We start from the raw sequence: 57671 nt of genomic DNA, 5'->3' as shown, positions 1-57671 counted from the left end.
CGTGCGCGTGCCCGCGGTCATGCTGCCGGTGCGCGCCGCCCTGCCGTGGCTCACGCGCGCGCGTGCAGCCACCTACGGGCATCGGGCGACGGCGTTCTGGGGCACGGCGGCCGTGTTCGCGCTGCACTTCCTGGCGCGTGGGCTGCTGCTGCCCGGGCTGTCGCCGGCGGATCACGACGCCTGGCGGATGGGCCCGCTGTCCGCGCGGGACGCGGAACTCGTCCGCGAACTGGCCGCCGCGATGCCGCCCGAGGCCCGAGCCGTGCCGGTGTCCGGCGCTGAGCCGTCACGGCTGCCGGATCCCGAGCGGCTGCTGCGCGCCTTCCTGGACGCGGTCGCCGACAGCCTGCCCCGCTCGCCCGCCGCACCGCTGGTGACGGGCGGCTCGGCGTACGCGGCGCACGAGCCGCGGCACCTGCCGCAGCATCGCGCGTGGGCCGACGACGTCGCCGCGGGCCACGACGCGGGCGTACGGCTCTCGCTGCGCGTCGAGGTGCCCGGCCTCGGCGACGCCGCACCGGACGACGTGCCGCCGCGGTTCCGTGCCGTGCTCCAGGTGCACGGGGTGAGCGACCCGGCGCTCGTCGCGGACGCCGCCGAGGTGTGGGCCGGATCCGGCCCGGCCGGCGAGGCGTTCGGCCCGCGCGCGGGGATGGACGCCCTGCTGGCGCTGCGCCGCGCGGCCCGAGCCTGGCCGCCGCTGACGCCGCTGCTCGCGGCCGGTGTGCCGGACGCCGTCGAACTCGCCGACGACGAGGTCACCGAACTCCTCGGCGAGGGCGCCCGGGCGCTCGCCGTGGCGGGCGTCGACGTCCACTGGCCGAAGGAGCTCTCCCGCGAGCTGACCACCCACGCGGCCGTCGGCCCGCCGGACGACGGCGCGGCCGGCGACAGCGGCACCGCGCAGCTGCCGTCGTTCCTCTCGGCGGACGCCCTGCTGACCCTCAGCCGGCGGTTCGCGCTGGACGGGCGGGAGCTCTCCCGCGCGGAGCTGGATCTCCTCGCGGAGGCCAAACGTCCCTTGGTGAGGCTGCGCGACCAGTGGATCCTGATCGACCCTCAGGAGGCACGCCGGGCCCGGGCGGGGCAGGACCACAAGGTCACACCGGTCGAGGCGCTCGGCGCCGCGCTGACGGGCTCCGCGGAGATCGACGGGCAGCGGCTCGAGGTACGCCCCACGGGCCGGCTGGCGCAGTTGCGGGAGCGGCTCGCTGACCCGGAGGCGCAGGAGCCGGTCGCCCCGCCGCCCGCCCTCGCCGCCACTCTGCGGGACTACCAGCTGCGCGGCCTCGCCTGGCTGGCCCGGATGACCTCCCTGGGCCTGGGCTGCTGCCTGGCCGACGACATGGGCCTCGGCAAGACGGTCACGCTGATCGCCCTGCATCTGCACCGCCGGGCGGACCCCTCCACCGCCGGCCCCACCCTCGTGGTCTGCCCGACGTCCCTCCTCGGCAACTGGCAGCGCGAGATCGAACGCTTCGCACCCGGCACGCCGGTGCGCCGGTTCCACGGCTCCCGCCGCGACCTGGGCGCAGTGGCCGACGGGGAGTTCGTGCTCACCACGTACGGCACGATGCGCCTGGACGTCCGGCGGCTCGCCCAGGTGTCCTGGGGCATGGTGGTCGCCGACGAGGCCCAGCACGTCAAGAACCCGTATTCCTCGACGGCACGGGCGCTGCGCATCGTCCCGGCACGCGCGCGCGTGGCGCTCACCGGCACCCCGGTGGAGAACAACCTGTCGGAGCTGTGGGCGATCCTGGACTGGACCACTCCGGGTCTGCTGGGCCGGCTCGGCACCTTCCGCTCCCGGTACGCGCGGGCGGCCGAGGGAGGCCAGGACCCCGCAGCCGCTCAGCGGCTCGCCCGGCTCGTGCGGCCGTTCCTGCTGCGGCGGCGCAAGTCGGATCCCGGTATCGCGCCCGAACTGCCGCCGAAGACCGAGACCGACCACCCCGTCTCGCTCACCCTCGAACAGGCGGCCCTGTACGAGGCCGTGGTACGCGAGACGCTGGCCCGGATCGCGGCCGCCGACGACATGGCGCGCCGTGGGCTGATCGTGAAGCTGCTGACCGGTCTCAAACAGATCTGCAACCACCCGGCGCAGTTCCTGAAGGAGGACGACCCGAGGATCGTGGGGCGATCGGGGAAGCTGGAGCTGCTGGACGAACTGCTCGACACCATCCTCGCCGAGGGGGCGAGCGCGCTGGTCTTCACGCAGTACGTGCGGATGGCCCGCCTGTTGACCCGGCACCTGACGGCCCGTGGCGTGCCGTCGCAGCTACTGCACGGCGGGTCGTCGGTCACCGAACGCGAGGCACTGGTGCGGCGGTTCCAGGACGGTGAAGTGCCCGTCTTCCTGCTGTCGTTGAAGGCCGCCGGCACCGGCCTGAACCTCACGCGAGCCGAGCACGTCGTGCACTACGACCGCTGGTGGAACCCCGCCGTCGAGGCGCAGGCGACCGACCGTGCGTACCGCATCGGCCAGACGCGGCCGGTGCAGGTGCACCGGCTGATCGCAGAGGGAACCATCGAGGACCGCATCGCCGAGCTGCTGAACCGCAAGCGCGACCTGGCCGAGGCCGTGCTCGGCTCCGGCGAGGCGGCGCTCACGGAACTGACGGACGCCGAACTGGCCGATCTGGTGCAGCTGCGAGGGGAGCCGCGATGAACGGGTACGACGAGGACACCGAGCGCACGTTCCCGGCCCGGCCACCCGCGCGCGGGCGTGGCCTCACGCACACCTGGTGGGGCCGCGCCTGGGTGCGGGCACTGGAGGACGCGGCGCTGGACGCGGCGCAGGTGAAAGCGGGGCGCAGGCTCGCGAGCGCGGGAGCGGTGGGCGCGGTGACGGTCCGCCCGGGGCGGGTCACGGCGGTCGTCCGGGATCCCGGGGGCGCGCCGCACCGGGCCGACGTCCTGCTGCCGGAACTGACCGTGGAGCAGTGGACCCGGTTCCTGGCCCTGGCCGTCGAGCGGGCCGGGCACCTCGCGGCGCTGCTCGACCGGGAGCTGCCCCCGCATCTGGTCGAGGACGCGGCGGCCGTGGGCATCGAACTCCTGCCGGGCCTCGGCGACCTGGAGCCGGAGTGCGGCTGCGGTGCCTGGGACCACTGCGGGCACACGGCGGCGCTGTGCCATCAGGTGGCGCGGCTGCTGGACGAGGATCCGTTCGTGCTGCTGCTGTTGCGGGGCCGGGGGAAGCGTGCCTTCCTCGCCGAGCTTCAGCTGCGCGGCGCCGCGCCCGAGGAGCCCTCCGCCGAGCCGGAGGGCGAGGACGCCGCGGAGGTCTGGGCCGCCGGGGACATCCTCCCGCCGCTGCCCTCCCTGCCCGGCCTCCCCAAGGACCCCGGCGCACCGCCGTCCCTGGACACCGAGACGCCCCCCGGGCCCGGAATCGATCCGGCGGCCCTGGAGTACCTGGCCGCGCGGACCGCTGTCGAAGCACACCGGCTGCTGGCGGAAGCGCTCGGCGCGGGGCCGGGCCCGAAGGTGCCGGAAGCGGAGTTGACGGTGGCTCAGGACGCCGTGCGGCTTGCCGCCGGAGACCCGGGGGACACCGTCAAGGGCCGGCTCGCCGAGGGGTCGGGGCGGGGCAGGGAGGGGCTGGCGACGGCCGTACGCGCGTGGCGTGAGGGAGGTACGGCCGGACTGTCCGTGCTCGACGAGGAGTGGCCGGTGGAGGGCGAGGCGCTGGCACGCGCGCGTGCCGCCCTGGAAGCGGTCTGGGGCGAGGACGAGCGCCCGGCGGTGCTTTGGTCGGGCAACCGCTGGACCGTTCCGGTGGCGGGCATCGGGGCGGGAATCCAGCTGCGTCTGGGACGGGACGGCCGCTGGTGGCCGTACCGCGAGGAGCACGGCCGCTGGATTCCGGTGGGAGCCGGCGTGCGGGATCCGGCGACGGCACTGGCATCGGCGCGGCTCGCTGTGGACGGCGAACCGCATGAAGGGAGCTCACGGTGAAAGGCGACGAAAGGACGACGACACGCTCGCGCTCATCCACGACAACGACTTCGGCATGACACACGGCGTGGGCGCCTTCGACGCGCAGGGCCGGCTGGTGGACAGCGGCATCGAGACGACCGTGACGTACGTCCGGCTGCCCGACCGCGTCCGACGGCGCCGGCCTCAGGGCAGCGTGTCCGGGAAGGAGCTGCCGAACGGCTCGAAGTCGCTCGGCACCTCGCTCGGCAGCACGCTGGGGAACCCCGACGGCAGCCCGCTCGGCAGCCTGGAGGGCCACGACGGCAGCCCGCTGGGCAGCTCGGTCGGGAGGCTGAACGAGGGCCGGGGAGAACCGCTGGCGCTCGCGCTGCTCCCCGGCCGCTGGTCGTCCGAGGAGCCGTCGCCTCCGGGGGCCATCAGCACCACGGCGAGAACGGCCCCGGCCCCCGCAAGCACGGCGAGGACGGCGAAGAGCGGGCCCCGGCGACGACCCGGGCCGGGGCCCGGACCGCCCGGCGGTCCGGGCGGCGGAGGCGGTACGGACGATGTGGTCATGCCCTCCACCATCGCCGCGTACGGACCATGGGGCGAGCGGCGCACGGAAGGTGATACCGGCTCACGCCGTGGACCGCACGTTTCCGGAGCATTCCGCGCGCGGGTCGGCCAGCGGCACGCGCGCGTAGCTTCACCGCTACGCGTGTGTGCGGTCAGCCGCGCGCCCCCAGCAGATGGTCCATGGCCAGCTGGTCGAGCCGCTCGAAGGCCATCCCGCGCGCGGCGGCCGCCTCCACGTCGAAGTCCTCGAAGGCCGCGCGGTCGGCGAGCAGCGCCTGCAGGCCGTCGGCCGCGGTGGGCTGGGCCAGCTCGTCGAGGCGTGAGGCGCGCAGTGCCTCCTGGACCTCCGGGTCGGCGCGGAAGGCGGCCGAACGCTCCTTCAGAACGAGGTAGTTGCGCATGCAGCCGGCCGCCGACGCCCACACGCCGTCGAGGTCCTCGGTCCGCGGCGGCTTGAAGTCGAAGTGGCGGGGACCGTCGTAGCCGGCGCTCTCCAGGAGGTCGACCAGCCAGAAGGCGGAGCGCAGGTCACCCGCGCCGAAGCGGAGGTCCTGGTCGTACTTGATACCGGACTGGCCGTTGAGGTCGATGTGGAAGAGCTTGCCCGCCCACAGGGCCTGCGCGATGCCGTGCGGGAAGTTGAGCCCGGCCATCTGCTCGTGGCCGACCTCGGGGTTGACGCCGTACAGCTCCGGCCGCTCCAGGCGCTCGATGAAGGCCAGCGCGTGGCCGACGGTGGGCAGCAGGATGTCGCCGCGGGGCTCGTTCGGCTTGGGCTCGAGGGCGAAGCGCAGGTCGTAGCCCTGGGTGGTGACGTACTCGCCGAGGAGGTCGAAGGCCTCCTTCATGCGGTCGAGGGCGACGCGCACGTCCTTGGCGGCGCCGGACTCGGCACCCTCCCGGCCGCCCCAGGCCACGTACGTCTTCGCACCCAGCTCGACCGCCAGGTCGATGTTGCGGATGGTCTTGCGCAGGGCGTACCGGCGCACGTCGCGGTCGTTGGCGGTGAACGCGCCGTCCTTGAACACCGGGTGCGTGAAGAGGTTGGTGGTGGCCATCGGCACGGTCATGCCGGTCGCGTCCAGGGCCTGGCGGAAGCGCTTGATGCACGACTCGCGCTCGGTGTCCGAGGACCCGAAGGGGATCAGGTCGTCGTCGTGGAACGTCACACCGTAGGCGCCCAGGTCGGCCAGGCGCCGCACCGTCTCGACCGGGTCGAGGGCGCGGCGTGTGGCGTCGCCGAACGGGTCCCGTCCCTGCCAGCCGACGGTCCACAGGCCGAAGGTGAACCTGTGCTCGGGGGTGGGCTGGTAGCTCATGCCGCGGCTCCTTGCTCGCTTGCGACTATTTCGTCATGGCGATTTACAAATTAGTATGCGCTCGCGTCCCTGGGAAGGGACAAGATGTCCTCGAGGTCACATCCCGCGAGCCGCGGAAAGAGGGAGAGCCCGATGTCAGCAGCCGAGGGTCCGCTCGTCGTCGGGGTGGACTCGTCCACCCAGTCCACCAAGGTCCTGGTCGTCGACGTGGCCACCGGGCGGGTCGTGGCGAGCGGCCAGGCGCCGCACACCGTGTCCTCCGGCGCCGGTCGGGAGAGCGATCCGCGCCAGTGGTGGGAGGCCCTGTGCACGGCGCTCCACCAGTGCGGGGACGCGGCGCACGAGGCGGCCGCGGTGTCGGTCGGCGGCCAGCAGCACGGCCTGGTCACGCTGGACGCCCGCGGTGAGCCGGTGCGTCCGGCGCTGCTGTGGAACGACGTGCGCTCGGCGCCGCAGGCCCGCCGGCTCGTCGAGGAGCTGGGAGGTCCCAAGGCCTGGGCGGAACGGACCGGCAGCGTGCCCGGCGCGTCCTTCACGGTCACGAAGTGGGCCTGGCTCGCCGAGCACGAGCCGGACGCGGTCCGCGCCACGGCGGCCGTCCGGCTCCCCCACGACTACCTCACCGGGCACCTGACCGGCCAGGGCACCACCGACCGCGGCGACGCCTCCGGTACGGGCTGGTGGGCGTCCGGGACCGAGGCGTACGACGAGGAGATCCTCGCGCACGTCGGGCTCGACCCCGCACTGCTGCCCCGGGTGGTGCGGCCGGGCGAGGTGGCCGGGACGGTGCGCGACAGCCACGACCTGCCGTTCTCCAAGGGCACGCTGGTCGCCCCCGGCACCGGTGACAACGCCGCCGCCGCGCTGGGTCTCGGGCTGCGCCCGGGCACCCCGGTGCTGAGCCTCGGCACGTCGGGCACGGTGTACGCGGTCTCCGAGCGCCGCCCCGCCGACCCGAGCGGCACCGTCGCCGGCTTCGCCGACGCCCGCGGCGACTGGCTGCCACTGGCGTGCACCCTGAACTGCACGCTCGCGGTCGACCGCGTCGCGACCCTGCTGGGCCTGGACCGTGAGGCGGTCGAGCCCGGTACCTCCGTGACCCTCCTGCCGTACCTGGACGGCGAGCGCACCCCGAACCTGCCGAACGCCTCCGGCCTGCTGCACGGGCTGCGGCACGACACGACCGCCGGACAGCTGCTGCAGGCGGCGTACGACGGTGCCGTGCACTCCTTGCTCGGCGCGCTCGACCTGGTGCTCGACGAGGACGCGGACCGCACCGCACCGCTGCTGCTGATCGGCGGCGGGGCACGGGGCTCGGCCTGGCAGCAGACGGTACGGCGGCTGTCGGGGCGGCCGGTCCAGGTGCCCGAAGCCGGGGAACTGGTCGCGCTGGGCGCCGCGGCGCAGGCGACCGGACTGCTGACCGGCGAGGACCCGGCCGCGGTGGCCCGCCGTTGGAACACCACGGCCGGACCGGTGCTGGACGCCGTGGAGCGGGACGAGGAGACGCTGGCCCGGATCACCGGGGTACTCTCCGACGCGGCGCCGCTGCTGGAGCGGGGGGCGGGCGGTCGCTGACCCACCCCTCACAGAGACGCCCGTGAGGGCCACGGACCGAGGACTGACTTCAGCCATGACCGCACCGCTGCACGAGGCCCGCCCGGCCGGTCGCGGCCGGGCCCTGCCCGACACCCAGCAGGGCATGCGCCGCCGCAACCTCGCCCGGGTGATGCACACCGTCAGCGCCGAGGGACCGCTCTCGCGGGCCGCGGTCGCCTCGCGCATCGGTCTGACGCGGGCGGCGGTGTCGACTCTGGTGGACGAGCTGATCCGCTGGGGCCTGCTGGAGGAGCTGGGTCCCGAGCGGCCCGGCCGGGTGGGCCGGCCGGGGTCGGCGCTCGCGGTCAGCGGGCGGGGTCCGGCCGGGATCGGGGCGGAGGTCGGCGTCGACCACCTCGCGGTGTGCGCGGTCGACCTGCGGGGCGAGGTCCGGGCCCGAGCCGTCCGGCACCGCGCGAACCGGGGCCGTGCAGCCGGACCGGTGCTCGAGGAGCTCGAGGCGCTCGTCCGCCGGATCGTCGCCGAGGCGGAGCGGGAGGGACTGTGGCCCGCCGGGCTCGCGGTCGCCGTGCCCGGCCTGGTGGCGCGGGACGCCCGTACGGTCGTACGCGCCCCGAACCTCGGCTGGCACGACACGGACCTCGGCGCCCTGCTGCCCACGGACATACCGCTGACCGTGGACAACGAGGCCAACTTCGGCGCGCTGGCCGAACTCTGGCTCGGGACGGACACCCCGGGCGACTTCCTGCACGTGTCGGCCGAGATCGGCATCGGCGCCGCGGTCGTCGTGGACGGCCGGCTGCTGCGCGGGACGCGGGGATTCGCGGGCGAGCTGGGCCATGTGCCGGTCCGGCCGGACGGGCCCCGGTGCGGGTGCGGCGGACGCGGCTGCCTGGAGCAGTACGCCGGTGAGGAAGCGGTTCTGCGCGCGGCGGGACTCGAAGCGGGCGAGGACCTGGTCGGGCTGCTCGCCCGGCGGGCCGACGAGGGGGACGCGGGCGTGCGGCAGGCGCTCCAGGACGCCGGTACCGCCCTCGGCATAGCCCTGACCGGGGCGGTCAACCTGCTCGACCCCGAATCCGTCGTCCTGGGCGGCGCGCTGGCGGGGCTGTCGCCCTGGCTCCTGACGTCCCTTCAGGCCGAGCTGGCCGGCCGCACGGCGGGCCCCGCCTGCCCGGTGTCGGTCTCCCGCCTGGGCCCCGAAGGACCGCTGCTCGGTGCCGCGCACTCCGTGATACGCGCCGTGCTCGACGATCCGGCGGTGGTGGCGGAGCGGGGATGAGGGCTCTGCCGTGCCGAACCGCATGTGTTTCACGGCGGGACAGAGGGCACCGGGGAGGCGTACATGGTGGAATGGATACCGCGTGAGGAGTGGGTCAGGACCCAGCCGCGGGCTCTTGTGGCCTCCTGCGTACTGATGCTGGACGGCAGCGGCCGCATCCTGCTCCTGCGCTACGGGCCCGGTCAGCCGAGCGCCGGGACATGGTGGCTGCCGGGCGGGATGGTCGACCACGGGGAGGATCCTTGGACGGCGGCTCGGCGGGAGATGCGGGAGGAGACCGGCATCGAACTCGGCCCCACCCCCGGCACTGATCGGCATCGACCACCGGGTGGACGTCCTGGGGACCGGGCCGGTCCTCGACTGCTTCTTCCACGGCGGCACCCTGGACGGCGACACACATGTCCGGCTGAGTGCCGAACACGACCGCTACGGGCTGTTCAGCCTCGACGAGTTGACCGGCACGCCGCTCACCGCCCGTCTCCCCACCCTCGCCGCGCTGCGCGGGGCGGACCTGTCCGGAACCGTCGTCCGCCTGCGGGAGGGTGAGCCCCTGTGAGCCGTGAAGTGCGGACGGTCTTCGCGTGGATCGCCTGCGCGGGGATCGCCTGGGCTTCCCGCTTCCACGGGCCGACGGCGACCTTCCCCGTGGTGCCGAGGTCCAGTTCAGGTGTCACCATCACGGGGGCGGCGCCCGGCTTCGCCCGGACCCGGACGTAGGGGACGTTCACCGCAGTGCCGTCGAGGACGGTGTTGCGCCGGACCAGGCCTGCGAGTGCGCGTTCGCCCGGCTTCAGGGACAGGGGGCGGGCCGGGCCGTCGGCGCCGGTGCCGGAGGCGATGGCGGAGCCGTCGTGCAGGATCCGTACGCCGGTGACCGGCCGGTGGTCCTCGTCGAGCAGGCTCACGCGGGGGTAGCCGGTGAGGCGCTGGGTGCGGGTCCCGCAGTTCACCAGGTGGAGGCCGGCCACACGGAGGCCCATGGCTGCGTCGCCCTCGTCGGCGTACAGGCGCAGCCCCGAGGACGGGCAGCGACCGCCCGGGGCGGGTGCCTCGTCGACGGGGACGCTCCGCACCTTCTCGACGCGCACCCGTGACCAGCCCTCGGCGCCCGGCGGCAGGTCACTCGCGCCGACGGTGCCGCTCACCGTCCGGCCGGGTCCGACGGACGGCACGGTCCGGTAGGTGTCGGCCAGTTGCGCTCCGCTGTCGGAGAGGAAGGTGAAGGTAATGGTGTAAGTGGAGGGTTTCGCGGCGTGGTTGGTGACCTGGAACCGGCCGCAGTCGTGAGCGCCGTCGCCACCCGGGTCCGTGATCGTCACATCGCCCGTCGCCTCGGCGGTGGGCTCGGCAGGGGTGGCAGGCTCCGAGGACACCTGCGCATCGCACGTGGGGCCGTCGGGATCGGACGGGACGGCGAGTCCGGTGGCCTGGGAGCAGGAGGTGGTGAGCAGCAGGATGCCGGCGACGACGGTGGACAGGATGGCGGGGGTGGCACGCATCCGCCGAGTCGATCAGTGCTCGACCACGGCGGGCTGTGGTGGAAGCCACTCTTGCGGTCACAGGACCGTCACAGGGCCGGCGCGGCCCGGGCGACCTGCCTGATCCCGGCGGCGCACCCGCCCGGTGACGGCCACGCAACTCACCCGGTTCCGGGCCGACTTCACTCGATGGGGTGGCGGAGTTGTCCACAAAGCCTCCGTCGTCCACGGAACGGCTCGGCTCCCTTCTGCCCGACTCGGGAGCGCCGTACCGTGATTCACGCGAGGTGCTGCCGCCACGACCTCGCGGCGGTGGCGTACTGAGGTGAACGAGGGGACACACACGGTCGGGGGAGACGCATGTCGGGGGAGACGTCCGAGGGGCTGCGGCGCGATGCCATCGGGTTGCACGAGGTCCTGTTCCAGAGCGTCCCGGCCATGGCGCCGGCCGCCGCCGTCGCCGCGTCCATTCCGTCGGGCGCGGCCAACGCGGGCGGAAGTCTGCCGCTGTCCGTACTGTTCGCGCTGGTGGCCTGCCTGTTCACGGCCTGCTGCGTGACCGAGCCGGCACGGGAGTTACCCGCGGCGGGCTCGGTGGCCACCGACACGGCGTGCGGACTGCACCCCGCCGTGGGTTTCCTCGTCGGCTGGGGCTACGTCTTCGTGGAGGTCCCGCCGCTGATGCTCCTGAAACTGGGCTTCCCCACGGCGAGCACGCTGCACGAGGAGTGGTCCGGGTTTCCGGCCGGGACCGTGCCGGGCGCGACGCGGGCCACGGGCGGCACGCCACCCCTCGACCCGACGCACGGCACCGTCGGCGTGGCACCCGCCGGCCTGGACTCGGCCCTGTTGGCCGACGCGCACGGCGGGAACATGGACACCCCCGAGATGCGGGCCGGCGTCACCTGCTGCCTCGGGGTGAACGCCGAGGGCGCGCTGCTCAGCCTCGGGGGACGGGCACGCCCGGGAGGGCGAGGGCGAGACCTGCGGCGTGGCCCTCGGGTGCGCGATGCACCCCGTGGTGATCGTCCACCTCCTCGAGGAGGTCGCCACGCCGTGGCCCCGCCTGGAGTCGGCCACCCACATCAGCTCGACGGGTTCGGCGCGCCCGCTGGCGGAGCCTTCCGGATATCCCGGCTCCACCTGGTGCAGTGGCTGGTCCGCGACTACGGATTCGCTGAGCTGGACGCGTATCAGTTCGCAACCCAGGCGGTGGAATCGCCGTTGGCCAACGTGTGCGACACCAACTACACGTGCGCGGCCGAGATCCGCAGGGAATGGCTGCCCGCGTGCGAGACCTGCCACGGGCCGCACGCCCGGCCGCGCGAGACGGCCGGGGCCCTCCGCCGCCGACCGCACCCGACTCCGGAACTCCCTGTGCTCCCCACCCCACTCCCCCACTCCCCCACTCCCTCGCTCCCGAAAGGCGACCCCACCATGGACCGGGACAGACCACTCCCCACCAGACGACGCCTGCTGAAGGGCGCGGCTCTCGCCGCCGTCCCCTACGCGCTGCTCCCCACCACACGGGCCGGTGCCGAGACCGAGGCCGTCGACTACCCGCCCGCCGAGTGGCAGCCGGCGGCCACCTCCAACTACACGGCGTCCAGCCGCCCCGGCACCTACACGATCGACCGTGTGATCATCCACGTCACCCAGGAGACGTACACCGACACCCTGGCCATCTTCCAGAACCCGCAGAAGAAGGTGTCCACGCACTACCTGGTCCGCTCCGCCGACGGGCACGTCGCCCAGTGCGTGCGCGAGGCGAACGTCGCCTGGCACGCGGGAAACTGGGACTACAACACCCGCAGCATCGGCATCGAGCACGAGGGCTGGGTGGATCAGCCCGCGTACTTCACCCACGCTCTGTACGAGCAGTCGGCGAAACTGACGGCGGCGATCTGCGACACGTACGGCATCCCCAAGGACCGGGAGCACATCATCGGGCACTACCAGGTGCCGGGGACCGACCACACCGATCCTGGGCCGTACTGGGACTGGGTCCGCTACATCAGACTGGTCAACTTCGCCTGACCGGTTGTCCGGACCAGCACCCCGAGTGACGATGTCCCCAGCCGCATCGCCGTCCGGGAGGCCCAGTTGACCGATCCGTGGGTGGCCCTGGAACCGGGGGCCGACCCCGCCGAGCGCGTCCGGGTGCTACGCCGGGCGCACGAGACGTTCACCACGGCGGGTACCGTGCCGCGGCCGGTGCGGTCGGTGGTGGCGGACTCGTGGCGGCGCAGCGCTCGGGCGGGAGTCGGTCCGGACGGCACCGCCAGCGTGGAGCTGACGGACGACGACCTCGGCGCCTACCGCGCGGAGCACCCGCTGGCCCGGGTGATGCCGCTGCTCCGCGAGCTGATGGGGCCGTTCGCCGCGGACGGCGAGCATCTGCTCGCGGTGTGCGACGCGCACGGCAGGCTGCTGTGGGTCGAGGGCCATCCGGCCACCCGGCGCCGCGCGGACCGGATGAACTTCGTCCCAGGCGCGCGCTGGGCGGAGACCGCGGTGGGGACGAACGCGCCGGGCACGGCGGTCGCCGTCGACCGGCCGGTGCAGGTGTTCGCGGCGGAGCACTTCATCCGACGGGTGCAGCCGTGGACCTGCGCGGCGGCGCCGGTGCACGACCCGCACACCGGCCGGGTGCTGGGCGCGGTGGACATCACCGGCGGCGACGGTCTGGCGCACCCGCACAGCCTGGGCTTCGTACAGGCGGTGGCGCGCGCCGCCGAGTCGCAGCTCGCGCTGCTCGCCCCACCGCGGCCCGCCGACGAGGCGCCCGCCCTGACCGCGCTGGGCCGCGACGAGGCCACACTCCGGCTTGACGGCCGCCGGACCGTGCTCAGCCGCCGGCACAGCGAGCTGCTGGTGCTGCTGGCCCGCCACCCCGAGGGGCTGACCGGCGACGAACTGCTGTGCGCGCTGTACGAGGACGAGTCGGTGACGCCGGTGACGCTGCGCGCCGAACTGGTCCGGCTGCGCAGGCTGCTCGGTCCGGGGCTGCTGGCGTCCCGGCCGTACCGGCTGACGGCTCCTGTCGAGTCCGATGTCACCGTCGTCGAACGACGGTTGCGGGCGGGCGCGGTCGCCGCGGCCGCGGGGGCGTACGCGGGCCCCCTGCTGCCCGGCTCGCAGGCCCCGGCGGTGGTGCGGCTCCGCCGGCGCCTGGCCGGCGGGCTGCGGGCAGCGCTGATCGCCCGCCGTGACCCCGACCTGCTGGCGGACTGGGCGCACGCCCCCTGGGGCGGGGAAGACGTCGAGGTGTGGCGGGCGCTCGCGGCGGTGCGGCCGACGGCGACGGTACGGGCGCGGCTTGAGGCGCTGGAGGCGGAACTGGCGGCCCCCACCCACCGGGCAACGCGCTGACCGGCCGCGCAACGTCCTCGCAACGTTCCGCTTCCTACCCTCGCGCCGGAAGCTGCCCAACGGCGGGCAGCGCTTCACCGGGAGGCAGACCAGTATGACCCGTTACGCGGCGCCCGGCACCGAGGGCGCGATCGTCTCCTACCAGGCGCGCTACGACCACTTCATCGGAGGCGAGTACGTGCCGCCGGTGCGCGGCCAGTACTTCGAGAACCCCTCTCCGGTGAACGGGCAGCCGTTCACCGAGGTCGCGCGTGGCACCGCGGAGGACGTGGAGCGGGCGCTCGACGCGGCGCAGGCGGCCGCGCCCGGCTGGGGCCGTACGTCGGTGACGGAGCGCTCCGACATCCTGCTCAAGATCGCCGACCGCATGGAGGCCTGCCTCGAACCCCTGGCGGTCGCCGAGAGCTGGGAGAACGGCAAGCCGGTGCGCGAGACACTGGCCGCCGACATCCCGCTGGCCATCGACCACTTCCGGTACTTCGCGGGCGCGATCCGCGCGCAGGAGGGTTCGCTGGGCGAGATCGACGACGACACGGTGGCGTACCACTTCCACGAGCCGCTCGGTGTGGTCGCGCAGATCATCCCCTGGAACTTCCCGATCCTGATGGCCGTCTGGAAGCTCGCCCCGGCGCTCGCGGCGGGCAACGCGGTCGTCATCAAGCCCGCCGAGCAGACCCCGGCCTCCATCCACTACTGGATGAGCCTGATCGCGGACCTGCTGCCGCCCGGCGTGGTGAACATCGTCAACGGCTTCGGCGTGGAGGCGGGCAAGCCGCTCGCGTCCAGCCCGCGCGTGGCGAAGGTCGCGTTCACCGGGGAGACCACCACCGGGCGGCTGATCATGCAGTACGCCTCCGAGAACATCAAGCCGGTCACGCTGGAGCTCGGCGGCAAGTCGCCGAACATCTTCTTCGACGACGTCTGGGCGCACGACGACGACTTCCGCGACAAGGCGCTCGAGGGCTTCACGATGTTCGCGCTCAACCAGGGTGAGGTGTGCACCTGCCCGTCCCGGGCGCTGATCCAGCGCGGCCACTACGCCGAGTTCCTCGACGCCGCCGTCGCCCGCACCCGGCAGATCAAGCCCGGCCACCCCCTCGACACCGACACGATGATCGGCGCCCAGGCCTCCAACGACCAGCTGGAGAAGATCCTCTCCTACCTGGACATCGGCCGGCAGGAGGGCGCGAAAGTGCTCACAGGCGGTGAACGCATCGAGTACGACGGCGAGTTGAAGGGCGGCTACTACGTCCAGCCGACCATCTTCGAGGGCGACAACCGCATGCGCATCTTCCAGGAGGAGATCTTCGGCCCGGTCGTCTCCGTGACCTCCTTCGACGACTTCGACGACGCCGTCAAGACCGCCAACGACACCCTGTACGGCCTCGGCGCCGGCGTGTGGACCCGGGACGCCACCACCGCGTACCGCGCGGGCCGCGCGATCCAGGCGGGCCGGGTGTGGACGAACTGCTATCACGCGTATCCGGCGCACGCGGCGTTCGGGGGCTACAAGCAGTCGGGGATCGGGCGGGAGACGCACAAGATGATGCTGGAGCACTATCAGCAGACGAAGAACCTGCTGGTGTCGTACTCGCCGAAGAAGCTCGGCTTCTTCTAGACACCGGAGAGGGGCGCCGGACCTGGGCAGATGCCCATCGGGCGCCCTTGCCGGTGGGACGGCGTCATGCCCCACGGGCGGGCGCCTACTGGGAGACGCACAAGGCGTGCAGTCGCCAGCAGCTCACCATCTCCAGCCATGGCCGCCGCCACTGTGGAACAGGGCCAGCACAGCGGTGGTCACGACGAGGTACTGAGTGAGGCGGCCTTGCCGGAACATGGCCGCCAGCGCCCACGCGTAAGCCGCGTACCAGGGCATCGACCAAGGCGCCGTGAGGATCCATGCGAAGGCGAGCACGAACGGGACAGCCGCGACAGCGGGAGTGTCCGACGGAACGCCGCGGCGGAACACGGACGCGAGCACGAGCATCAGGAGCGGCCAGAGCAGGCTGATCACGGTCGAGGCAGCGTCCTGTCCCGGCCACGTGGCGGCGAAGCGGTCGAAAACGGCCCACACCGAGGGCATGGTCACCTGGTGGGAGGCGGCAGAGAGGGGGCCCAATGCGTGCAAGCCATACACACCGTAGAGGGCAGCCAGGATGATCATGGTTGCCAGTGTCTGCCGGGCAACCCGTTGCCAGGCACCTGAGCGCAGCAGCGGCCAAGCCAGCCCGACGCCGAGCAGGATGCTACTGATCTTGACGCAGCATGCGAGGCCGATCAGTGCTCCGGCAATCAGATCGTAGTGGTCCCGGGCTCTCCGGCTGACGAGGCGGATGGCGCAGACGGCCAGGCCGGCGACAACGGTGTCCATATGCCCACCCGCGACGAGCACACCGATCAGAAGAGGGTTGGCGATCCACAGAAGACCGGCACGGACAGGATCATCGGCAGTGCGGGTCAGCAGATAGCCCGTGGCCAGGAAAGCCGCCACGTTCACAAGCATCAGCACCCGTATGGTCAGTGCCGGCTGGTCACCGCCGACGAACGCGGCACCAGCCTGAAGCCACGTCGCGACGGGCCCGTACACGGATGGCGTATTCCGCCACGCCGCGCCCACCAGACTTGCGTAGCCGCCCCCTAACTGGGCGGGTGTCATCACGTAGGGGTCACCGCCGACTGCGGTGATCCGGCCGTACGCGGCGTAACTGGCCGTGTCGGAAGAGCCGACCGGGGTTAAATTGGCCAAGAGAAGCGCAACGAGGGCACCGGCCCAGAACAGGATCCGGGTGTCAGGAGCCCAACCCCGCCTATGGGCGTTCAGTATGCCGAGCGTTGCGAGGCACGACAGCAGTACGGCTGTGACCATGAATGCCTCGGACAGAATGCCGGGCATGGAGGGCAATCGATACGGGGTGATCTCATACCTGAGCGTATTGTTGTTGGGGGCGTATGCACCGACCAGCCCGAACAGGGCGACACTCACCCCCCACGCCCACAAGGCCGCGCGTGGACGAAGCTGTGCGACGAGCATCGGTGCGCGTGGAGCAACTGCCGGGGCACCCGCAGAACACGAGGCCCGCTCATTGTCGTCAGCCGTCAAGGTCGCTCTCTGAAGTCCTGATGGGGCGGCGATCGAGCCGCGAGCTTGGCGAGTAACTCCGCGGTACCCGGGCTGTTGTGCTCCACCTTGCCACAAGGCCGACGGCGACAGCCTCAGGCCTGCCGCGGACCGGCTCTTGGACTCGCCGGCCGGCGCCGACGGCATGGTCGTCGTGCGACGAGAGGACGCCCCGACCGTGGTGGCCGGGCCGCCCTGGACCTGCTGCGTGAGGGGCCGGTCCCGCGCCGCGCGCCGGTCGGGCGCTCATAGCAGCAGCCGACCAGTGCGCTCGGCTCGGCCCTGGTCCCCGGACCTGACGGCCGCCATGACGGGCCTCGACGACGGGGCCCGCAGTCCACTCGTGCCGGAGTCGGAGTGGCCCGTGGGCCCGGCTGCTCGGCCGACCACTGCTCCCGGAGCTGGCCGGCCCCATCTGGACGCGACTGGGCTTTCCCGGCGAACCCGACCCGCGGCAGGTGGGGCACTGCGAACCGCTCCCGCGACAGTCCCTCTCCACCGCCTCCGCGCCGTCCCACGGCCCACTCGACACGACGGCCCTTCAGCCGTACGTGCACCTCCGGGCCCCCGAGGAGAACCGCTGACGACCGACGGTGACCGTTGTCGCCCCATGAGCCCAGAACCGCGGCCCTGTTCGCGTCCGTCCGCATGGGCGGTCGATGGCCGGTATCCGGTCCGGCATCACAGCGATGTCATGACGTGCTTGATGCGGGTGTAGTCCTCGAAGCCGTAGGCCGAAAGGTCCTTGCCGTAGCCGGACTTCTTGTAGCCGCCGTGCGGCATCTCGGCGACGAGGACCATGTGGGTGTTGATCCAGACACAGCCGAAGTCGAGGCGCTTCGACATGCGCATGGCGCGGGCGTGGTCCTTCGTCCAGACCGAGGAGGCCAGAGCGTAGTCGACGCCGTTGGCCCACTCCACGGCCTGGTCCTCGTCGGCGAAGGACTGGACGGTGATGACCGGGCCGAACACCTCGTTCTGGATGATCTCGTCGTCCTGCTTGAGACCGGAGACGACGGTGGGGGCGTAGAAGTAGCCCTGGTCTCCGACGCGGTGACCGCCCGCCTCGACCTTGGCATGCGACGGGAGCCGGTCGATGAAGCCACTGACCTGGGCGAGTTGGTTGACGTTGTTGAGCGGGCCGAAGAGCACGCCGTCCTCGTCGACGCCACCGGTCTTGACCTCGGCGGCGGCCTTGGCGAGCAAGGCGGCGAACTCGTCGTGGACGGACTCGTGCACCAGCACACGGGTTGCGGCCGTGCAGTCCTGTCCGGCGTTGAAGAAGCCCGCGGTCGTGATGCACTCGACGGCCTGCACGAGGTCCGCGTCATCGAAGACGACCACGGGTGCCTTGCCGCCGAGCTCCAGGTGGACGCGTTTGATGTCCTTGGCGGCGCTCTGGGCGACCTGGATGCCGGCACGTACGGAACCGGTGATGGCGGCCAGGGCAGGAACCGGATGCTCGACCATGAGCTGCCCGGTGTCCCGGTCGCCGCATACGACGTTGAGCACACCTGCGGGCAGATCCAGCTCCTTCAGCACGCCACCGACGATCTCGGCGAGCAGCACCGTGGACGCGGGGGTGGTGTCCGATGGCTTGAGGACCACGGTGTTGCCCGCGGCGATCGCCGGTGCGAACTTCCACACCGCCGTCATCATCGGGTAGTTCCAGGGCGCGACCTGCGCACACACCCCGATCGGCTCCCGCCGGATGATGGAGGTCAGGCCCTCCGCGTACTCTCCGGCTGCCTTGCCCTCCAGCAGACGCGCCGCGCCCGCGAAGAAACGCAACTGGTCGACCATGGGAACGATCTCTTCGGTCCTGGTCACGGCGCGGGGCTTGCCGGTGTCACGGCACTCCGCCTCGACCAGTTCCTCAGCGCGTGCCTCGACGGCGTCCGCGATCTTCAGGAGCAGCTTCTGCCGGGTGCTGGGGGTGGAGTCGCGCCACGCAGAAAAGGCTGCCGCCGCGGCCGCCATCGCCGCGTCCACGTCTGCCGCCCCCGAAAGCGGTGAGCTCGCGTAGACCTCACCGGTGGTGGGGTCGACGACCGGCAGCGTACGACCGTCCTTCGCGTCGACGAATGCACCGTCGATGTAATTGCGCAGCGTACGGATTTCGCTCACGACGTTCTGTGCTCCTCGTGGCTCGGGAATCGTGCGGAGTGGCGAGTGGGGATATCGGATATCTGCCGTCGGAGGATCTGGGGTCAGGCCGGCTGGACGGTGGAGACGACGTAGCGCCCAGGGGGTGGGGGCGGCCGTGCGGCTGAGTTCCGCGTCGTGCGGGGCGAGGGGGCCGACCCGCACGACGCGGAATTGACGACGACGCTATCCCGCCGCCCGACCGGCAAAGAAGTGGTGGATTCATCCATAGTCATACCGCCTCCATGGATGGTCTGCACACTCCCGCACTCATTGACGTGCAGTGGGCAGGTCCCTACTGTTGCGCCACGCGGTCGCCGGGCCGGCCCGGACCGCGTGATCCGGATCGCCTTTCCTTGTCCGCGGATCGCCTGATCGTGATGGCGGATGCCCATGGGTTCCGGAAGTCATGGCCGTTGGCGACGGCTGTCGGTTGCAGAGGTCGCAATCCCCGACCTGTGCGCTCATGACGCAGATCGCAGTGCGTGGATCCCCCAGATCACTCCATTTCCGTCCCCGTTTTTCCCTCGTCCCCCCGTTTCCCTCGTCCCCCTGTTTCCCTCGTCCCCCTGTTTCCCTCGTCCCCCCTTTTCGCTCATCACCCTCTTTTCCCTTTTCCCTCTCTGCCCTCTTCTCCCTCTCCCCTCCGGGGCTGAGCCCTGCCGCGCCCCGTCATTGATCGCGTCGCACACCTGTCATGGGTGTACTCCGACGCGGGGCCGTCGTGTTCCAAGAAAGGCATGGTCACCATGAACGAGCAGTCACACAGAAGCATGAGCCGCCGGTCGATCCTGCGAGCGGCCGGAGCCTCCGCGCTGGCGGCACCCCTCGCGGGGGGTCTGCTCACCGCGTGCAGCACCAAATCGACCCCGTCCGCCAAGCCGAACACCACGGTGACCGTCACCTCGTACGGCGGCTCCTACAACGACCAGCTGACCAGGACGCTGCTCAAGCCGTTCGAGAAGAGGACGGGGGTGCGCCCGTCGCTGCTGGCCAACACCAGCCTCGCCGGGCTGAAGGCCCAGGTGCAGTCCGGCGATGTCCAGTGGGATCTGGTGGAGTTGACCGCGCCGGAGTACCTCCAGGCCGTCGACGAGGGGCTGTTGGAGAAGCTGGACTACGGCGTCATCAGCGACAAGGGGCTGCCGTCCTACGCGAAGGCCGACTACGGCATCAAGTATCTGAGTTTCCTCTTCGTGATGGCCTGGGACCAGAAGCACATTCCCGATGCGCAGGCGCCCCAGAACTGGGAGCAGTTCCTGGACCAAGGCCGCTACAAGGGCAAGCGTTCCGTCTACTCGCAGTTGTCCGACAGCTCGATCCTGGAGGCGGCACGGCTCGCCGCCGGCGTCCCCTTCGACAAGATCTACCCGCTCGACGTCGATGCCGCCCTGAAGTACCTGGCCCGGCATCCCGGGCGTGACAGGCTGATCTACCACACGGCCAACCAGGAGCCGATCCAGCAGCTGACCTCAGGTGAGGTCGCCCTCTCGACCAGCTTCAACAACCGGATCAATGCCGCCCGCAAGGATGGCGCGAGACTGAACTTCACGGCCAGGAACAGCGTCGTCGCGGGCGACTACTTCGTGGTCCCCAAGGGGGCCAGGAACAAGGAGGCGGCCTTCCGGCTCCTGGACTTCATGAGCAACGACGCCGCGGCCGGCGCCGACTTCATCCAGACCACGAACCTCACCCTGGCCAACACCCCGGCTCTGGCCAAGCTGCCTTCCTCGGTGGCCGACTCCCTGCCCACCAGCCCCAAGCTGGCGGACTCCGTCCTGGTCCGCGACGACGCCTGGTGGGCCAAGAACCTCAAGGCGACCGAGCAGCGCTTCAAGCTGTGGCAGGCGGGCAGCTGATGACGCCCACCGTCACGCCCGCCGCGACACCCTCATCCGCTCTCACCGGTGCCGGTGCGCCGCGGCGGCGCCGGCGCCCGCGCGGCACGTGGTTGCTGCTGCTGGCGCCCGCCCTCGCCTTCGACGCCGTACTCTTCCTGACGCCCCTCGGCAAACTCGCCGCGGCGAGCACCCACGACAACGCCTACCAGCGCGTGCTGAAAGACCCGCTGGTGTCTCGGTCGCTGCTCAACACCTTCGAGATCAGCGCGCTGTCGACGCTCGCCACGGTCGTGCTCGGCTACCTGCTGGCCGTGGTGATCTGGCGGCGCGGCCCGCTGGCGCGGGTCGTCCTCTTTGCGCTGGTGCTGCTGCCCTTCTGGACGGGCGTCCTGGTGAAGAACTTCGCCTGGGCGGTCCTGCTGCAGGACAACGGCCTGGTGAACACCGCACTGCAGGGGCTCGGTCTCACCGACGCACCACTGGCCCTGCTCCACAACCGCTTCGCCGTCGTGCTCGGCATGGTGCACTATCTGCTGCCCTACGCCGTCTTCCCGATCTTCGCGGCCCTGGCCGCGATCGACGACCGGCTCGAACTGGCGGCCCGGTCGCTGGGTGCGGGCGAGGCGTCGGTCTTCCGGCGGATCATTCTGCCCCTGACGGTGCCGGGGGTCTCGGCCGCGGGTCTGCTGGTGTTCATCATCAGCACGGGGTTCTTCATCACACCCGTCGTGCTCGGCGGCCCCGGCGACATGATGATCGCCAACCAGATCGATTTCTACGCACGGCAGTTGACCGACTTCGCCGGTGCGTCGGCGCTCGCGCTGCTGCTGACCGTCGTCGTGAGTGTGCTCGTCGCCGTATACCAGCGGATCCTTCGTGCAGGAGGCGAATATGAGGCCGGTTAGACCTCGACATGTGTCCTCGCTGATCGCCTCCGTGCCGGTCTTCGTCTTCCTGGTGGTGCCGACGCTGATCGTGCTGCCGGTGGCGTTCACCGGAAGCCGCTACATCACCTTCCCGCCCCAGCAGTTGTCCACGGCGGCGGTCACCGGATTCTTCAGCGACCAGGCGTGGATGACGGCCCTGTCCGCGAGCCTCCAGGCGGCCGGAGTCTCGGTGGTGATCGCGGTGCTGCTCGGGGGGACGGCCGCGGTGGCGCTGCACGGGCGTGAGTTTCCCGGGAAGGCTGCGGTGACGGGCGTGCTGCTCGCACCGATGATCGTGCCCGCGGTGGTGATGGCTCTGGCGTTCTACCAGTTCTTCATCTCCCTCGGCATGGTGGGGACGGTCCTGCCGATCGGCCTCGCCCATGCCGTGATCGCCGTGCCGTACGCCTTCCTGACCGTGCGGGCCAGCCTCGCCGGGCTGAACCCGGCCCTGGTCCGCTCGGCGAGCAGCCTGGGCGCCGGAGCCTTCTCCGTCATGCGGTTCGTCTATCTCCCGGTCATCCGGCCGGGGCTCGTCGCGGGGGCCCTGTTCGCCTTCTCGGTGTCCATCGACGAGACGGTCATAGCGCTGTTCCTGCAGTCCCCGAGCGCGACGACGCTGCCGGTGAAGATGTTCACCGACATCCAGTACAACCTGACCCCGAAGATCGCCGTGTCCTCGGCGATGCTCGTCACCGTCGCCACGCTCGGTCTGCTCGTACAGGCCTGCTTCACGATCCGCCGCCGCTCCGTCGCGCGGCTGCTGCCCCTGACCGCCCCCGACCAGACAGGGTGAACCATGACGACCACGAGCACAGTCCAGGCATCCTCCGCGGTTCCCCAGGAGCGGTGCGGCGCCATCGAGCTGCGGGGTGTCCGCAAGACGTACGGGAACGTCGCCGCCGTCGACGATCTCGATCTGTCGGTCGACCCGGGCGAGTTCGTCACGCTGCTCGGGCCGAGCGGCTCGGGCAAGACCACGACCATGATGATGGTCGCCGGCTTCGAGGAACTCACCTCCGGCACCGTGCTGATCGACGGCAGTCCGGTGGACCGGCTGCCCCCCAAGGACCGCAACCTGGGCATCGTCTTCCAGAGTTACGCCCTGTTCCCGCACATGAGCGCCGTCGAGAACGTCGAGTTCCCGCTGCGCATGCGCGGGATCCAGCGCGGCGAGCGACGCAGGCGCGCGGAGGAGGCACTCGCCCGCGTCGGTCTCGCCGGGTTCGGCGACCGTCGTCCGCGGCAGATGTCCGGTGGCCAGCAGCAGCGCGTCGCGCTCGCCCGTGCGCTGGTGTTCAACCCCGCGGCCCTGCTCCTGGACGAACCGATGGCCGCCCTGGACAAGCGCCTGCGTGAGCAGATGCAGGACGAGGTCAAGACACTGCAGCAGTCGCTCGGCATCTCCGTCCTGTTCGTCACCCATGACCAGGACGAGGCCATGTCCATGTCCGACCGGATCGTGGTCATGCGCGACGGCAGGATCGTGCAGGAGGGCGCCCCCGCGGACGTGTACGCACATCCGCGTACCGACTGGGTCGCCAACTTCCTCGGCGACACCAACCTGCTGCCGTGCACGGTGCTCGAACGCAAGGACGGCGAGGCCGTCGTCGACCTCGGCGCATGGGGAGTCGGCCGGGTACGGGATCGCGGGGCCAAGGGCGACGCGTACGCGGTCTCCATCCGCCCCGAACATCTGCGGTTCGTCGACGCCGACCGCACCGAGAACCGCGGTTCCGGCCGGGTACTGTCCTCCACCAGCCTCGGGGCCACGATCCGCCACCGACTGCACGTAGGCGGCCAGGACGTGGTCATGCGGGAACTCGGCACGGGCTCGCGCGCCACCGGCCGCCTCGACGCCGAGGTGACGGTCGGCTGGTCCCCGGAGGAGGCACAGCTGCTCGTCCTGGAGCACTGAGGGCTGAGGGCTGAGGAGGGCTGCGTGGCGCGGGGACGTCACCTCACCCCAGCCCTCGTCATCATCGCTTGCGGCGCAGGACCTTCGCTCCGTGCCAGCGGCAGACGTTGAGGGCGAAGTGGAGGTCGAAGGCGTTGGCGTCGAGGTCGAGGTGGTAGTGGTCGACGGCGCGCTGGACGCGGTAGTGGACCGTGTTGCGGTGGACCATCAGCTGGTCCGCGGTGGCGGCGTAGCTGCGATTGGTGGCGAGGAAGACGCGGAGCGTCTCGCGCAGGAGTGCGCGTCGGCGGTCGTCCACGGCGAGGTCGCCGAGGGTGTCGAAGACGAAGTCGGCCAGCTCGCGGGGCTCGTCGACCAGGAGAGCGACGGGGGCGACGCGGCCGAAGGCCACCACTTTCGGGGTGCCGGCCCCCGCGGAGAGGGCGAGGGCCTTGGCGCGGGCGGCGGCGCGGGTGCTGCGGCGGAAGCCGTCGAGGCCCGGCCGGACGATGCCCAGAGCGACCCGTACCGGTAGCGCGGCGTCGGCCAGTCCGGCGGCGACGGTGTCGGGATCCACCGGGCAGCCAGGGCTGACGGTGAGCCAGATCCGGGCGTCCGCCTCGTCGGTGTGGACCAGCAGGGGGCGGCCCTGTGCGTGCAGGACGGTGTACAGCAGCGAGGTCAGCCGGTCGAAGACGGCGGCGGGGTCGGTGGTCGCCGTCGTGCCGTGGAGCCAGCCCTCGACGGCCAGATGGCTGCCGGACAACCGGTAGTCGAGGGCGGCCTCGGCCTGGCGCAGATCCACCCGGGGGTTGTCGAGGAGCTGGTTGACCCAGTACTGGCGCAGCACGCCCCGGCTGCCCACCCAGCGTTCACGCTCCTCCTCGTAGACACGGCCGATCTGGTCGCAGACCCGGTCCAGATAAGCCGAGGTGAGGCTGACGAGGGCGATGACGGTGCCGGCCGGATCGGGCAGCCCCAGTCGGACGGCCTCGCCGAGGACCAGGTCCAGGCTCTGCGCATGGCCGAGCCGGTAGGCGCGCAGCAAGGCCGAGAGCGGAACGTCGCGCTGGGCGAGCCTGCGGGCGTAGGAGACGGCCGAGGCCGGTGCGTCCACGGTCTGCGGGTCGATGCGGTTGATGATGACGTGCAGGGCGGTGACGATGTTCTCGGTGATGCTGGCTTCCAGGAGCCTGTGCAGCGGTTCGTCGTGTTCGAGTTGGGCGATCTCCGCCTCGGTGGTGGCGACCAGTCGGGCGATGACGTCGTCCCGGTTGGCCTGTATCACCTGGGCCGCGAGAACGACCGGATCCGGTGCCCCGTCCGGCCGCTGCACAGGACCGCTCACCGGTCCAGGTACCGCAGTGCGGAGCGGGCGGCGTTCGCACCGCACATGCCGTGCACCCCGGCACCGGGCGGGGTGGCCGCCGAGCACAGGTACACGCCGGGGATGCCGGTGCTGTAGGGGTCGAGGGCCACCCGGGGGCGCAGCGCAAGCTGCGTCTCGGTGTTGGCCCCGCCGATGATGTCGCCCCCCACGTAGTTGGGGTTGTACCGGGACATCTCCACGGCCGAGCGGACGGCGATGCCCACGATGCGTTCCCGGAAACCGGGGGCGAACCGCTCGATCTGGCCGAGCACGGCCTCGGTGGCGTCCCCCGTGTAGCCATGCGGTACGTGCGCGTACGCGTAGACCGGGTGGACGTCCCCGGCCGAGCGGCCCGGGTCGGCGAGGTACTGCTGGGAGAGCAGTACGAACGGTCGCTCGGGCATGTGACCCCGGCTGGTCTCCCGCTCCGTGCGGACGACCTCTGCCAGAGTGCCGCCGAGGTGCACGGTGCCGGCCTGGCGGCAGGACTCGTTGGTCCACGGCACCCCGCCGGCCACGGCCAGGTCCACCTTGAACGCCGCCGGCCCGTGGCGCCAGCGCAGATAGGCGCGCCGGACGCGCGCCGGCAGTGCCGGACCGCAGATGCCGACGGCGGCGCGCGGGGCGACGTCGAGCATCACGGTCCGGGCGGGCGGGAGTTCGGTCAGCGAGCGCACGTGCACGCCGGTCTCGATGGTGCCGCCGAGCTCCCGCAGGAGCGCGGCGAGCGCCTCGGCGATCACGCGGGAGCCACCGCGGGCGACGGGCCAGCCGTAACGGTGCCCGGCGGCGACGAACATCAGCCCGAGCGACGCGGTCAGCGGGCGCGTCAGCGGATGGAAGGCGTGCGCCGCCGCCCCCGCGAACAGCGCCCGGGCCTCCTCTCCGCGCCAGCGCCGAGCCACCATCGTGGCCGGCTGCAGCGCCCGCACCCCGAACCGGCCGAGGCGGACGGGATGGGCCGGCAGGTGTACCACCGGCCGCAGGACGTCGTCGAGCAAGGCGTCGAAGTCGTCGGTCAGTGGCGCGAACAAGCGCTCCCAGGCCGGGCCGTCCGCGCCGAGCCCGCGCGCGGTCCGCTCCACGGACCGGACCAGCACCCCGGCCCGCCCGCCGTCCAGCGGATGGGCCAGATCGACCTCGGGCCAGGCCCATTCGACGCCGTACCGCTCCAGGCCGAGGGTCCGCAGGAACGGCGAGCCGACGCCCAGCGGGTGTACCGCGGAGCAGTGGTCGTGCAGCAGGCCGGGAACGGTGAGTTCGCTGCTCCTCGTGCCGCCGCCGATCTCGTCGGCGGCTTCCAGGACGGTCACCTTCAGGCCCCGCTGGGCCAGGGCGACGGCGGCGGCCAGCCCGTTCGGGCCGGCCCCCACCACGATCGCGTCACTCATGTACGGCCGCCACCTCGGTCGCCGGCCGCGGGCGCGCGACGGGCTCGACGGGAATCGCGGGCGTCTCGTCGTCGAGCCAGGGCTGCCGGACCACCATCTCCCGTACGTTCACATAACCCTCCTCGATCAGGCCGCTCGCCGCGTCCACGATGCGGTAGTGCTGGCGCTGGCGGTGCGTCGGCTGTGACTCGAGCAGGACGACGCGCAGGTCGCCCGGCGCGAAGCCGCACCGCTGCTGTACGGCGGCCACCAGCTGCTCGTTGTGCAGATGGCCGTCGCCGAAGTTCCAGCCGAGGACCGCTCCCGCCACCGTCTCGCCCTCCCGCACATCGTAGGACTCCACGTCGTCCACGGCCCGCGGCAGCAGTCCGGCCAGCGCGCGGCCGTGGCTGTGCATCGCCCGCCAGGCCAGCCCCTGGTGCAGCACCAGTTCGGCGGCGTCGGCGCCGTACAGGCGGGTGAGCTGGTCGACCGGCAGACCGGAGGCCTTGACGATGTGCTCGTTGAGCCGCTGCTCGGTGCCCTTGCGGAAACACCACAGGCTGGTGGGCCAGTTGCCGGCGTAGTAGCGCATCGAGGGGAGGAACGACACCAGGTCGGGACGGATGTGCCCGAGCACCGGGACCACCACCAGGCCCAGCACCAGCGCCGCGGCCAGCAGCGGGGAGTGCACGGCGAAGGCGCCGACCGCCGCGTCGTGGCCGAAGAGGACGATTGCCGAGTAGATGAAGAAGACGTTCCACTCCAGCGGCACCCCCATCGGGAAGGTCGACATGATGTGCAGATGGAAGACGACCATCACGGCGAGGGCGATCGTGGTGACGGGCCCGCCGTGGGAGAGCACCAGGACCAGCGGCACCACGTACTCGATCACCGTGCCGCTGTGCGCGGCCGCGGCGGCGAGAGCGGACGGCCGGAGATCGTCGGGGTAGTGCCGGTACAGCCGGCGCTTGAACCAGGCCGGGTGCAGCGGGCTGTTGCTGATCATCACGGCCACCACGAACGGGAAGTGGCGGTTGAGCTTGGAGGACGCGGCGCCCCACCACAGCGCGAGCATGACCAGTTTCAGCGCGGCGGTCATGTCGCTCACCGGGAACAGGAAGATCAGCAGCGTCAGTCCGTAGTGCTCCGCGCGGGCGGCGAGGAAGACGGTCTTGTCGCGCAGCCCGAGCAGCGCTAGCAGCACCGCGAGCACGGCGACGCGCCACGGAGCCAGCACGCCGGCCGCGTCCCCGTCGCCCGGTGAGCACAGCAGCCACACCGCCGCTCCCAGTACCGCCGCGTACAGGGCCACGTCGGCCACCGTGCGCCGGGTCCCCCCGGTGAACGGAATCCGGCCGGGCCAGGGGGGCAGTCGTACGGTGCCGGGGCGCAGCCAGTGCAGGAAGGCGCCCACCGGCGGCACGAAGTGTGAGCTGAGCGGGCCCGAGCCACAGCCGAGTCCCAGTACCTCCCACAGCACTGTCCAGACGACGAGCTTCTGATAGACGATCGGTTCCGCCCACCAGGAACCGAAGTCCGTGATGCCGCCGACGCCGGGAGTCGCGGAGACGACCGCCATGCCGCCGAGCGCGTACGCGGTGATCTTCACCAGGTACAGCAGGTGCACGATGCGGGGGGTGCCGAAGCCGTGCATGACCCAGTGCTCGGCCAGCGGCCTGATGCGTTGCTGGTAGGGGCGGCTGCGCCACTGCTGTATGTCGACGTCAGCCGTGTCCGGTGCGAGGAATCCCATGACTGCCTTCCGTTTCTGTTCAGCCGGCCGTGGTGACGGCGGTGGTCCTGGCCCGCAGCGCGGGCTTGTCCGTCTTGCCGACGGGATTCCTCGGCAGTCGGTCGACGAGGGTGATCTCGGCGGGCACCTTGAACCGCGCCAGCCGGGCCCGGCAGTGGCCGAGCAGGTCGGTTGCGGTGGCCGCCGCGCCCGTGCGCAGTGCCACGAAGGCCACCGGTACCTCGCCGAGCCGCGGGTCGGCGGCGCCCACCACGGCGGCCTCGAGCACGTCGGGGTGGTCGCCGAGGACGGTCTCGACCTCCTTCGGGTAGATGTTCTCGCCGCCTCGGATGATCATGTCCTTGATGCGGTCGACCAGCACCAGATAGCCGTCCTCGTCGAAGCGGCCGACATCGCCCGTGTGCAGCCAGCCGTCGACCACGGTGCGGGCGGTCTCCTCCGGGCGGCCCAGGTAGCCGCGCATCACGTTGGGGCCGCGCACCACCACCTCACCGGTCGCGCCCGCCGGCAGGATCCGGCCCTGCCGATCCATCACGGCGACCTGCTGGCCGGGCAGCGGCCGTCCGACCGTGCCGGGCTTGCGCGGGCCGTCCAGCGGGTTGGTGGTGGAGGCGCAGGTGCCCTCGGACAGGCCGTAGCCCTCCAGGATCGGGATGCCGTATCGGCGCTCGAACCGCTCGATGAGCGCGGGCGGCATCGGGGCCGCCCCGCAGGCGGCGAACCGCACCGACGAGGTGTCGGGCCGTACCCGGTCCGGCAGTTCGGCCAGCATCGAATAGATCGCCGGGACCCCGGAGAAGCAGGTCGGGCGGACCGCGGTGACCAGGTCGAAGAAGGTCTCGGCCCGGAACCGCCCGGCCACCGTGACCCGTCCGCCGGCCAGCAGCGGGGACAGCACGCCGACCACGATCCCGTTGACGTGGAAGAGCGGCAGGATCAGCAGGCTGTGGTCGGCCTCGGAGAGCCGGGCGGTCTCGATCATCATCCGCGCCATGGCCGCGAGGTTGGCGTGGTCGAGCATCACGCCCTTGGGCCGCCCGGTGCTGCCGCTGGTGTAGATCAGCAGGGCGAGCGCGTCCGCGTCCGTCTCCGGTGCGGCCTCGTCTTCGGGCCCGGCGCCCAACTCGGTCACCGTCAGCGCCCCGGCCAGCGGCGACGGCTCGGCGGTGACGACCACCGCGGCACCCGCGTCGCCGAGCTGGTACCGCACCTCGCTCTCGGTGAGGGCCGGGTTGACCGGGGTCACGGCCGCGCCGAGCCGCCAGGCGGCGAAGAGCGCGACGACGAGGTCCGCCGTGTTGGGCAGCAGCAGTGCCACCACGTCCCCGCGCCCGACGCCCCGCGCCCGCAGGGCCGCCGCGGCCCGGCGCACCCGGCAGGCGAACGCCGTATTGTCCAGAATTGCCATATCGTCAGCGATGCAGGGACCGCCCGCGTCCCGCCGGGCCCGCAGATCTGGCAGTTCCGCGATATGCATGTCGGCTCCTCGAAATACGTCGACGCTGTCGGGCGGACGCAGTGCGCGTCCCGACGCGGGACGGATGTCCGGTACGTGAGGAGAGACGGTACGAATCCGCGGCCCTCGCGGCCCATGGGCGCGGGCGACGACGCTCGGTGCGGCACTTGTGCGCGGCGCACGAACCCGGGCGCCACGCAGGCACTTTTCCGCGCCGGCACCGCGGCGTAGCGGGCCGGGGCGGCACCCGTGCATGGGTCCGCGCCGGCGCCGAGGCACAGGTGCCCTCGGGGCCGGCGCGGGTCGACGGGGGCCGCGGTCAGACGAAGGCGCTCTCGCCGGTGACCGCCTTGCCGACGATGAGGGTGTTCATCTCGCGGGTGCCTTCGAACGAGTAGATCGCCTCGGCGTCGGCGAAGAACCGGGCGATGTCGTAGTCGAGCACGATGCCGTTGCCGCCGAATATCTCCCGGCACCACCCGACCACTTCTCGCATCCGCGAGGTGACGTACGCCTTCGCCAGCGAGGAGTGCTCGTCGCGGAAGACGCCGGCGTCCTGCAGCCGTGCGAGCTGTACCAGCATGCCCCAGCAGGCGGTGATGTTGCCGAGGCTCTTGACCAGCAGGTCCTGCACCAGCTGGAACCGTGCGATCGGGCGGCCGAACTGCCTGCGCTCCTTGGCGTAGTCCAGCGCCAGTTCGTAGGCGCCGATCATCACGCCGAGGGCCTGCCAGGCGACCCCGCTGCGGGTGGCGCGGAGGATCTCCGCCACGTCACGGAAGGAGTTGATCCGCTGCAGCCGGTTGGCCTCGGGCACCTTGACGTCGGTCAGGGTGATCTCGGCGTTCTCCACGATCCTGAACGCGATCTTGTTCTCGATCTTCACCGGGGAGAAGCCCGGGGTGCCCTTCTCCACCACGAAGCCCTTGACCTTGTCATCGGCCTCGTCGCGGGCCCAGACCACCACCAGGTCGGCGAAGGTCGCGTTGCCGATCCACCGCTTGGCACCGTTGAGCACCCAGTTCTCGCCGTCCCAGCGGGCCGTGGTGCGCATGCCCCCGGCCACGTCGGAGCCGCCGAGCGGTTCGGTCATCGCGAAGGCGCCGATGGTCTCCAGCGCGGCCATCGAGGGCAGCCAGCGGTCCCGCTGTTCCTGGTCGCCGCCGCGGTAGATGCTGTACATCGCCAGGCCGCTGTGCACGCCGAAGAAGGTGGCGCTGGAGGCGTCGGTGCGGGTGTACTCCATCGAGAGCATGCCGACCAGCAGGTTGCTTCCGGCGGGCAGGGGGTCGCCGTACCCCTCGTAGGGGACGCCGGCGAGGCCCAGCTCGCGGAACCTGCCGATGAGCTCGTGGGGGAACTCCCCCTTGGCCCAGTACTCGTTGACCAGCGGCTTGACCTCGGTGCGCATGAACGACCGGGCCCGCAGCAGCAGTTCGCGCTCGTGCGGGGGCAGCAGCGACTCGAAGCCGTAGAAGTCCGCGGCCGGCCGCTCGTCGGCGGAAGCCTTCTCGGGCGCCTTGCCGGATGCCTTCTCGGATGCCTTCTCGGGCAGCAGGGCGGTCATGACCGGGTCTCCTTCTCCAGGCTGGTGGCGCTGTCCCGGGCGGACAGCACGGCGATCTGCTTGGCGTCGCGTTCCTGAGTGAGGTCGGCGTAGGAACGGGAGCCATAGGCGTCCTCGACGGCCGCGACGAGCCGTTCGGTCTGCTCGGGGGTCTGCTCCGGGCGGCCGAGCGAGTCCCACATCCGCTGCATCGACACGCCGATGTGCTCGGCCATGTGCCGGTAGCCGCCGGGGCCGCCGCCGAGGTGCGCGCCGAGGAACGGCCCCACCGTCGCCCAGCGCAGACCGAGCGAGTTCACCATCACGGTGTCCAGTTCCGCCGGGCTGACCACGCCCTGCTCGACCAGGTAGATCGCCTCCCGGCTGAGGGCGTTCTGCAGGCGGTTGCCGACGAAGCCGGGGATCTCCTTGCGTTCCACGACCGGGACCCGGCCGACGAAGCGGTAGAAGTCCACGGCCCGCGCCACGCTCTCCTGCGAGGTGCGCTCCCCCGGCACCACCTCCACCAGCGGCACCAGGTGCGGCGGGTTGAAGGGGTGGCCGATCAGGATCCGGCCGGCCTCCTCGATGGTGTCGGTGAACGCCGTGGCGGGGATCGCCGAGGACGAGCTGAGCAGCAGCGCGTGCGCGGGGGCCGCGCCGACCAGGGTGGTGAACAGCTCCCGCTTGAAGTCGGCGTTCTCCGGTCCGTTCTCCTGGACGATGTCGGCGTCGCGCACCGCGTCGGTGACATCGTCGGCGATGTGCACCCGCCCTGCGAGGCCGTGCACGTCAAGGCCCTGCGCGGCCAGTTGCCCGGCCGCCCGGTCGAGCGCCTCGGCGACCGCCTCGGCCAGGTCCGGCCGGGGGTCGGTGACGCGTACCCGCATGCCGTGGCCGGCGAAGAGCGCGGCCCAGGACAGGCCGATCGTCCCGGCGCCGACCACTGCGGCGGTGGTGAATGGCTCGGTCATCACTTGTCTTCCTTCTGCGTACGTGCCACGGCCGCGCTCACCGCCCGGGGTGGGCGGGGCAGGCCAGGTAGTCGTGAACCGGCTTCACCGGCGCCAGGGTCAGGTCGGTCAGGATGTGGCTGGCGGAGACGATCTCGCGCACCGGCAGATCGGCCAGGGGTGCCAGCGCGTGCTCGAAGAGCTGCAGCCGGGCGGGACCGGTCCAGGCGCCCTTCACCGTGATGTCGGTGATCTCGGTGCGCACCAACTGCGCCACCTGCGCCGCCCCGTCGAAACCGGGGACCAGTTTCAGCATGTAGGTCGGCACACCGACCTGGGCCACGGCCTCCTCGACCGACAGCTCGTAGTGCTTGTAGCCCATCGTGGCGGTCGCCACCCGCAGCGTGCCGACGTCGAGGACACCGACCAGCGCTCCGTGGTCGACGTACAGGGCGGGCGATCCGGCGGTCTTGGGATAGGCACTGGCCTCGCGGCCGGACGTGATGGCCGGAAGGTTGTCCAGGTACATCGCGTGCAGGTACTCGCCCCGCTCGCCCTCGTAGCGGACCGGGATCGCCTGGCCGGACTCGGTGTACGGCCCGTATCCGCTGACGTCGCCCATGCGCATGACCTCGAAGCGCACCAACGGCTCGTCGATTTCGAGGGGTTCCGGCACCACCGCGCGCAGCGCCTCGGGGTCGGTGCGGTAGACGATGTTGAGGTACTCGCGGTTGGTGAAGCGCGGCACGACCGGCGGATAGGCCGGGTTGGCGAGCGGCGTCGCGATGTGCCGGGGTACGTGGTGCTGATGCATCGTGTGTTCTCCCTCGGGTTCTACCGGCCCTGCCATACCGGGGAGCGCCGCTCGGTGAAGGCGGTCATGCCCTCGCGTACGTCGGCGGAGGCGGCGAGCCGGGCCATCCGCCGCCCCTGGACGGCGAACGCCTCCTCCTCGGGCACGCCGTCGGCGAAGCGGGCGAGTTCCTTGACGGCGGCCAGTGCCAGCGGGGCGTTCTGCGCGATCCGCTCGGCCAGCTGAAGGGCGGTGGCCACGGTCTCCCCGGCCCGCACCACACGGTTGGCGATGCCGAGCCGCCCGGCCCGTTCTCCGGTGACCGGTTCGCCGGTCAGCAGCATTTCCATCGCCAGGTGGTACGGGATGCGTTTGGGCAGCCGGATCACTCCGCCGCCCGCCGCGATCAGTCCGCGGCCGACCTCGGGGAGGCCGAACCGGGCGTCGTCCGCGGCGACGATCAGGTCGCAGCCCAGGGCCAGTTCGAAGCCGCCTCCCATGGCCCAGCCCTCGACGGCGGCGATCAGCGGCTTGGTGGTGCGGGCCTGGGTCAGGCCGCCGAAGCCGCGCCCGGGGATCTCGGGCGATTCACCGGCCAGCGCGGCCTTGAGGTCCATTCCGGCGCTGAACGTGCCGCCGGCGCCGGTGAGGACGCCGACCCGCAGGCCGGGGTCCGCCTCCAGTTGGTCGAGGGCCGTGGACAGTCCGGCGGCGACGGCCGCGTTGACCGCGTTGCGCGCCTTCGGCCGGTCGATGGTGATGAGCAGTGCGGAACCGGTGGTCTCGGTCCGCACCTCGGTGGTGCTGTGCATGGTGTGCGTCCTTGCTTGTCGGCCGGTCAGCGGCCGGTGGCGAGTTCCTGGAAGACCTCTTCGGTGTGCTGGCCGGGCAGCGGGGCGAGCCGGCGGACGGAAGCCGGAGTGGCGGAGAACCGCACCGGGATGCCGACCGAGCGGATGGCGCCCTCGCTGGGGTGGTCCACCACGTCGAGCAGCCGGCCGCTGCGCACGTACGGGTCCTCGGCGGCCCGGTCGAGTTCGAGCACGGGGGCCATCGGGATGCTGTGCTTGGCGCAGACCCGCTCCCACTCCTCGGTGGTCAGGCTCGGCGAGCACTCCCCCACCAGCTCCATCAGGGCATCGACGTCGTCATCGGCGATGGACTCGCCGTTGACACGCGGGTCCGCGGCGAGATCGGCACGGTCGGCGGCGAGGAAGAAGTCCCGGAAGTTCTGCGGGTTGTACGGCATGACGCAGGCGAGGCCGTCCTGGGTGGGCACCGCGCGGTGCCCCCTCTTCATCGACAGCGGGAACCCGGTGGGCCCCTCCGGCGGTTCGAAGACGTGGCCGGCCAGGTGCTCGACGAGGTTGAACGCGATGAGCGTGTCGGTCATCGGGATCTCGACGTACTGGCCGGCGCCGGTGCGGGCACGGTGGACCAGCGCGGCGAGCACCGAGTAGACGATGGTCAGCGCAGCGACCTTGTCGCCGATGATCGTCGGCAGGTACGCCGGGGTGCCCAGCGCCCGGTTGGCCACGTCCACCAGGCCGGAGGCGGCCTGCACGGTCTCGTCGTAGGCCGCGTTGCCGGCCCGGTCGGAGTCGCTGCGGAATCCCTGGGCGTGGGCGTAGACCAGGCCGGGGTTGCGGGCGGCGATGTCGGCGTGGCCGAGGCCGAGGCGGGCGAGGGCGCCCGGGCGCATGTTGGTGATCAGCACGTCGGCGCTGTCGATCAGTTCGAGGGCCCGTGTGCGGTCGGCGTCGGCCTTGAGGTTCAACGTCACGCTGCGCTTGTTGCGGTTGACGTTGAGGTTGAGCGGGGTCATGCCGGGCGTGGTGCGGTACGGACCCACCCGGACCGTGTCGGACGGGGACTCGATCTTGATGACGTCGGCGCCCAGGTCGCCCAGGATCTGCGCCGCGTAGGGCCCCATCACCACCGTTGACAGATCGATCACCCGCACGCCGTCCAGCGGACCTGTGGTGCCGGCGGCCGTGATGTCCATCATCACTCCTGTTCATGCAGTAATTTCATGGCGAATGTTTCCACCGACGACGTTATGCGTGAACAGGCTGAAAGGGAATGATCAACTGGCGAACAATGGCATGACCGCAGCGGTCACACCGAGTCCGGCATTCCGCGGAAATGGCATCCGGAAATTACTCAGACGGTGATGACCTCGCTGAAGATCCGGCGGGCCCGGACAGCGACCTCACTCAGGTCCCCACCGGCGTCCGCCCGGTCAGCGCGGAACAACAGGCCGGTCGTCAGGGTGGGTTGGAAGTCCTCGACGGGCAGTACGGCCACGTTGTCCAACCGGTACAGGTGCATGGGGCTCTCCGGCGAGAGCATGGTCATGGAAAACGCGATGCCGGAGGAAATCAGTTCCGAGCTTCCGGAATAGTCCGCCATTTTTATGCGGATTCGCTTCTTGACGCCGACCGAATTAAGACGGGCGTCGATTTCCTCGAAATAGGCCGGGGTGGCGTCGTTCGGTGTGGCCACATAGGACAGGTCGGCCAGCTCCTCCAGGGTGACGGACGCCCGCCCCGCGAACCGGTCGGCCGGCACCGCGGCACCCAGCACCTCGCGCATCACCTCGATGATCTCCAACGCCGGCTCGGAGACCGGCAGCCGGGCCAGCGCCATGCCGAGCCTGCCGTCGCACACCGCGTCCGCCAGGTCCGCCGACGTGCCCGGCCAGCGCTTGAGTTCGCACACCTCCCGGCACGCGTCCTCCAGCAGCCGGACCCGCTCCCGCAGCAGCGGATGCACTCCGGCGGGCATCCCGATGAACAGCCGGTCCAGCCGCGGGCGCACCGCCTCGCTCAGCCGCCACGGGATCGAGTTGACCCGCTCCAGGATGTCGCGCGCCATCGGCAGCAGCGCGGCACCCGCCGGGGTCAGGTCGACGCGGTGGGTGGTGCGCTCGAAGAGCTCATGACCGAGTTCGCGTTCGAGGTCCTTGATCCGCTGGCTGAGCGGGGAAGCCGCCATGTGCAGTCTGCGCGCCGCCTGCGAGAAGTTGAGTTCCTCGGCCACGGCGACGAAGTAGCGCAGGTGCAGCATGTCCACGCAGGCCACCCTACCCACGGCGAGAGTCGCCGGCCGCACGAGCGCCGATGCCGCCGGCTGTGTCCGCTCGCCTCATCCGTGCAGCTCAGATGCCGTGGCGCCCGTGTACCACCACCGCACGAAGTTCTTCCAGGCGCCGGAACGGAGGCTCCTGTCCCGGGCTCTCGCCCGCCGGGCGCCGCTCAGCCGCCCCGCCGATAAGGCCTGAGTATGCCCAGGCGTTGCAACTCCACCATGTGTTCCGCCGCGCGTCGCGGTGCTTCCCCGCCGGTCACCAGCACACCCGCCTCGATGTTGCGCCGGGCAGCGGACTCGGTCAGGTTGGCGCTGCCGAGGAAGAGAGTGCGGCGGTCGGCGACCGCCAGCTTGGCGTGCTGGCGTGAGTGGGCCTGTTCGGCCGGGTCCCGGGCCCAGACCCACAGCAGCAGTCCGGGCACGGACGCGAACGCGTCGGCCGGCTCCCTCCCCGAGAGAAGGCCGCCCGCGCCGGCCAGGGTCTCGACCACGACGTGTGTCCGCACGCCCCTGTCCGCAGCCTCTGTCAGGGCTCTTGTCAGGGCAGGATACGGACGAGCCGCGTACGTCATGGCCAGCAGTTCGTGCCGCGCCGCGTTGATGACCTCGACGAGCACCTGGGCGGTCGCGCGCACCGGTACGGCCGGTGTCGAGGGACCGCTCCACACCGTGCGGACCCGGACCGTGTCCCGGGCCTGCTGCCGGGCGGCGACATAGCCGCGCAGGTAAGCAGCGGCCTCGGAGGGAGACACCGACTCCGACTCCATGGCGTCGCAGAGCGCCGCGACGGCCTCGCTGACTCCCGGTGTCGCCAGTTCGGTCAGTATCCGTTCCCTGGTGCGCGCCTGGGCGAGCAGTCCGGCGAGGTCCTTGCTGCGGGAGAGGCCGAGGGCCGCGACGGCGGCCCCGGCAGCGGCCTCGAACGCGGGTCGGCTCACGGCAGCAGACCGACCGGCGTCAGCACCGGGTCCCGGTCCCCGGTCAGCGGGACGAGGAAACGACGGTCCAGGAACCGGTTGCCGCGTTCGCACGTGGTCTCCGACACGAACAGGCAGACGTGGCACGCGGCTCCGTGGAGGAAGTCGGCCGGATCGTGCGGCAGGCGCTCGGCGCAGAGCGGGTCGGCCGAGCAGTGGCGGGCGTCGCTCAGGGCCCGGCGCACGATCCGGTCGAACTCCCGCTCCTCGGCCAGGGACACCAGACCACCCAGCGTGCCCTCGGAGTCCGGGACAGCGGTGTAGATGAGGATGCCCGTCCGCGGATTCTGTTCGTCTCCCGCGTAGATCCGTTCGGCGAGCGAGGCGGAGTTGTAGCCGCACTCCAGGGCGATGGTGCGGATCAGCAGGTGGGAGAGGGTGTGCAGGGCGATGTACCGTGCTCCGGGCCAGCCGTAGTAGGGATCGAAGTCACTGGTCTTGCGATCCGACTTCCGGTTGGCGCGGAACCGTGCGTACGCCTCCCGGTGGGCCTCCATCTGCGGCGACTTCTCCATGCGAGCGGCCCACTCGGCCATCAGACCGTCCCGCACACGCAGGAAGACGCCCTCGCCCCGCACCTCACTGGCCGGTACCCAGTTCCGGACCCCGCGGGACAACTCCACGCGGGTGGCGATCTCCGGCGATTCCGGGTCGGGCGCGTCGAGCCGGGTGAACCCGATCAGCGCCCGTGCTTCGCGCAGCCGCTCGACCTGCCTGATGTCGGCGAAGAGCTCGCTCAAGCGGGTGGGTACCGGCATCTGCCGGAGTGCGAAGTCGTCGCTGGGGGTGGGAACGGGGCCGGAGAGTGCGTCCCATTCGGGCCCGAAGAGATCGGCCTGGACGTCGGGGGCCAAGGGGGCGGTTCCAGCGGTTCCCTGCTTGCGGTCCGCGATCGCCGCGACCACCGCGTCCGCGTCGAACTCCTTGAGGAAGGCGAACTTGGGCATGCGCGCCATGAATCCGAACTGGTTTCGGTCTTCGATGAGTTCGAGGTCGGGCCAGTGGTCGTCGAGAAGCCTGTCGACGTCTCCGCCCTGGGCCTTGGGCAGTGCCAGGGCGCTGAGGGTGAGCGGAAACCACTGGTTGGACGCCCCTGCCACCATGAGGACCGGCTCCTGGGTGCAGCCGTTCGTCTCGTAGGTGCCGAGGTGCGGGTGCCGTCCGCGGCACAGGGGCAGGTTGCGACGGCCCCGTTCGCCCATGGCTTCCCGGATGTTGCGCTTCTCGCCGCAGGCGACGCATTCGATGGTGACGTTGGCGGCCTGGTTGCCGCCGTGGTCCTTCATCCGCAGCTTCGGGCGCGGTGTCCTGCCGCAGGCCCGGCCGTGGTGGACGTACGCGGTGTACGGGAACTCGTCGAGGTGACCGGCGGTGCAGACGAGGGTGAAGCGGGCGGCCACGGCGAGCGGCTTGCCCGGCTTGCAGTCGTGGACGAACTTGGCCTCGTGCGGCGCCCGTGGGTTGGAGTTGACGAAGGCGAACTCACCCGAGTCGATGGCGGCCAGCACGTTGCACGCGGTGCAGCGCAGCCACTGCGGGAACGGTGTGACGGGTACTCCGACGCCCTGTGCCGCCCAGCCCTTGGGGTCCGTGTCGGCGCCCTCCAGCCAGGGGGCGGCGCGCAGTTGCTCGATCTGTCCGCGGCCGTAGCGCTGGAGGGACCGGTTGACGGCGGCGCGGAGCCGGGGCTCGTCGATGTCGTAGTCGGTGACGCCGGAGTGGCTCCAGGAGTCGATTCCCCGAATGAGGACCGAGAAGTTGGGCAGATCGACGAGGGAACCGACACCGGCGGTGAACATCAGGTGGCTGGGGCGGACGGCACCGACCCTGCGGTTGCTGCCATGGGTGCTCATCGCTGTGCCTTCCTGACTGTGTCGGCCGTGACGGGCCCGTACTCGTCGCTGTCCACCGTGGTCGCCGTGTCGGGGTCGGTGTCGGTTCCGGACGTGCCGAACGTCCAGTCGGGACCGTCGCCCGAGGGTTCTTCCAGGAAGGCACCGCCGCCCGGGAGGAGCAGGTTGATCTCGTTCTCCGTCTCGCGCATCGACATACCGACGGTCAGCTCGGTCCACCGGGATCCGTCCGCCCGCCGCAGCAGTCCGTTCACGACGGTCGTCTTGTGCTTTTCCTTGCGGTAGGCGAGGGCCGAGCTGCTTTCGTCACGTTTGCGGCGCCATTCGTCCTTGAGCCGGTCCAGCCGTTCGCTCAGGTACTGGCGGGGCCGGTCGCCTCCTACCCGTTCGGCGCGTTCCAGAAGCCGCCGTTCGACGTCCTGGGCGAGCGGTCCGTCGAGGTCGACGTGGTGGGCGTCGAGGTTGCGGGAGGTGTCGTAAGCCGCGTGGCGCAGCGCGGCGACGTAGGTGGCGGCGACACCCCGGTCGAGCGCGCGGCGGGTGTACGGGGTGACGGACAAGGCTTCCACCTGGCGGTAGAACGTCGCGTGATAGTGCTCGAAGTCCTCGTAGTGTGCGAGGTCGCGGGGGCGTGACCAGTTGTAGAGGGTCACCACCAGGCCCGGACGGGCGGCGTCGCGGCCGACCCGCGAGGACGCCTGGATGTACTCGGCGGTGTTCTTGGGCTGGCCGACCACCAGCATCAGGCCGAAGCGGGAGACGTCGACACCGACCTGCAGCATGGAGGTGGCGAGGACGACGTCGACGGCCTGCCGAGCGGTCGGTGTCATGGACGCGCGGGGCTCGCGCTTTTCGTTCCTGGCGGCGGCGTACTCGCGCAGGAAGGCCCGCCGGCGCACCGAGGTGTCACGCTCGGGGTCGAACTCGGTCTCCAGCCGCTTCAGGGCCGCGCCGATGTCCGACGAGGAGATGCGTGAGGTCAGCTCCTGGATGCTGAGCATCCCCGCTCTGCTCACGATGCGGTCCGACAACGTGTCCTGTCCCTTGCGGCTGCCGTTGGATCGCACACGGGTGGTGATGTCGTCGTCCATGTACCGCCGCATGCCGGCGAGTTCACGGGTGGCGTTGAAGTAGCCGACGAGGGTCATGTACGGATCCGCCGGCCTGCCGTAGTCGTCGAAGAGCTGCTGCCCCGCGAGCAGCAGGATCTCGGCGACGCGGATCTCGGCGGCCTTCAGGCGTGTGCCGTGCGCACATACGCCGAGGTAGCGGCGGCCGGGGTTCTCCCGGCTCAGCTCCACCTGCCGGGAGAAGAACGTGTCGCCGACGTCCAGCACCTGGGGCGGGAAGACGGCGACCTTGCGGCCGAAGACACCGAGCACCTGATCGGCGGCCCGCTTGGTGGTCGCGGTGGAGGCGACGATCTTGGGGCCGGCTTCGTGGCGCCGTCCCTGAACGTCGGTGAAGCTCCACGTGCACAACTGGTCGACAGCGGCTTCGAAGAGGCCCACGGTGGTGCCGAGCGCTCCCGAGATCAGATGCAGCTCGTCCTGGATGATCAGGTCCGGGGGGCGCAGGCGAGTGACGGGCTGGGCGGTGACGCCGGGCAGGTCGCCCTTGGCGTTGTGGCGGCCACCGCAGCCGGTCTTGGCGTCCAGGTCGTCGTGGCGGTAGCCGTGGCGCGGGCACAGCTCGGTGACCCTGCCGAACAGCAGGCCGGCGTAGCCGTTCCACGGGAGCTGGGCGAACTTGTCGACCGTGGCGATCAGCAGCGAGGGCGCCAGCCGGTAGATCTCCTCGTCGACGGTGAGCACGGGGACGCCTTCGCCGGGCGCTTCGCGACGGGAGAAGGGGCAGCGGTCCTCTCCCTCTCCGCGGGGGCAGTACAGCAGGATTCTGCGGCGCCCTTCGTCGTATTCCATGTTCGAGCGGGCGGTCAGCCCGCTGCCGCACCAGGGGCAGGTAAGAACCTGCAGGACGCGGGCGTGCTTGTCGCTGGCGTTCTCCTTGGCCTCGGCGATCTGTTCCTTCGCCTCGTCGAACCAGTTCGGCGAGACGGAGGTGCCCACCCAGAGCCCGATCCGGAACGGGGTGGGTCCCCAGCGCCGGTCCCGTGCGAACTCCTCCCGGCGCAGGACTTCGCAGGCACTCACCAGGGCGGCGGCGCGCTGGAACTGCTGCGCGGTCAGCAGCCGCAGGGTGTAGCGCATGAGCACGCCCACGCCCGCCTCGCCGCTGCGGGCCTCCGCTCCTGAGCCGATGGTGCCCTGGAGTCGCCGCAGTGCGAAGGTGTAGGCGGCGAGTCCGAGATAGGCCTCGGTCTTGCCGCCGCCGGTCGGGAAGAACAGCAGATCGACCAGGGCTTCACGGCCGGTACCACGGTGCGGGTGTCCGGGCTGGGTGAGGGAGTCGATGTTCAGCAGGACGAAGGCGAGCTGGAACGGACGCCAGCTGGCTGCCGCCTTCCCCCTGCCGTGCACCTCGTCGTGGGCCTCCCGGTAGGACCGGGAGTCGTTCTCACGGCCGGCGCGGGCGGCTGCGATGGCTGTGTTGCGGCGCTGCAGGGCCATGGCGCGGTTGGCGAACCGGAAGGCCAGGAGGGCCGTCTCGTCGGCCACGAGCCGGTCGATCCCGAGGGTTATGCGGTCGCAGACGTCCAGGGCCTGCTGGATCGCGGCCTCGGCCGATCGCCGCAGGTCGTCGGGGAGCGAGGCGGCACTGCGGCGCTGCTGTTCCAGCCACGTGCCGTAGCCGTCGGCCAGGGGGGCGAGAGCCGCGCTGAGTTCGGCCCGGCGGTCGGGCACGGCGAGTGCCGCCAGTTCGTCCATACCCAGCTCCAGCCCCTGGAGCAGGTCCTGCTCCTCCAGTGCCGGCGCGGTGGTCGCCCTGACGTCGTACTCGGGAAGCCAGACCGTGGTCAGGCGATGCGCGTTGCGCTCGCCGTCGCGGACGTGCGCGTGAACGGCGACATTGCGGCCCTTGGCGTGGCTGAGGCTGTCCCGGTAGAGGAGGCGCAGCCGCCGCTCCTCGGCATCCTCGGGCACGTTGTCGTGGCCCGCCGTGTCGAGAGGGTCGTCGACCGGCAGGAAGACGGCGGCCTGGTCGTCGGGAAAGGCGGTGACGTCGATCTCGGTCTGGAAAAGCCAGTGGGCGTCGCGTGCGTCCGCGCTGTCCGGCTGCCGGTTCACCAGGGCCAGCTCGACTATGCGCAGGTCCTCGGTGCCCGTGCGGCCGGTGTGCCGGCGTACCTGCACGTCGAGGACGACGGTTTCGCCGTCGAGTTGGACGGTGCGGTCGGCCCCGTCGGTCACGTCGATGTCCACCAGGTGCTCGACCGGCTCCCGCGACCAGACCCTGCGCGTCGTCCCCCGGCCGGTGGCCTCGTCCGACTGGGTGTAGCGGCCCCAGCGGACGGTGGCGCTGAGCGTGCCGACGGAGGCCGGGGCGGTGAAGGACAGCCCCATGGAGGAAGCCCAGATGTGCCCGGCGGCCTGCGGGCTCAACCGGTCCTGCAAGTCGCTGTCGTCACCTTCCTGCTCGTCGCCCGACTGACCGTCCGCGCCCTGGGCGGCGGCACGGGCGATCCGGTCCGCGGTGACGGCCTGGGGGCGCGGGCCGAGCATGCCCACCAGGTACCGGTCACGCGGACCGGAGGAGGCGCTCGGCAGGGTTTCCGTCTCACCGTCCCAGGGGCCCAGCAGATCCCGGCGGATGTAGTTCACGAGTGCGTCCCGCACCGCGTAGGAGTCCCCGGCGCGGAACGTCTGGGGGACTTCGTCGAGCGGGTGCGGAACAGCGGCCTGGGCAGGCTGGGCCGGCATGCGGTGGGTCCTTTCGGACAGGTCCGTTGGAGCACGGGCGTGCGCCGATCGTGTGGCAGCACGAGAAATATAGACCCGTTGACTCAGTTCACACAACGAATACGGGGGCTCGCTCGCTCGGCATCCCGTCGGTCTCTAGGCTGGGGCACGCCCACCGCCCGCCGGCCCGCGACCCGAGGACTCCCATGCCCCGTCTCGCCCTCTCCGACGACTTCGTCGCGGATCTCATCTCCCTGCAGAGACCCGTCCAGAAGGAAGTCAGCGATGCGATCCAGAGGTTCCGGAGTCTGACCGTGCCTCAGCTCCACGCCAGTAAGGGAATGCATCTGGAGAAGCTCGAGCGGGCGCGCGACCCCCGGATCCGGACGATCCGGGTGACCAGGTTCTACCGGGGGGTCCTCCTCGCCCCGGACGACGGCAGCGGGCTGTTCACTCTGCTCAGAGTGGCACCGCACGACGAGGCGATCACCTGGGCCTGCAAGCGCGCCTATTCGGTCAACGGCGCCACCGGCGGCCTGGAGGTGCGCAATGTCGAGGCACTCGAACAGATGGAGACGTACTTCGAGACGAAGGCGGTCGAGACCCCGGCCCGGCTCTTCGCGCAGCACTCCGACACCGTGCTGCGTGACCTCGGTATCGACGAGCAGGTTCTGCGGCTGGCGCGCGTGTGCGTCACGGCCGACGACCTGACGGTGATGGCGCCCCCCATGATGCCCGCCGACCAGTACGAGGTACTGGAGTACCTGGCGGCCGGCTACTCGCCCCAGGACGTCTGGGAACAGCTGATCGCCCCACGCGGGCAGACGGTGCGCACGGCGGAGGACCGGCAGGCCGTCACGCTCAGCGAGGCCATCCTCAACACGCCCAACCGTATCGTGGAAGTCACCGGCCCCGGTGAGCTGGAGCGGATCCTCACCGAGGACTTCACCCGCTGGCGTGTCTTCCTGCACCCTGCCCAGCGCCGCTACGCCTACCACCCGGGCTTCAACGGACCGGCTCAGGTGACGGGCGGCCCCGGCACCGGGAAGACGGTCGTCGCCCTGCACCGCGTACGGCATCTGCTGCGCACCGGGCGCGAGGGCGACCGGATCCTGCTCACCACGTTCACCAATGCCATGGCGGCCGCCCTGCGGGACAGTCTGGCCCTCCTGGTCGGCGACGCCGACGCCCGTCTGCTCGACCGAGTCGAGGTCACGACGGTGGACTCGCTGGCCGCCCGGGTCATCCGGGAAGCCCGGGGCAGCTCACCGAAACCGCTGTCGGCGGCAGCCGAGAAGAGCGCGTGGACCCGTGCCGCCGCGCGCGAGGACCTGCCCTGGTCCGAGCGCTTCTTGTCCCAGGAGTTCCGCAACGTCGTCCTGGCTCAGGGGCTGCGGACGCCCGAGGAGTACCTGAGATGTGTGCGCAGGGGGCGCGGCACGCAGGTGGGGCGAGTGCAACGGGCCCGGCTGTGGCGGGTCATGGAGCGGTTCACGGGGGACCTGGCCACGCGCGACTCGGCGACGTACACCATGGTGTGCGACCAGGCCGCCCGGATTCTGGCCGAGCGGGGGCCGCGCTTCCGGCACGTCGTGGTGGACGAGGCACAGGACCTGCACCCGGCCCAGTGGCGGGTGCTGCGGGCCTGCGTGGCCGAGCAGGCCGACGACCTGTTCCTCGTCGGCGATCCCCACCAGCGCATCTACGACTCCCGGGTCTCGCTGCGCTCCCTGGGCGTCAACGTGCGCGGACGAACGTCCCGGCTGCGCGTCAACTACCGCAGCACGGAGGAGATCCTGCGCTGGTCCGCTTCCCTCCTGGACGGCCAGCCGGTGGGCCGGCTCGGTGAGGACGACGACGAGGACGGCGGCCGGGACTCGCTGCGGGGTTACCGTTCCGAGTTGCACGGCCGCGTTCCGGTGGCTCGCGGTCACGGCAACCAGGACGACGAACTGCGCGCGCTGGTGGAGCAGATCCGGATCTGGATCGGCCAGGACGGGGTCAAGCCGTCCGAGGTGGCGGTGTGCGCCCGGTTCAACACGCTGGTCGACGCGGTCATCGCGCGCCTGCGCCGGGAGGGCGTCCCCGCGGTCGCGGTCAAGGACGACCCGGGGCCGGAGGTGTCGGGTGTGCGCGTGGCGACGATGCACGCGATGAAGGGGCTGGAGTTCCGCTGTGTGGCCGTCGTGGGCGTGACGTCGAGCGTGCTGCCGTTCGCTCCGCAGGTGACGCCGGCCGACGAGGACGCCGTGCAGCACCGTTCGGATCTGCTGGCCGAGCACTGTCTGCTCTTCGTGGCCTGTACACGGGCGCGCGACGCGCTGGCGGTCTCCTGGAGCGGTGAGCGCAGCCGCATGCTGGACCCGGTCACCGGCTGAGCCGGGTCGCGGATTCCAGTCGACTGACATCACCACTGACGAGTGATCAACCAGCGACGTCGACCGAGCTCGGCCGACACCATAGAGCTCGACGCCGCAGCAGAATGCCCTGTTCACACCCAACGGCCCACTGTCCCTGACGTCACCTCGCCCTCTCGTGACATCGTCTCCGGAGGAAGGCGAACCGGCGGTGCCGCATCACCGTCACGGCGGCGACGATCGGCTGGTACGTCACGAGCGAGGCCCGGCCCGACATCGGCCGGTCCGCCTGGGAGGCTGGGGTCGTCACCGGTGCCCGGCTGGAGCCCGGCGACCCGCGTCTGACGCTGGGCAACACGATGCTCAACCTGGCCCTGGGCAACGCGCACCGGCGCCGCGACGGCTCGCGCGAGCATCTGCTCCACTACTTCCCGCTGAGTGTCTTCGCGCACCACGGTGACGAGGTCTGCGAGGTGCTGGACTGGTTCGTCGGGGTGGCGGCGCTGGATCTGGCGCGGCGGGGCTGAGGACCAGCGGTCGACGAAGAGGAGGTGGTGACGCGACATGCGTTCCCTGCACGAACTTACGCTGGTCTGTTACGAAGAGCCGCTGACGGGCAAGGCAGGGACGACCTGTTCGGGTGTGGCGCCCGTGGCGACTGCCGTCGAACGGGAGTTGCGTCTCCCGGGGCATCCTGCGCTGACCGTGCACGACAACTACTGGGCGAACGGTGAGCGCGACCTGGTCCTGTACAAACCCGACGTCGTACCCGAGATGCCGGCCGCCCTGTCCAATCCGCACAACCGGCTGCGCACGGGGGTCGCCTTGGATCAGGCCTTCGACCGGTCGCATCCGGACCTGCCTGTGGTGGACCTGGACGACCCGCAGGACGAACAGCGGCTGCAACACGCCCTGTTCTTCCCCGCAGAGGATGAGGAGAGCCCTGTGCTCGCCTTCACTCATTTCCGGGTCGTACCCGTGCTGCGTCACATCGGTTGGCTGACTCCACAGAGCGGTTGATGTGCGCAGTCCGCACAAGACGGCGGGGTCGGGCCGGGGGAACTCGTGCCGGGGATCGCCGGGGGCACCGATCACCCGCCCTCCGGGAACAGGTGACGCGGATGTTCATCGGCGTGCGACCATGCGCTGAGTTCACAAGAAATCTTGGCGGAGATCGATGATCTGACTGTCCATGGGCTCGCAGGACGCATAGGCTCGCGTCGCACAGGTCGACGGCCGGGGAGGGGACCGCGATGCGGAGGGGCAGTGTCGAGTACGAGCAGGCGTTGGACGCCATGATCGGGATTCTGCGGACTCGGGCACGCCAAGGAGCGGAGACCGTGCAGTACGGCCGGCTCAGCGCCGAGCTGAAGCGCCTCGGCCATCGTGTTCCGCCCCACGAGGGTCCGGTGCCCCACCTGTTGGAGGACGCGTCCGTTCAGGAGAGCCCGGACGGATCGCTGCCTCTGCTGTCGGCTCTCGTGGTGCTGAAGGAGACCGGCCGGCCGTCGGCGGGCTTCTTCCGGCTGGCCCGGCGTGCCCCGTATCGCCGCCCCGGCGATGACACATAGCTGTGGGTCAACGAGCTGAAGGATCTGGCGAGGCAGTACGCCGGCCGGTAAGGCCTTCTGCCTCGGCACACCTGAGCCGGGCTCGACCCGTGCGGCTCCTGCCCCCGCGCACCGGCCTGTTCGTTCCTGGCGGGGCCGGCACGGTGGGGGTGAGCATCCCCGGGTCCGCCGGCATCCCGCCGGATGCGGACGGTTTGCCCCCGGCCGGCTCCCTTGCGGCGTGGAGCGGCCCCCGCTGTCCGTCTCGGCCGATGTGTGCCCGGACACCCGAAGGTCTCTGCCTCCATGACCACCTGCCACACCGCAGCCTGCCCAGCCCGCCCCTCTGTTCAAGGAAGTGTTCGTGAGCGCAATCGGCTCCGGCGGAAGAGTCCAGCCGGCCCGTCCCGGTGACCCCTCCCGCATTGGTCCCTACCGCATCGTCGGCCGTCTCGGCGCGGGCGGTATGGGCACCGTCCACGCCGGAGTCACCTCCGGCGGAATGCGCGTGGCGGTCAAGGTGATTCATCCCGAGCAGGCCCAGGAGCCGGAGTTCAGGGCCCGTTTCCGGCGCGAGGTGGAACTGTCCTCCCGCGTCACCGGACCGCATCTGGTCCCGCTGCTCGCCGCCGATCCGGACGCGCCGACCCCGTGGCTGGCCACCGCCTACGTTCCCGGACCGACGCTGAACCAGCACGTGCTCGCGCACGGGCCGCTCGCCGAAGGAAGCCTGTACGCCTTCGCGGCCGCCACGGCACAGGCGCTGGCCGCCATTCACGCCGTGGGCGTGGTGCACCGTGATGTGAAACCGCAGAACGTCCTGCTCACGCCCGCCGGCCCCCGCGTGCTGGACTTCGGCATCGCGCACGCCGCCGACGGCACCAGCGTCACCCGGACCGGGGTCATGACCGGCACCCCCGGCTGGATCAGCCCCGAGCAGTACCGTCAGGGCAGCGCGGGTCCGGCGGGTGACATGTTCGCGTGGGGAGCGCTCGTGGCCTACGCGGCCACCGGCCGGCTGCCCTTCGGGGCCGGCGCGCCCGATGTGGTGGCCTTCCGCGTGATGTCGGGCGAGGCCGACCTGAACGGCGTCCCCGCACCACTGCGGCGCACCGTGGAGAAGGCGCTGGCCCAGGAACCGGGTGACCGGCCGTCAGCCGCCGAGGCCGCCCAGGAGTGCGCGGCGCTGCTGGCCTCCCAGGTCACTCGGGCAGCGGGGGCCGGCGCGGTGCCGGCGACCGCCGTGGACCTGATCACGGCCGTCTGGGAGGTGCCGGCCGCGGAGGACGCCGCCTGGCTGCTGCCCTCGAACCGGAGTCGTTCCAGGAAGCGACTGGCCGGTGCCGCCGTCCTCGCGGCAGGCGTCATCGGTGGCCTGGCCGGAGGAGTGGCGGCACTGATTCCCGGCGACACCGGGGGCAGCACTCATGCGTCCGCCTCGGCGTCACTGCCCGCCCCGGCCGGATCCGGGCAGTCTTCCGCGAGCACCGCGAAGGGGGACGAGGCGGCGAAACGGCAGGCCGCGAGCGGCGGCTCGGCGAGTGCGGCGAACTGGAACGAGGCGCGAGCGGCACAGGGCGCGGGCGAGCACGACGTGGCGCGCGCGGTCCTGCACGACGAGGGCGTGGAGGCCCAGGACCTCAGCGGCGGCGCCGACTTCACCCCGGAGACCGTGCGGTTCCACGAGTCGCGCCGGGAGGTCTACCTCTCGTACCGGCTGACCTCCGACGAACAGGGGACGATGTACGCGGAGACGGAGATCGCCAAGTCGATGTGCCTGACGCTGCGGGATCTCGTTCTCCGCCTGCACCCGGACCTGCCGTACCGCACATACGTCATGGTGAAGGAGGAGCAGGGCCAGGATCCCCAGGTGACGTGGCAGGACGATTTCGTCACCAACACCGACTGCCGGTCGGCCGCCGACGACGGCACCGGGCAGGACACCGATGGTTCGCAGGACTGGCAGCCGGACGAGGACGGCCTGGGACAGGCGATGATCCCCAGTACCGACAGCGCGGAGATCCGGGTCGCGGACGGCGCCGCCAGAAAGATCATCGCGGGGACCAACGGGATGCGTCAGACGCTCGGCACCGATCGTGTGCTCGGCAACGCGCAGATCAAGGTGGGCTTCGACCCCGGCAACTCGGTGATGTACGTCTGGTCGGACTACGGGCGGTGGAACGAGAACCAGGTCGAGTCCTGGGCGGGTCTGGCCGCCGGCGAGGCGTGCCGCGCTCTCGTGAGCGAACGGGAGAGCGCGGGAAGCGCCTGGCCGTACTCTCGCTACGCCGTGGCGGAGATCGGTGGTTCCGGCTACCTGATGATCCGTTGGGGTACGGCCACCACGCCGGCCGACTGCCCGGCCTGAGTGACGGATCCCGACCATGGCCGAGGTTGACCCTCGACCTTGTCGAGGGCTCAGAGTTCCGGGTGTGGAGAACGAGATGCGCAGCATCGGGGAGATGGCCCGGGACGGCGGACTGAGCGTGAGCGCGCTGCGGTTCTACGACCGTGCCGGTGTGCTGGTCCCCGCCTGGGTGGACCCCGTCAGCGGCTATCGCTGGTACGAGCCCCAGCAGTTGGAAGAGGCCCGGCTGCTGGCCCGGCTGCGCCGGGCCGGCATGCCTCTGGCGGACATCCGGCTGGTCCTGGCCGCCTGGGCCGGCGCGGACACGGACCTGGTGCGCGGTCTCCTTCAGGCGCACCTGCGCCGTCTCGAACTGGGGCTGTCCGATGCCCGCAGCGAGTTCTCCACGCTCCGAGCGCTACTCGACCACAGGGAGAACCCCATGACCTCGCTCCGCACCGCCACCGCCCAGCTGTCCGTCCCCGGGCCGGAGCTGGCCGCCGCGCTGGACGGAGCCCGTTTCGCCGCTGGTACCGACACTGAGCTGCCGATGCTCGGCGGGATCCTGTTCGACATCGAGGGCGAAAGCCTCCACCTCGTAGCCACCGACCGCTACCGGATGGCTGTCGCGCAAGCGCACACGACCGGGCATGGCGGGCCCAGGACGCAGGTGGTGGTGCCCCTTCCGCTCGTCGACGCGATGCGGGCGTTGCTGACCGGCAAGGACCCCGTCCAGCTCGCGGTGGACGGTGACCGCGTCACGTTGGAGACCGGCGACCGGCAGGCATCCGGCCAGAGCCTCGGCCACGAGTTCCCCGACTACCGTCGCCTCGTCCACCTCCCGGCCGGTCGCCGGGTCCGAGTCGATACGGCGGCCTTCCGTCAGGCCCTGGAGACCGGCCCGGTCCGCACGGGCGGGACGCGCGAGCAGGACGGCGAGCCTCACGATCTCAGTGTGCTCAGGGTGGCGGAGAACGGGTCCGTGATCGTGTGCGACGACGGTGACGACGACCAGAACAACGTGGCCGTCAACCGCGAGTTCCTGCTGCACGCGCTCGCCGCCGGGGCCAGGGACGAGCTGATCCTGGAGCTGGGCGCGCCCACGGCGCCGCTCGCGATCCGCCGGCCCGACGACGAGAGCGCCTTCTCGCTCCTGATGCCGGTCCGCTTGGAGGACTAGCTTCCGTTCGGCGTTACAGGTTCCGTCCGGCGGACGACTCCTCAGTGGCTCCAGGAAGCTGTTTCCGTCTTCGGTGCCGAATGCAGGCGGAACCTGTTGGGCCCGGGTGGCCGCGAGAGGCGGGCGGTCCCATCCTGACCGAGCCGACAACTGTGGCACTCATCGTCTGACTGCGGCCAGCACCGCGGCCAGGAGCCCCGGGAAGCAGGCATCGAGATCGGCGCGACGCAGGGTCATCAGACGGGCCTTTCCGATCTGCCGGGTCTGGGTGATTCCGGCTTCGCGCAAGATCCGCCAATGATTGGAAAGCGTCGATCTGGGGGCGTCCACGCCGTCCGGGCTGCAAGCGCTCTCGCCGTCTTCGGCCATCCGGTGGACCAGTGCCAACCGAATCGGATCCCCCAAGGCATGGAGCACCACAGCCAAGTCCAAGTCCACATGGTCGAGTTGACCCACCGGCCCTCCTCGTCTTCTCCCGCATGACACCCGTAGTATGCAGATCACTTCGATGTTCCGGGAATATCGAAATGATCTAGGAGATGACCGTGACGGTGCTCGCCACCCTTGCCCGCGTCTACGTCGACGACCTGGACGTGGCATTGCCGACCTTCGTAGAGCTCACCGGAGAGCAGCCACGACTGCGGTTCACCTATCGCAACCTCAACCTCGCGAGCATCGGTGGCTATCTGCTTCTCGCAGGCTCGGAGGAAGCCCTCGCCCCATACCGCGGCACCCACGCCACCGCGATCGTCGAGTCCATCGACCAGATCCTGCGCGTCACCGAGCAACACGGCGGGCAGATACTCGACGGTCCCAACGAGGTACCCACCGGTCGCAACCTGACCGTGCAGCACCCCGGTGGCGCGACCATCGAGTACGTGCAGTTCCACGCAGCCGCACGATCAACCCTCGCATGAGCCGGCCCGGTCGACCCGAAGCAGGCACACGTGGTCGTGCTGAAAACGGGCTCTGGCTCAACTTCCGTGATCGCGCGGCAAGGCACTGAACGAGGAAAGGCCGGCTTGGCCCGCTCTTCGGCCGGCTGCCTCAACCGCGCGGCGGGGAAGACGGCACCTCGTAGCGTACGAGTGACCTCGCGAAGGGTTCGCCGCTGCGCCGGGCGTACGTCATCCGCTCGCGGACCTCGCTCAGGGTGCGGGGACGGTAACCGGGCCCGCCGCAGCAGCTCTTGTGGAAGCCGACGCCGGCGTGCAGCAGCACGGACAGCGTCCGCCAGGCCGCGGTGTCCCGGCGGCGGGGTGCGGCGAAGGCGGAGCCCACGTGGATCATCGGCTGCGCGCAGCGAGGGCAGATCCGCTCCCTGTCCCTGTCGTAGGGCTGTTTGTACGAGGCCCGGCAGGGCAGGCAGACGTACGAGGTCTTCGCGTGGGCCATGTCAGCAGGGTAGACGCCGCCCGGGCGGAACTCGACGGACTTGGGGCAACTCCGTATGAGGTGAACACGCTTGGCTGGTTGGCTGGTTACTCGAAGTGGCGCCGAACTCCGCTTGCGGCGGACGCGGAGGGCGGCATCACGTCTGCGGTCGGACCGCACCCAGGGTCCCGAGGGCGGCACTCGCGGCGGGAACACCGCTCACTTCGGCCTCTTCTTCGGTTGAGCGCCGCCGACTCCGGGCAGGGGGCGTGCACCCTGCAACGGGTTCTTCACCTTCTTCCCCTGCTGCGTCTTCTTCGCTCGCGTCGTTTGCTTCGCGGTCGCGGTCTTCTTCGCGTCGGCCGTCCTGGCGCGCCGGCTCTGCCTCGGCTTCCGCGCCGGTGTGTCCGGTCGGCTCTCCAGCCAACGGCGGGTGGTCGCCATCTCGGCGACCAGCTCCGTGCGTTGCGGTTCCGGCAGCCTCGTCAGCGCCTCTTCCGCCCGCGCCATGAGAGCCGCGGCATACCTGGGCCTGGGGCCGCGTCTCTGCCGTGCGCTGCGCAGAGCGTGCCGAATCTCCGTGTCACGGAGTAGGGGAACACCGGCGAGACCCTTCGGCTCCGGCTTCGGCCGCGCCGCGGACTGTCGAACCAGGCCGCCCTTGACATGGACGATGGTCTGGCGCTGAGCCGGCTCCGCACTCTGCTGTGCGGCAAGCTGTCCGTCCACCGTGAGCGGCAGCCTCGGCGGAGCCGTACGGGACGGCACCCCGTACACGGCGAACGCCCGGTCGGCCTCACGCCGGCACCATCGTCTGAGTACCGCCGCCGTCGCGGGACCCCCTTGACCGACAGCGGCGACCACATCCCCCGCGTAGGGCGGCGGGTCCCCCTCCCCGGTCCTGATCAGCGCCGACAGCAGCGGGTCCCCCTCACCGCCGCCGATCCGCTCCACGGCGACCAGCAGACCGACACGGTCCGGGACGGACAGCCCGAGCAGGTCGCTGCCGGCGGTTCGGGCCAGCGCCTCCCAGGTGGGCCGGGTCCGGAACCTCGCGGCGCTCACCAGTGCCTCCTTCAGCGCGAGCACCTGCTCCGCACGGGACCGCCGCACCAGCGCTGCCCCGCGCCTGGCTCCCGCCTCGGCGGCTGGGCCGGTACCCGAACGTCGTCGCGGCTCCGCTCCCGGGACCCGCAGCCCCGCAGGGGTCATCGCGCAGGCGTCGAGGGGCGCCCAGTCGGTGCTGCGCCGGGGGTCCTCCGCCCTGAGACGGATGCGCCGTACCGCGCCATGCGTCTCGAAGCGGAAGCGGAGCAGGTATCCGTACTCGTCGTACAACTCCTCCATGGTCTCCGGCTGGGCTGTACCCGGACCGAAGACCCAGTCGAGGGTTGCCGATTCACTGGAGAGCCTCTGGCGGGCCAGGTGCCACTCGGGGTGCGCGAGCCTGCTGAACTGGAAGCGCACATGCTGCCTGGCCGCGCCCACCCGGAAGTCGACGGCGTCTCCGGGTCCGGATCCGAGGTCGCGTGAAGTGGCCCGCCCCTTCAGCCTGTTGCGTCCGGCCCACGCGGCGAGGTCGTCCTTGATGAAGAGGTGGTCCGCGCCGGCCGCGCCGGTGGCCGTACGGTGGCAGGAGGTGTGGGGTCGGTGAGCGAAGTGGCAGACCTTGTCGCGGTACAGACGGTCCGACAACTCATTGCCGCAACCACCGAGCTGGGTGCCGCACCAGTAGGTGTACGCGGGGTGGCGTCGGCGCCAACGGGTCAGTTCGTCCGCGTCCGTCGGCAGGATGATCGCGCGTCCGGAGTTCGGCTCCGGATCACCGCGGTCTGCACGAGTCTGCCGTCTGAGCCAATCATGAATTCCCCCCGAGCCACGCGCGCCTACCAGGAGGGTGGGCAACGGTTGATCGCCGCCAGTATGTGATGCATGCACTCAGTTCCCAAGAGGTGAGCGTCCACTTCGGGCATTCGAGCTGCGGTCGGGTGGCCGGTGAGCATAGGTTCAGCGATCGTCGGATTCCGAGGCCGGGAGGGCACATGCAGAAGGGCACGCTTGAGTACGAGCAGGCTTTGGACGCCGTGATCGAGATACTGCGTTCACGCGCACGCCAGGGCGCGGCGCCCATTCCGTACGGTGATCTGAGCAGCGAACTGGCACGGCTCGGTCATCACGTCCCCGCCCACGAGGGCCCCATGCCCTACCTGCTGGAGGACGCCTCGGTCCGGGAAAGCCCGGACGGATCGCTGCCCCTGCTGTCGGCACTCGTGGTGCTGAAGGACAGCGGCTGGCCGTCCGGCGGGTTCTTCAAGTTGGCCCGGCGCGCACCGTACAAGCGGCCGGGCGACGACATGCTGCTGTGGACCCGGGAGATCGAGAAGCTGGCGGAGCACTACGCCGGTCACTGACGATCTGCTTCGTCGGTGGTGCGGCGGCTTTCGCTGGGCCTGTCCCGGACGAGGGGTGGGCGTCATGAGGTTGTAGTGCGGAGCTGCACCTCCACCCAGACCGTCTTCGTGTACGCGTCGCGGACCGTGTATCCCCACCGGTCCGCGTACGCCTGGACGAGGAGCAGTCCGCGGCCCGAGGTCTCGTCGGCGGGCTGCGGGGGCACGGGCGGCGGGAGGCGTTCGGGGCGGGTGTCGGTCACCTCGACGCGAAAGCGGTCGGGCAGGAGCAGCAGCGTCAGCCGGAAGTCCCGGCCGGGGAGGCTGCCGTGGCGGACCGCGTTCGACGCCAGCTCGGCGGTGACGAGGGCGATGGTACGGGCGGGGTCGGAGTCGTACGGGAGGCCGGTCCACTCGGTGAACTGCTGGACGGCGAGCTGGCGGGCGAGGCGGGCGCCGCGTCTGCTGCTGCTGAAGCGCAGGGTCAGTTGGAGGGCGGGCGTGGGGGGCCGCTTCGCTTCGCCGATGATCTGATGGTGGGTCACGGTGTCAGCGTGGTGGGGGGAGTGGCGCGCTGACCAGGTACGACGGCCGTACGTCGTCCTGGTCGTACGGAGGGGGCAACCGGCCGTGGGTTTGGTTGTACGGGTCCTGTACGGGCGTTGTACGGGTCCCGAAGCGTGTCCCGGTTCCCGCGAGCCGCGTTGAACATGGCCCGGCGGCGGGGTGCGGAGCGGGATGGAAGGGCGTGACGGTGTGAGGACGGTAAGGGACGTACGGGACACGCGGACGGTGCGGGGCGCGAAGACAAAGGAAGAGGGACCCGATCTGCCGGGGGTGTGGTCGGCGTACGGGGTGCTGTTGCAGTACCTGCGGAAGCGGGCCGGGCTGAACCAGCAGCAACTCGGGGAGGCCATCGGCTACTCGCTGGAACAGGTCGCCTCGGTCGAGCAGGGGCGACGGCCGGCGAAGGCGGCGTTCACCGTGGCGGCGGAGCGGGTGCTGGAGGCGGGTGGGGTTCTGGAGGTGCTCCAGGGGGAGGTGGACCGGGCGAAGTTGCCTCGGTTCTTCCGGAACTTCGCGCTCTTCGAGGCGGAGGCGGTCAGCCGGTTCGAGTATGAGCCACTACTGGTGTCGGGGCTGTTGCAGACGGAGGCGTACGCACGGGCTCTGTTCGCCGGGCATTGTCCGCCGCTCAGCGAGGAGATCACCGACCAGCACACGGAAGCGCGACTGAGTCGGCAGAAGCTACTGACGCGAGTGCCGCTCGCAGAGCTGTCGTTCATCATCGGCGAGGAGGCACTGCGCAATCCGGTTGGGGACAGGGACGTCATGCGCGAACAATGGCAACACCTATTGAACGTCGGGGCGTTGCGGAACGTGGAGCTCCAGGTCATGCCAGCCGCATGCGGGTTCCACTCCGGTCTGAACGGCCCGTTTGTGGTGCTGGAGACCAAGGAGCACAAGCACCTTGGTTACATCGAGTCTCAGGATGTCGGGTACGTCGTGCATGATCCCGCAGAGGTCAGTGCCTTCGGGTTGCGGTATGGCAAGCTGCGATCGCAGGCTCTGAACGGCGTCGAGTCTGCGCGGCTCATCGAACGGCTGGTGGGAGAGACATGAGCGTGGAGCAGGTATCCGGGAACGTGAACGGGCTGCGCTGGTTCAAGAGCAGCTACAGCGGCTCGGGAGGTGGCAACTGCGTGGAGGTGGCTGCCGGCCTGGACGCCGTGTACGTACGGGACTCGAAGGTCGCGGGTGGCAGACCGGTGCTGCGGGTCGGCCGTGGCGAGTGGGCGGCGTTCGTGGCCCACGCGGTGGAGTAGGGCTGAGCACGGTTTCTGAATGGAACAACGGGCTTGCTCACCTCACTTGGGGGTAACGTGAGCGAGCCCGCTGTCATGGTGTCGGCTCAGAAAAGGGCGCCCTCAGCGCCCTCCCCGAAATCCAACCCACCTCGCGCGGCAAGCTGCTCCTTGCGCTTGCGGATGGCCTCGGGGGACGGCGGGGGCAGGTCGGGATGCTTCTCCCTCGCCTTCTTCTCCGTCACGCCCTTATGCAAGCCGAGGTGAACCTCGTCGGCGTACGCCTGGTGGTTCAGCTGACGCAGGCGGTCGATGATCTCGGTCCGGGCGAGAAGGCCGATTGTGTAGCGGGTGCCCTGGTCGGTCTCATGGAAGCCGTGGTCGAGAGGGAACGTCTCGTGGGCCGGGTCTGCGGGCGGGGTCTTCCCGGAGTCGTCCAGGAGGTCGTGCCAGCCGTATGCCTCAACCGTGGCCCGGTCGATCTCCTCGTGGATACAGCGGAGCTTGGCGATTTCTGGGTCTCGACACTCTGGGTCGTGAAGCAGGTTGTAGGTGTCGGTGAGTCCGATCTGCCGAGAAAGCATCAGATGCTGCCGGTGCACATGAAGTCGCTTTCCAGCCTCACGGAGTTGATTTGACAGATGAGGACGAACCAAAGTCTCGAATACATCGGTAGTCGTGTAGCGCAGATCGCCTTTGATGGTTGAACCGCGATCCAAAGCCCACCAGTAATGCGGAGCACTACTCAGTAGAGCCAGAAGTGCGTGGTCTTCAGATGCAAACAAAGCGAGTGCGTGCGAATAGACCTGCCCCGTTGAAACCAACGCGGGCATAACCGTCGGTGTGTGGATAGTAATCACGATGCAACGACGCAAGTCAGAGACAGCTCCAACCATCGCTGGACGCTTCTCGGCGTATTGCCACCAATAATCGCGATACACCTTACGATTATTTTTGTCCCGCTCAGGCTTCACATCGCGAAGAACTTTAGCATACGCGAGTGGGTACTCCTTGGCCCGATCTTGCGGCCAGTCATGGAAATTAATGACCCATCGATCAGACACGTGATCGGGCCGATTATTGACATCCTTCCCATTCACGAAGGGGAAGAGGATTTCGTTGTACCGACTGTCTTCTTCGATCCATCGTCTGGCTTCGCGGTACGGCAAGGTGAACCCGATGCCGTCGATTTTGCTGCCAGTGAAAGAAACGCCAGCATTGCACGCAAGCGGCTCTACAAGGAATGGCTGACGAGTTACCGGAGTGAGCGAGGCTGAAATACCCTTAGACACAGGGACGCCGCCGAGCACAGAAATCGCGCCAGGCCCCATGCAGCCAGTCGTCCAAACCGCGCAGTATTCCAGCACTGCTGAACTCGCTGGCCAAGGGGCAGTTTTCACAGCTCGCCGGATCTGCACACCAGCGATCACCAACTGGTCCAGACCGACCTCCCGCGTGTCTCCTTGCGCTAGCGTGTTGGTTGCAATTAGACCTGCTTGCCCTTTATCGTTGAGTAGTTGATGAACCCTCAGGGCAAAGTACGCTACGAGGTCAGCATTACCTCGCTTTCCGCCAGCTACCCACTCAATGAGTTCTTCCCGGTACGCTTCACCGAATGCGCCGGTGACCTTACTGCCACCCAGAAACGGAGGGTTCCCTACAATTGCATCGAATCCATCCCCAAGGGAGAACACCTCGGGAAATACCAGGGGCCAGTGCACAGGCTTCCGAACGAACCCCCCCTCCGGCAGCTCAACCCCCAGCCACTCCTCCGCCGTTTCTCGAGCCTCCCGCACCACCTCGGAGTCATCCTCGACCCCGTCCTCCATGATCCGCTGCACGATCCACGCAGCCCGAGGGAACAGGTCCCGGACCCGCTCTCCGCCCTCCTCCTCGTACCAAGGCACCCGCCCCGAAGCACACGTGGCCAGCGCCGCCCCCGCGATCAGGTCGCCCACCAACCGCAGCCTCCGCGAATGCCGGTTGACCTCCTCCAGCCGCTCGCGCTTCTGCTGCAGCGCCGGCAGGTCAACCCCCTTGATGGCCGTGATGGCCAGCCGCTCCCGAGTCAGCTGATCCACCAACTGCCGGGCCTGCTCAGCCAAGATGTCGGTCTGCTGCCCCGGCTTCATGTGCACGGACTGGATCTGCTCCATGCTGTGCACGCCGAGCAGTGAGTCCCCCGCCACCAGCCGGTCGTCGAGGAACGTGAACGGCCGCTCCGGGTCCATGGAGACCAGCCAGAGCGACAGCTTGGCCATCTCCACGGC

General features: G+C 70.7%; 45 protein-coding genes and 3 pseudogenes (1 of these 48 running past the window's edge). 25 read left to right on the top strand and 23 right to left on the bottom strand.

From position 1 onward, the window contains the following. From ACIBBH_RS34685 to ACIBBH_RS34675, 3 genes and pseudogenes are all read left to right on the top strand, one after another. Window positions 1-2668, top strand: the 3' portion of a protein-coding gene (locus tag ACIBBH_RS34685; RefSeq protein WP_399411611.1) for an SNF2-related protein. It extends 197 nt beyond the left edge of the window; 2668 of the gene's 2865 nt are visible here — the last part of the coding sequence; its start codon lies off the left edge, out of view; its stop codon occupies window positions 2666-2668. Further along, window positions 2665-3960 (top strand): SWF or SNF family helicase, encoded by a 1296-nt coding sequence (locus ACIBBH_RS34680; protein ID WP_399411610.1) that lies wholly within the window; start codon window positions 2665-2667, stop codon window positions 3958-3960. The genes ACIBBH_RS34685 and ACIBBH_RS34680 overlap by 4 nt, the downstream gene beginning before the upstream one ends. A 7-nt stretch (window positions 3961-3967) precedes the next feature. After that, a pseudogene (locus ACIBBH_RS34675) lies at window positions 3968-4102 on the top strand (esterase-like activity of phytase family protein); the annotation flags it as partial. 23 nt (window positions 4103-4125) lie between these two features. On the opposite strand, the gene ACIBBH_RS34670 reads toward ACIBBH_RS34675, so the two are convergent. Together ACIBBH_RS34670 and xylA are read right to left on the bottom strand one after the other, a co-directional pair. Next, window positions 4126-4497, bottom strand: coding sequence for a hypothetical protein (locus ACIBBH_RS34670; protein ID WP_399411608.1), 372 nt, complete (start codon window positions 4495-4497; stop codon window positions 4126-4128). A 152-nt stretch (window positions 4498-4649) separates the two neighbouring features. Then, entirely contained in the window at window positions 4650-5816 is a 1167-nt protein-coding gene (xylA, locus tag ACIBBH_RS34665) for a xylose isomerase (RefSeq protein WP_399411606.1), read from the bottom strand. A gap of 132 nt (window positions 5817-5948) precedes the next feature. On the opposite strand from xylA, the gene xylB reads away from it, so the two are divergent. The 4 genes and pseudogenes from xylB to ACIBBH_RS34645 all read left to right on the top strand — a co-directional run bounded on the left by xylB (window position 5949) and on the right by ACIBBH_RS34645 (window position 9214). Next, complete coding sequence (gene xylB, locus ACIBBH_RS34660; protein ID WP_399411604.1) at window positions 5949-7394, top strand: xylulokinase; 1446 nt, start codon at window positions 5949-5951, stop codon at window positions 7392-7394. A gap of 55 nt (window positions 7395-7449) precedes the next feature. Then, a complete protein-coding gene (locus ACIBBH_RS34655) occupies window positions 7450-8658 on the top strand; it encodes an ROK family protein (protein WP_399411602.1) in 1209 nt (402 codons plus the stop codon). Between the two features lie 63 nt (window positions 8659-8721). Further along, window positions 8722-8943 (top strand): annotated as a pseudogene (locus ACIBBH_RS34650) (NUDIX hydrolase); the annotation flags it as partial. A 43-nt stretch (window positions 8944-8986) separates the two neighbouring features. Next, window positions 8987-9214: a hypothetical protein gene (locus tag ACIBBH_RS34645; RefSeq protein ID WP_399411691.1), complete on the top strand. Its 228-nt coding sequence runs from the start codon at window positions 8987-8989 to the stop codon at window positions 9212-9214. Here the strand turns inward: ACIBBH_RS34645 and ACIBBH_RS34640 are convergent. Next, window positions 9126-10157 carry a DUF4232 domain-containing protein gene (locus ACIBBH_RS34640; protein ID WP_399411600.1) on the bottom strand — a complete coding sequence of 344 codons (1032 nt, stop codon included), beginning with the start codon at window positions 10155-10157 and terminating at the stop codon, window positions 9126-9128. The genes ACIBBH_RS34645 and ACIBBH_RS34640 overlap by 89 nt on opposite strands. A 768-nt stretch (window positions 10158-10925) precedes the next feature. Here ACIBBH_RS34640 and ACIBBH_RS34635 point away from each other — a divergent pair. From ACIBBH_RS34635 to ACIBBH_RS34620, 4 genes and pseudogenes are all read left to right on the top strand, one after another. Beyond that, window positions 10926-11483, top strand: a pseudogene (locus tag ACIBBH_RS34635) (acetamidase/formamidase family protein); the annotation flags it as partial. A gap of 90 nt (window positions 11484-11573) precedes the next feature. Then, on the top strand, window positions 11574-12173 hold the full coding sequence (locus ACIBBH_RS34630) for an N-acetylmuramoyl-L-alanine amidase (RefSeq protein WP_399411687.1): 600 nt from the start codon (window positions 11574-11576) through the stop codon (window positions 12171-12173). Window positions 12174-12239: 66 nt separating this feature from the next. Then, a complete protein-coding gene (locus ACIBBH_RS34625) occupies window positions 12240-13508 on the top strand; it encodes a GAF domain-containing protein (protein WP_399411598.1) in 1269 nt (422 codons plus the stop codon). Between the two features lie 94 nt (window positions 13509-13602). Further along, window positions 13603-15126: an aldehyde dehydrogenase family protein gene (locus tag ACIBBH_RS34620; RefSeq protein WP_399411596.1), complete on the top strand. Its 1524-nt coding sequence runs from the start codon at window positions 13603-13605 to the stop codon at window positions 15124-15126. 123 nt (window positions 15127-15249) lie between these two features. Here ACIBBH_RS34620 and mptB read toward each other — a convergent pair whose 3' ends face one another. Both mptB and ACIBBH_RS34610 read right to left on the bottom strand, forming a co-directional pair. Then, window positions 15250-16539, bottom strand: coding sequence for a polyprenol phosphomannose-dependent alpha 1,6 mannosyltransferase MptB (gene mptB / locus ACIBBH_RS34615; RefSeq protein WP_399411594.1), 1290 nt, complete (start codon window positions 16537-16539; stop codon window positions 15250-15252). A gap of 768 nt (window positions 16540-17307) precedes the next feature. Further along, on the bottom strand, window positions 17308-18753 hold the full coding sequence (locus ACIBBH_RS34610; protein WP_399411592.1) for a gamma-aminobutyraldehyde dehydrogenase: 1446 nt from the start codon (window positions 18751-18753) through the stop codon (window positions 17308-17310). A 791-nt stretch (window positions 18754-19544) separates the two neighbouring features. Here ACIBBH_RS34610 and ACIBBH_RS34605 point away from each other — a divergent pair. The 4 genes from ACIBBH_RS34605 to ACIBBH_RS34590 are packed head-to-tail and all read left to right on the top strand — an operon-like array spanning window position 19545 to window position 23456. Further along, window positions 19545-20630 (top strand): extracellular solute-binding protein, encoded by a 1086-nt coding sequence (locus ACIBBH_RS34605; protein ID WP_399411590.1) that lies wholly within the window; start codon window positions 19545-19547, stop codon window positions 20628-20630. Beyond that, entirely contained in the window at window positions 20630-21517 is an 888-nt protein-coding gene (locus tag ACIBBH_RS34600; RefSeq protein ID WP_399411588.1) for an ABC transporter permease, read from the top strand. The genes ACIBBH_RS34605 and ACIBBH_RS34600 overlap by 1 nt, the downstream gene beginning before the upstream one ends. Before the next feature lie 10 nt (window positions 21518-21527). Further along, the gene (locus ACIBBH_RS34595) at window positions 21528-22334 is read left to right on the top strand and encodes an ABC transporter permease (protein ID WP_399411586.1); all 807 of its coding nucleotides are present in this window, start codon (window positions 21528-21530) and stop codon (window positions 22332-22334) included. Window positions 22335-22337: 3 nt separating this feature from the next. Beyond that, on the top strand, window positions 22338-23456 hold the full coding sequence (locus ACIBBH_RS34590; protein WP_399411584.1) for an ABC transporter ATP-binding protein: 1119 nt from the start codon (window positions 22338-22340) through the stop codon (window positions 23454-23456). Between the two features lie 61 nt (window positions 23457-23517). Here ACIBBH_RS34590 and ACIBBH_RS34585 read toward each other — a convergent pair whose 3' ends face one another. The 13 genes from ACIBBH_RS34585 to drmA all read right to left on the bottom strand — a co-directional run bounded on the left by ACIBBH_RS34585 (window position 23518) and on the right by drmA (window position 42419). Beyond that, window positions 23518-24783 (bottom strand): PucR family transcriptional regulator, encoded by a 1266-nt coding sequence (locus ACIBBH_RS34585; protein ID WP_399411582.1) that lies wholly within the window; start codon window positions 24781-24783, stop codon window positions 23518-23520. Beyond that, window positions 24780-26195 carry a phytoene desaturase family protein gene (locus ACIBBH_RS34580; RefSeq protein WP_399411580.1) on the bottom strand — a complete coding sequence of 472 codons (1416 nt, stop codon included), beginning with the start codon at window positions 26193-26195 and terminating at the stop codon, window positions 24780-24782. The genes ACIBBH_RS34585 and ACIBBH_RS34580 overlap by 4 nt, the downstream gene beginning before the upstream one ends. Continuing rightward, a complete protein-coding gene (locus tag ACIBBH_RS34575) occupies window positions 26188-27930 on the bottom strand; it encodes a DUF3556 domain-containing protein (RefSeq protein ID WP_399411578.1) in 1743 nt (580 codons plus the stop codon). The genes ACIBBH_RS34580 and ACIBBH_RS34575 overlap by 8 nt, the downstream gene beginning before the upstream one ends. Window positions 27931-27949: 19 nt before the next feature. After that, window positions 27950-29338, bottom strand: a complete 1389-nt coding sequence (locus ACIBBH_RS34570) for a class I adenylate-forming enzyme family protein (RefSeq protein WP_399411576.1) — start codon at window positions 29336-29338, stop codon at window positions 27950-27952. A gap of 367 nt (window positions 29339-29705) precedes the next feature. Further along, the gene (locus ACIBBH_RS34565; protein ID WP_399411574.1) at window positions 29706-30953 is read right to left on the bottom strand and encodes an acyl-CoA dehydrogenase family protein; all 1248 of its coding nucleotides are present in this window, start codon (window positions 30951-30953) and stop codon (window positions 29706-29708) included. Beyond that, entirely contained in the window at window positions 30950-31906 is a 957-nt protein-coding gene (locus ACIBBH_RS34560; protein WP_399411572.1) for a 3-hydroxyacyl-CoA dehydrogenase NAD-binding domain-containing protein, read from the bottom strand. Before ACIBBH_RS34560 ends, ACIBBH_RS34565 begins: the two co-directional genes overlap by 4 nt. Before the next feature lie 37 nt (window positions 31907-31943). Then, window positions 31944-32699, bottom strand: a complete 756-nt coding sequence (locus tag ACIBBH_RS34555; RefSeq protein ID WP_399411570.1) for an acetoacetate decarboxylase — start codon at window positions 32697-32699, stop codon at window positions 31944-31946. Window positions 32700-32719: 20 nt separating this feature from the next. Continuing rightward, window positions 32720-33490: a crotonase/enoyl-CoA hydratase family protein gene (locus tag ACIBBH_RS34550; RefSeq protein WP_399411568.1), complete on the bottom strand. Its 771-nt coding sequence runs from the start codon at window positions 33488-33490 to the stop codon at window positions 32720-32722. 26 nt (window positions 33491-33516) lie between these two features. Next, entirely contained in the window at window positions 33517-34686 is a 1170-nt protein-coding gene (locus ACIBBH_RS34545; RefSeq protein WP_399411566.1) for a CaiB/BaiF CoA transferase family protein, read from the bottom strand. Between the two features lie 155 nt (window positions 34687-34841). Further along, a complete protein-coding gene (locus ACIBBH_RS34540; RefSeq protein ID WP_399411685.1) occupies window positions 34842-35747 on the bottom strand; it encodes a LysR family transcriptional regulator in 906 nt (301 codons plus the stop codon). A gap of 188 nt (window positions 35748-35935) precedes the next feature. After that, complete coding sequence (gene drmC / locus ACIBBH_RS34535) at window positions 35936-36706, bottom strand: DISARM system phospholipase D-like protein DrmC (RefSeq protein ID WP_399411564.1); 771 nt, start codon at window positions 36704-36706, stop codon at window positions 35936-35938. Continuing rightward, a complete protein-coding gene (gene drmB, locus ACIBBH_RS34530) occupies window positions 36703-38598 on the bottom strand; it encodes a DrmB family protein (RefSeq protein WP_399411562.1) in 1896 nt (631 codons plus the stop codon). Before drmB ends, drmC begins: the two co-directional genes overlap by 4 nt. Beyond that, window positions 38595-42419, bottom strand: a complete 3825-nt coding sequence (gene drmA / locus ACIBBH_RS34525; protein ID WP_399411560.1) for a DISARM system helicase DrmA — start codon at window positions 42417-42419, stop codon at window positions 38595-38597. The genes drmB and drmA overlap by 4 nt, the downstream gene beginning before the upstream one ends. 185 nt (window positions 42420-42604) lie before the next feature. On the opposite strand from drmA, the gene ACIBBH_RS34520 reads away from it, so the two are divergent. From ACIBBH_RS34520 to ACIBBH_RS34495, 6 genes are all read left to right on the top strand, one after another. Beyond that, window positions 42605-44776 (top strand): UvrD-helicase domain-containing protein, encoded by a 2172-nt coding sequence (locus ACIBBH_RS34520; protein ID WP_399411557.1) that lies wholly within the window; start codon window positions 42605-42607, stop codon window positions 44774-44776. A gap of 338 nt (window positions 44777-45114) precedes the next feature. Next, window positions 45115-45282 (top strand): hypothetical protein, encoded by a 168-nt coding sequence (locus tag ACIBBH_RS34515; protein WP_399411555.1) that lies wholly within the window; start codon window positions 45115-45117, stop codon window positions 45280-45282. A gap of 124 nt (window positions 45283-45406) precedes the next feature. After that, window positions 45407-45775, top strand: a complete 369-nt coding sequence (locus ACIBBH_RS34510; RefSeq protein ID WP_399411553.1) for a hypothetical protein — start codon at window positions 45407-45409, stop codon at window positions 45773-45775. 233 nt (window positions 45776-46008) lie between these two features. Then, entirely contained in the window at window positions 46009-46326 is a 318-nt protein-coding gene (locus tag ACIBBH_RS34505) for a hypothetical protein (RefSeq protein ID WP_399411551.1), read from the top strand. A 343-nt stretch (window positions 46327-46669) separates the two neighbouring features. Further along, window positions 46670-48673, top strand: coding sequence for a serine/threonine protein kinase (locus ACIBBH_RS34500; RefSeq protein ID WP_399411549.1), 2004 nt, complete (start codon window positions 46670-46672; stop codon window positions 48671-48673). Between the two features lie 76 nt (window positions 48674-48749). After that, the gene (locus tag ACIBBH_RS34495) at window positions 48750-49832 is read left to right on the top strand and encodes a MerR family transcriptional regulator (RefSeq protein WP_399411547.1); all 1083 of its coding nucleotides are present in this window, start codon (window positions 48750-48752) and stop codon (window positions 49830-49832) included. 159 nt (window positions 49833-49991) lie between these two features. Here the strand turns inward: ACIBBH_RS34495 and ACIBBH_RS34490 are convergent, their stop codons facing one another. Further along, window positions 49992-50288 (bottom strand): ArsR/SmtB family transcription factor, encoded by a 297-nt coding sequence (locus ACIBBH_RS34490; RefSeq protein ID WP_399411545.1) that lies wholly within the window; start codon window positions 50286-50288, stop codon window positions 49992-49994. Window positions 50289-50371: 83 nt separating this feature from the next. Here ACIBBH_RS34490 and ACIBBH_RS34485 point away from each other — a divergent pair, with 83 nt between their 5' ends. After that, entirely contained in the window at window positions 50372-50749 is a 378-nt protein-coding gene (locus ACIBBH_RS34485) for a hypothetical protein (protein ID WP_399411543.1), read from the top strand. 130 nt (window positions 50750-50879) lie between these two features. Here ACIBBH_RS34485 and ACIBBH_RS34480 read toward each other — a convergent pair whose 3' ends face one another. Then, entirely contained in the window at window positions 50880-51227 is a 348-nt protein-coding gene (locus ACIBBH_RS34480) for a deoxyxylulose-5-phosphate synthase (protein WP_399411541.1), read from the bottom strand. 198 nt (window positions 51228-51425) lie between these two features. Then, a complete protein-coding gene (locus ACIBBH_RS34475) occupies window positions 51426-52901 on the bottom strand; it encodes a hypothetical protein (RefSeq protein WP_399411539.1) in 1476 nt (491 codons plus the stop codon). 347 nt (window positions 52902-53248) lie between these two features. Between ACIBBH_RS34475 and ACIBBH_RS34470 the strand changes: the two genes are divergently transcribed. Next, complete coding sequence (locus ACIBBH_RS34470; RefSeq protein WP_399411537.1) at window positions 53249-53617, top strand: hypothetical protein; 369 nt, start codon at window positions 53249-53251, stop codon at window positions 53615-53617. A 62-nt stretch (window positions 53618-53679) separates the two neighbouring features. Here ACIBBH_RS34470 and ACIBBH_RS34465 read toward each other — a convergent pair whose 3' ends face one another. After that, window positions 53680-54141, bottom strand: a complete 462-nt coding sequence (locus tag ACIBBH_RS34465; RefSeq protein ID WP_399411535.1) for an ATP-binding protein — start codon at window positions 54139-54141, stop codon at window positions 53680-53682. Between the two features lie 193 nt (window positions 54142-54334). Between ACIBBH_RS34465 and ACIBBH_RS34460 the strand changes: the two genes are divergently transcribed. Further along, window positions 54335-55219, top strand: coding sequence for a helix-turn-helix transcriptional regulator (locus ACIBBH_RS34460; protein WP_399411533.1), 885 nt, complete (start codon window positions 54335-54337; stop codon window positions 55217-55219). Beyond that, window positions 55216-55422 carry a DUF397 domain-containing protein gene (locus tag ACIBBH_RS34455; protein ID WP_399411531.1) on the top strand — a complete coding sequence of 69 codons (207 nt, stop codon included), beginning with the start codon at window positions 55216-55218 and terminating at the stop codon, window positions 55420-55422. Before ACIBBH_RS34460 ends, ACIBBH_RS34455 begins: the two co-directional genes overlap by 4 nt. 86 nt (window positions 55423-55508) lie before the next feature. On the opposite strand, the gene ACIBBH_RS34450 is transcribed toward ACIBBH_RS34455, so the two are convergent. After that, a partial coding sequence (locus tag ACIBBH_RS34450; RefSeq protein WP_399411529.1) for an Eco57I restriction-modification methylase domain-containing protein occupies window positions 55509-57671 on the bottom strand: 2163 nt, incomplete at its 5' end.

The sequence above is a fragment of the Streptomyces sp. NPDC051636 genome, assembly GCF_044453765.1.
GTDB lineage: Bacteria > Actinomycetota > Actinomycetes > Streptomycetales > Streptomycetaceae > Streptomyces.
This window is presented reverse-complemented; position numbering and strand designations above follow the sequence as displayed.

Excerpts from the sequence above, each read along its gene's own strand:
- ACIBBH_RS34580 (WP_399411580.1), bottom strand. The coding sequence starts at position 26,195 with ATGAGTGACGCGATCGTGGTGGGGGCCGGCCCGAACGGGCTGGCCGCC.
- ACIBBH_RS34495 (WP_399411547.1), top strand. The coding sequence starts at position 48,750 with ATGCGCAGCATCGGGGAGATGGCCCGGGACGGCGGACTGAGCGTGAGC.
- drmB (WP_399411562.1), bottom strand. The coding sequence starts at position 38,598 with ATGAGCACCCATGGCAGCAACCGCAGGGTCGGTGCCGTCCGCCCCAGC.
- ACIBBH_RS34670 (WP_399411608.1), bottom strand. The coding sequence starts at position 4,497 with ATGACCACATCGTCCGTACCGCCTCCGCCGCCCGGACCGCCGGGCGGT.
- ACIBBH_RS34680 (WP_399411610.1), top strand. The coding sequence starts at position 2,665 with ATGAACGGGTACGACGAGGACACCGAGCGCACGTTCCCGGCCCGGCCA.
- ACIBBH_RS34575 (WP_399411578.1), bottom strand. The coding sequence starts at position 27,930 with ATGGGATTCCTCGCACCGGACACGGCTGACGTCGACATACAGCAGTGG.
- ACIBBH_RS34460 (WP_399411533.1), top strand. The coding sequence starts at position 54,335 with ATGGAAGGGCGTGACGGTGTGAGGACGGTAAGGGACGTACGGGACACG.
- xylA (WP_399411606.1), bottom strand. The coding sequence starts at position 5,816 with ATGAGCTACCAGCCCACCCCCGAGCACAGGTTCACCTTCGGCCTGTGG.
- ACIBBH_RS34520 (WP_399411557.1), top strand. The coding sequence starts at position 42,605 with ATGCCCCGTCTCGCCCTCTCCGACGACTTCGTCGCGGATCTCATCTCC.
- ACIBBH_RS34655 (WP_399411602.1), top strand. The coding sequence starts at position 7,450 with ATGACCGCACCGCTGCACGAGGCCCGCCCGGCCGGTCGCGGCCGGGCC.
- ACIBBH_RS34545 (WP_399411566.1), bottom strand. The coding sequence starts at position 34,686 with ATGATGGACATCACGGCCGCCGGCACCACAGGTCCGCTGGACGGCGTG.
- ACIBBH_RS34455 (WP_399411531.1), top strand. The coding sequence starts at position 55,216 with ATGAGCGTGGAGCAGGTATCCGGGAACGTGAACGGGCTGCGCTGGTTC.
- ACIBBH_RS34505 (WP_399411551.1), top strand. The coding sequence starts at position 46,009 with ATGCGGAGGGGCAGTGTCGAGTACGAGCAGGCGTTGGACGCCATGATC.
- mptB (WP_399411594.1), bottom strand. The coding sequence starts at position 16,539 with ATGCTCGTCGCACAGCTTCGTCCACGCGCGGCCTTGTGGGCGTGGGGG.
- ACIBBH_RS34555 (WP_399411570.1), bottom strand. The coding sequence starts at position 32,699 with ATGCATCAGCACCACGTACCCCGGCACATCGCGACGCCGCTCGCCAAC.
- ACIBBH_RS34605 (WP_399411590.1), top strand. The coding sequence starts at position 19,545 with ATGAGCCGCCGGTCGATCCTGCGAGCGGCCGGAGCCTCCGCGCTGGCG.
- ACIBBH_RS34540 (WP_399411685.1), bottom strand. The coding sequence starts at position 35,747 with ATGCTGCACCTGCGCTACTTCGTCGCCGTGGCCGAGGAACTCAACTTC.
- xylB (WP_399411604.1), top strand. The coding sequence starts at position 5,949 with ATGTCAGCAGCCGAGGGTCCGCTCGTCGTCGGGGTGGACTCGTCCACC.
- ACIBBH_RS34590 (WP_399411584.1), top strand. The coding sequence starts at position 22,338 with ATGACGACCACGAGCACAGTCCAGGCATCCTCCGCGGTTCCCCAGGAG.
- ACIBBH_RS34550 (WP_399411568.1), bottom strand. The coding sequence starts at position 33,490 with ATGCACAGCACCACCGAGGTGCGGACCGAGACCACCGGTTCCGCACTG.
- ACIBBH_RS34630 (WP_399411687.1), top strand. The coding sequence starts at position 11,574 with ATGGACCGGGACAGACCACTCCCCACCAGACGACGCCTGCTGAAGGGC.
- drmA (WP_399411560.1), bottom strand. The coding sequence starts at position 42,419 with ATGCCGGCCCAGCCTGCCCAGGCCGCTGTTCCGCACCCGCTCGACGAA.
- ACIBBH_RS34470 (WP_399411537.1), top strand. The coding sequence starts at position 53,249 with ATGCAGAAGGGCACGCTTGAGTACGAGCAGGCTTTGGACGCCGTGATC.
- ACIBBH_RS34515 (WP_399411555.1), top strand. The coding sequence starts at position 45,115 with ATGCTCAACCTGGCCCTGGGCAACGCGCACCGGCGCCGCGACGGCTCG.
- ACIBBH_RS34480 (WP_399411541.1), bottom strand. The coding sequence starts at position 51,227 with ATGGCCCACGCGAAGACCTCGTACGTCTGCCTGCCCTGCCGGGCCTCG.
- ACIBBH_RS34560 (WP_399411572.1), bottom strand. The coding sequence starts at position 31,906 with ATGACCGAGCCATTCACCACCGCCGCAGTGGTCGGCGCCGGGACGATC.
- ACIBBH_RS34485 (WP_399411543.1), top strand. The coding sequence starts at position 50,372 with ATGACCGTGACGGTGCTCGCCACCCTTGCCCGCGTCTACGTCGACGAC.
- ACIBBH_RS34640 (WP_399411600.1), bottom strand. The coding sequence starts at position 10,157 with ATGCGTGCCACCCCCGCCATCCTGTCCACCGTCGTCGCCGGCATCCTG.
- ACIBBH_RS34620 (WP_399411596.1), top strand. The coding sequence starts at position 13,603 with ATGACCCGTTACGCGGCGCCCGGCACCGAGGGCGCGATCGTCTCCTAC.
- ACIBBH_RS34600 (WP_399411588.1), top strand. The coding sequence starts at position 20,630 with ATGACGCCCACCGTCACGCCCGCCGCGACACCCTCATCCGCTCTCACC.
- ACIBBH_RS34570 (WP_399411576.1), bottom strand. The coding sequence starts at position 29,338 with ATGGCAATTCTGGACAATACGGCGTTCGCCTGCCGGGTGCGCCGGGCC.
- ACIBBH_RS34565 (WP_399411574.1), bottom strand. The coding sequence starts at position 30,953 with ATGACCGCCCTGCTGCCCGAGAAGGCATCCGAGAAGGCATCCGGCAAG.